The organism is Siphonobacter curvatus, assembly GCF_002943425.1.
GTDB lineage: Bacteria > Bacteroidota > Bacteroidia > Cytophagales > Spirosomataceae > Siphonobacter > Siphonobacter curvatus.
In genome coordinates, this window is sequence record NZ_PTRA01000001.1 from 1 (window position 1) to 57,671 (window position 57,671).

43 protein-coding genes (1 of these 43 running past the window's edge) are annotated in these 57,671 nt (G+C 48.9%); 18 read left to right on the forward strand and 25 right to left on the reverse strand.

Annotated elements, in window-relative coordinates:
• The first annotated feature begins 495 nt into the window (after positions 1–495).
• Together fusA and rpsJ are read left to right on the forward strand one after the other, a co-directional pair.
• Complete coding sequence (gene fusA, locus C5O19_RS00005; protein WP_104709369.1) at positions 496–2,589, forward strand: elongation factor G; 2,094 nt, start codon at positions 496–498, stop codon at positions 2,587–2,589.
• Positions 2,590–2,750: 161 nt separating this feature from the next.
• Positions 2,751–3,056, forward strand: a complete 306-nt coding sequence (rpsJ, locus tag C5O19_RS00010) for a 30S ribosomal protein S10 (protein ID WP_094811061.1) — start codon at positions 2,751–2,753, stop codon at positions 3,054–3,056.
• 49 nt (positions 3,057–3,105) lie between these two features.
• Here rpsJ and C5O19_RS00015 read toward each other — a convergent pair whose 3' ends face one another.
• Together C5O19_RS00015 and C5O19_RS00020 are read right to left on the reverse strand one after the other, a co-directional pair.
• Complete coding sequence (locus tag C5O19_RS00015) at positions 3,106–3,492, reverse strand: hypothetical protein (protein ID WP_133163278.1); 387 nt, start codon at positions 3,490–3,492, stop codon at positions 3,106–3,108.
• Positions 3,493–3,616: 124 nt separating this feature from the next.
• Complete coding sequence (locus C5O19_RS00020; RefSeq protein ID WP_207766374.1) at positions 3,617–4,888, reverse strand: Glu/Leu/Phe/Val family dehydrogenase; 1,272 nt, start codon at positions 4,886–4,888, stop codon at positions 3,617–3,619.
• A gap of 390 nt (positions 4,889–5,278) precedes the next feature.
• Here C5O19_RS00020 and C5O19_RS00025 point away from each other — a divergent pair, with 390 nt between their 5' ends.
• The 5 genes from C5O19_RS00025 (at position 5,279) to C5O19_RS00045 (ending at position 9,288) form a co-directional block, all read left to right on the forward strand.
• Positions 5,279–5,668, forward strand: coding sequence for a TraR/DksA family transcriptional regulator (locus tag C5O19_RS00025; protein WP_094811071.1), 390 nt, complete (start codon positions 5,279–5,281; stop codon positions 5,666–5,668).
• A 212-nt stretch (positions 5,669–5,880) separates the two neighbouring features.
• Positions 5,881–6,837, forward strand: a complete 957-nt coding sequence (locus tag C5O19_RS00030) for a hypothetical protein (protein ID WP_104709371.1) — start codon at positions 5,881–5,883, stop codon at positions 6,835–6,837.
• 102 nt (positions 6,838–6,939) lie between these two features.
• Positions 6,940–7,812 carry a helix-turn-helix domain-containing protein gene (locus C5O19_RS00035; RefSeq protein ID WP_104709372.1) on the forward strand — a complete coding sequence of 291 codons (873 nt, stop codon included), beginning with the start codon at positions 6,940–6,942 and terminating at the stop codon, positions 7,810–7,812.
• A gap of 138 nt (positions 7,813–7,950) precedes the next feature.
• Complete coding sequence (locus C5O19_RS00040; RefSeq protein ID WP_104709373.1) at positions 7,951–8,484, forward strand: YceI family protein; 534 nt, start codon at positions 7,951–7,953, stop codon at positions 8,482–8,484.
• 351 nt (positions 8,485–8,835) lie between these two features.
• Positions 8,836–9,288: a hypothetical protein gene (locus C5O19_RS00045; RefSeq protein WP_104709374.1), complete on the forward strand. Its 453-nt coding sequence runs from the start codon at positions 8,836–8,838 to the stop codon at positions 9,286–9,288.
• 75 nt (positions 9,289–9,363) lie between these two features.
• On the opposite strand, the gene C5O19_RS00050 is transcribed toward C5O19_RS00045, so the two are convergent.
• The 6 genes from C5O19_RS00050 to C5O19_RS00075 form a co-directional block, all read right to left on the reverse strand.
• Positions 9,364–10,263: a hypothetical protein gene (locus C5O19_RS00050; RefSeq protein WP_104709375.1), complete on the reverse strand. Its 900-nt coding sequence runs from the start codon at positions 10,261–10,263 to the stop codon at positions 9,364–9,366.
• A gap of 12 nt (positions 10,264–10,275) precedes the next feature.
• A complete protein-coding gene (locus tag C5O19_RS00055) occupies positions 10,276–11,304 on the reverse strand; it encodes a cytochrome-c peroxidase (RefSeq protein ID WP_104709376.1) in 1,029 nt (342 codons plus the stop codon).
• Positions 11,297–12,094, reverse strand: coding sequence for an MbnP family protein (locus tag C5O19_RS00060; protein ID WP_104709377.1), 798 nt, complete (start codon positions 12,092–12,094; stop codon positions 11,297–11,299). The genes C5O19_RS00055 and C5O19_RS00060 overlap by 8 nt, the downstream gene beginning before the upstream one ends.
• A gap of 21 nt (positions 12,095–12,115) precedes the next feature.
• Entirely contained in the window at positions 12,116–13,207 is a 1,092-nt protein-coding gene (locus C5O19_RS00065) for a cytochrome-c peroxidase (RefSeq protein ID WP_104709378.1), read from the reverse strand.
• Between the two features lie 85 nt (positions 13,208–13,292).
• The gene (locus C5O19_RS00070) at positions 13,293–13,694 is read right to left on the reverse strand and encodes a hypothetical protein (RefSeq protein WP_133163279.1); all 402 of its coding nucleotides are present in this window, start codon (positions 13,692–13,694) and stop codon (positions 13,293–13,295) included.
• A gap of 67 nt (positions 13,695–13,761) precedes the next feature.
• Positions 13,762–14,643 (reverse strand): alpha/beta fold hydrolase, encoded by an 882-nt coding sequence (locus tag C5O19_RS00075; RefSeq protein WP_165795896.1) that lies wholly within the window; start codon positions 14,641–14,643, stop codon positions 13,762–13,764.
• A gap of 87 nt (positions 14,644–14,730) precedes the next feature.
• On the opposite strand from C5O19_RS00075, the gene C5O19_RS00080 reads away from it, so the two are divergent.
• On the forward strand, positions 14,731–15,162 hold the full coding sequence (locus tag C5O19_RS00080) for a DUF2059 domain-containing protein (RefSeq protein WP_165795897.1): 432 nt from the start codon (positions 14,731–14,733) through the stop codon (positions 15,160–15,162).
• Positions 15,163–15,239: 77 nt separating this feature from the next.
• Here the strand turns inward: C5O19_RS00080 and C5O19_RS00085 are convergent, their stop codons facing one another.
• A complete protein-coding gene (locus C5O19_RS00085) occupies positions 15,240–16,652 on the reverse strand; it encodes an alpha-L-fucosidase (protein WP_104713741.1) in 1,413 nt (470 codons plus the stop codon).
• A gap of 89 nt (positions 16,653–16,741) precedes the next feature.
• Positions 16,742–17,971, reverse strand: a complete 1,230-nt coding sequence (locus C5O19_RS00090; protein WP_104709382.1) for an ROK family transcriptional regulator — start codon at positions 17,969–17,971, stop codon at positions 16,742–16,744.
• 343 nt (positions 17,972–18,314) lie between these two features.
• On the opposite strand from C5O19_RS00090, the gene C5O19_RS00095 reads away from it, so the two are divergent.
• A complete protein-coding gene (locus tag C5O19_RS00095; RefSeq protein WP_104709383.1) occupies positions 18,315–19,358 on the forward strand; it encodes a N(4)-(beta-N-acetylglucosaminyl)-L-asparaginase in 1,044 nt (347 codons plus the stop codon).
• A gap of 194 nt (positions 19,359–19,552) precedes the next feature.
• On the forward strand, positions 19,553–21,400 hold the full coding sequence (locus tag C5O19_RS00100) for a beta-N-acetylhexosaminidase (RefSeq protein ID WP_104709384.1): 1,848 nt from the start codon (positions 19,553–19,555) through the stop codon (positions 21,398–21,400).
• A 71-nt stretch (positions 21,401–21,471) separates the two neighbouring features.
• Here the strand turns inward: C5O19_RS00100 and C5O19_RS00105 are convergent, their stop codons facing one another.
• The 3 genes from C5O19_RS00105 to pnuC all read right to left on the reverse strand — a co-directional run bounded on the left by C5O19_RS00105 (position 21,472) and on the right by pnuC (position 24,717).
• Entirely contained in the window at positions 21,472–23,301 is a 1,830-nt protein-coding gene (locus C5O19_RS00105) for a glycosyltransferase family protein (RefSeq protein ID WP_104709385.1), read from the reverse strand.
• A 286-nt stretch (positions 23,302–23,587) separates the two neighbouring features.
• Positions 23,588–24,004: a Holliday junction resolvase RuvX gene (ruvX, locus tag C5O19_RS00110; protein ID WP_104709386.1), complete on the reverse strand. Its 417-nt coding sequence runs from the start codon at positions 24,002–24,004 to the stop codon at positions 23,588–23,590.
• A gap of 116 nt (positions 24,005–24,120) precedes the next feature.
• Positions 24,121–24,717: a nicotinamide riboside transporter PnuC gene (pnuC, locus tag C5O19_RS00115; protein WP_104709387.1), complete on the reverse strand. Its 597-nt coding sequence runs from the start codon at positions 24,715–24,717 to the stop codon at positions 24,121–24,123.
• A gap of 253 nt (positions 24,718–24,970) precedes the next feature.
• Here pnuC and mfd point away from each other — a divergent pair, with 253 nt between their 5' ends.
• On the forward strand, positions 24,971–28,375 hold the full coding sequence (gene mfd / locus C5O19_RS00120) for a transcription-repair coupling factor (RefSeq protein WP_104709388.1): 3,405 nt from the start codon (positions 24,971–24,973) through the stop codon (positions 28,373–28,375).
• A gap of 200 nt (positions 28,376–28,575) precedes the next feature.
• On the forward strand, positions 28,576–29,829 hold the full coding sequence (gene gldJ / locus C5O19_RS00125) for a gliding motility lipoprotein GldJ (RefSeq protein ID WP_104709389.1): 1,254 nt from the start codon (positions 28,576–28,578) through the stop codon (positions 29,827–29,829).
• A gap of 425 nt (positions 29,830–30,254) precedes the next feature.
• Here gldJ and rpsG read toward each other — a convergent pair whose 3' ends face one another.
• The 3 genes from rpsG to C5O19_RS00140 all read right to left on the reverse strand — a co-directional run bounded on the left by rpsG (position 30,255) and on the right by C5O19_RS00140 (position 33,497).
• Positions 30,255–30,722 (reverse strand): 30S ribosomal protein S7, encoded by a 468-nt coding sequence (gene rpsG, locus C5O19_RS00130; protein ID WP_104709390.1) that lies wholly within the window; start codon positions 30,720–30,722, stop codon positions 30,255–30,257.
• Between the two features lie 117 nt (positions 30,723–30,839).
• Entirely contained in the window at positions 30,840–31,253 is a 414-nt protein-coding gene (gene rpsL / locus C5O19_RS00135; RefSeq protein ID WP_094816445.1) for a 30S ribosomal protein S12, read from the reverse strand.
• 138 nt (positions 31,254–31,391) lie between these two features.
• Positions 31,392–33,497: an outer membrane protein assembly factor BamB family protein gene (locus C5O19_RS00140; RefSeq protein WP_104709391.1), complete on the reverse strand. Its 2,106-nt coding sequence runs from the start codon at positions 33,495–33,497 to the stop codon at positions 31,392–31,394.
• Positions 33,498–33,813: 316 nt separating this feature from the next.
• On the opposite strand from C5O19_RS00140, the gene C5O19_RS00145 reads away from it, so the two are divergent.
• Entirely contained in the window at positions 33,814–34,686 is an 873-nt protein-coding gene (locus tag C5O19_RS00145; RefSeq protein WP_104709392.1) for an aldose 1-epimerase family protein, read from the forward strand.
• A 45-nt stretch (positions 34,687–34,731) separates the two neighbouring features.
• Here the strand turns inward: C5O19_RS00145 and C5O19_RS00150 are convergent, their stop codons facing one another.
• The 4 genes from C5O19_RS00150 to C5O19_RS00165 form a co-directional block, all read right to left on the reverse strand.
• A complete protein-coding gene (locus C5O19_RS00150) occupies positions 34,732–35,790 on the reverse strand; it encodes a phytase (RefSeq protein WP_104709393.1) in 1,059 nt (352 codons plus the stop codon).
• A gap of 64 nt (positions 35,791–35,854) precedes the next feature.
• Positions 35,855–37,111, reverse strand: coding sequence for a right-handed parallel beta-helix repeat-containing protein (locus C5O19_RS00155; protein WP_104709394.1), 1,257 nt, complete (start codon positions 37,109–37,111; stop codon positions 35,855–35,857).
• Between the two features lie 38 nt (positions 37,112–37,149).
• On the reverse strand, positions 37,150–39,891 hold the full coding sequence (locus tag C5O19_RS00160) for a TonB-dependent receptor (protein ID WP_104713743.1): 2,742 nt from the start codon (positions 39,889–39,891) through the stop codon (positions 37,150–37,152).
• Positions 39,892–40,172: 281 nt separating this feature from the next.
• Positions 40,173–41,777, reverse strand: coding sequence for a tetratricopeptide repeat protein (locus C5O19_RS00165; protein ID WP_104709395.1), 1,605 nt, complete (start codon positions 41,775–41,777; stop codon positions 40,173–40,175).
• A gap of 254 nt (positions 41,778–42,031) precedes the next feature.
• Between C5O19_RS00165 and C5O19_RS00170 the strand changes: the two genes are divergently transcribed.
• Complete coding sequence (locus C5O19_RS00170) at positions 42,032–42,262, forward strand: hypothetical protein (protein WP_094816200.1); 231 nt, start codon at positions 42,032–42,034, stop codon at positions 42,260–42,262.
• Between the two features lie 168 nt (positions 42,263–42,430).
• Positions 42,431–42,958, forward strand: a complete 528-nt coding sequence (locus C5O19_RS00175; RefSeq protein WP_104709396.1) for a YfiT family bacillithiol transferase — start codon at positions 42,431–42,433, stop codon at positions 42,956–42,958.
• Positions 42,959–43,046: 88 nt separating this feature from the next.
• Here the strand turns inward: C5O19_RS00175 and C5O19_RS00180 are convergent, their stop codons facing one another.
• Both C5O19_RS00180 and uvrA read right to left on the reverse strand, forming a co-directional pair.
• The gene (locus C5O19_RS00180) at positions 43,047–43,460 is read right to left on the reverse strand and encodes a hypothetical protein (RefSeq protein WP_104709397.1); all 414 of its coding nucleotides are present in this window, start codon (positions 43,458–43,460) and stop codon (positions 43,047–43,049) included.
• A 128-nt stretch (positions 43,461–43,588) separates the two neighbouring features.
• Positions 43,589–46,438, reverse strand: a complete 2,850-nt coding sequence (uvrA, locus tag C5O19_RS00185; RefSeq protein ID WP_104709398.1) for an excinuclease ABC subunit UvrA — start codon at positions 46,436–46,438, stop codon at positions 43,589–43,591.
• Between the two features lie 205 nt (positions 46,439–46,643).
• On the opposite strand from uvrA, the gene C5O19_RS00190 reads away from it, so the two are divergent.
• Entirely contained in the window at positions 46,644–48,722 is a 2,079-nt protein-coding gene (locus C5O19_RS00190; RefSeq protein ID WP_104709399.1) for an alpha-L-fucosidase, read from the forward strand.
• 96 nt (positions 48,723–48,818) lie between these two features.
• A complete protein-coding gene (locus tag C5O19_RS00195; protein ID WP_102201354.1) occupies positions 48,819–50,234 on the forward strand; it encodes a glycoside hydrolase family 125 protein in 1,416 nt (471 codons plus the stop codon).
• A 193-nt stretch (positions 50,235–50,427) separates the two neighbouring features.
• Here the strand turns inward: C5O19_RS00195 and C5O19_RS00200 are convergent, their stop codons facing one another.
• Positions 50,428–51,036 (reverse strand): hypothetical protein, encoded by a 609-nt coding sequence (locus C5O19_RS00200; protein WP_094816215.1) that lies wholly within the window; start codon positions 51,034–51,036, stop codon positions 50,428–50,430.
• Between the two features lie 181 nt (positions 51,037–51,217).
• On the opposite strand from C5O19_RS00200, the gene C5O19_RS00205 reads away from it, so the two are divergent.
• A complete protein-coding gene (locus C5O19_RS00205) occupies positions 51,218–54,817 on the forward strand; it encodes a DUF4450 domain-containing protein (protein WP_165795898.1) in 3,600 nt (1,199 codons plus the stop codon).
• Between the two features lie 59 nt (positions 54,818–54,876).
• Here C5O19_RS00205 and C5O19_RS00210 read toward each other — a convergent pair whose 3' ends face one another.
• Positions 54,877–55,596 (reverse strand): phytanoyl-CoA dioxygenase family protein, encoded by a 720-nt coding sequence (locus tag C5O19_RS00210; protein ID WP_104709401.1) that lies wholly within the window; start codon positions 55,594–55,596, stop codon positions 54,877–54,879.
• A gap of 4 nt (positions 55,597–55,600) precedes the next feature.
• Positions 55,601–57,671, reverse strand: partial view of a glycoside hydrolase family 3 N-terminal domain-containing protein gene (locus tag C5O19_RS00215; protein ID WP_165795899.1) — the 3' portion only. The gene runs 824 nt beyond the window's last position; only the last 2,071 of its 2,895 coding nucleotides appear in the window; its start codon lies off the right edge, out of view; it ends in the stop codon at positions 55,601–55,603.

A 57,671-nucleotide genomic window follows, 5' to 3' on the forward strand; every position in this document is an offset into this window, starting at 1 on the left:
GCGGGTGTTTTCGGTTTTGAGGTCATTGACCTGGGCTTGCAAGGCGGATGCTTTTTTCTTGCTTACGCAGGACTGACTCACAACGGCCACCGACAGGGCCATCATTACCCATACTTTTCTCATAACGGCGATAAGTTTAGCGAGTTAATTAATTTCCCATTCAAAAGACTCGCAAAAAAGATAAAAAAAAGTCAAGCGTCAAAACGCTTTCCGAATTCACCAGAAAATGAACATTATTTTTGCGGAATACGTTAAAATCCTAACGTACCATATCCCCGAAAAGCTCACTTTTTCTATCCTTTCTTGCGTAAAGAAACTATGCCCGAGGAGTTAACTTCCATTCAGCCAAAAAATTACCTTGGATTATCGCTGGTTTTTTTCTAGGAAATAGACTATTTTTGCACCCCGATTGCCGGACTGTAAAATTCCCATTTCGATTGGAAGTCCTGGCAAGCAAGGGACCGGTACGGAAACAAACACAATCAAAAACCAATAATGGCAAGAGATTTAAAATTCACTCGAAACATTGGTATTGCCGCCCACATTGACGCAGGGAAAACGACTACTACGGAGCGTATTCTTTACTATGCGGGTGTTAGCCACAAGATCGGTGAAGTACACGATGGTGCTGCTACCATGGACTGGATGGAGCAGGAGCAAGAGCGTGGAATTACGATTACTTCTGCTGCTACAACAGTAAACTGGAAGTATCGTGATCACTCTTATCACATCAACATCATTGATACTCCGGGTCACGTTGACTTTACGGTAGAAGTAAACCGTTCTTTACGCGTACTCGACGGCTTAGTGTTCCTGTTTAGCTCAGTAGATGGCGTTGAGCCTCAGTCTGAGACGAACTGGCGTTTGGCTGATAACTACAAAGTTCCCCGGATCGGTTTCGTTAACAAAATGGACCGTTCAGGTGCTGACTTCCTGAATGTAGTAAAGCAAGTAAAAGAAATGCTGGGTAGCAATGCAGTACCCCTGCAATTGCCGATCGGTGCTGAAGATAACTTCCGTGGTGTTGTTGACTTAGTAAACTTCCGTGGTCTGATCTGGAACGAGGCTGACAAAGGTATGACCTTTGAAGTAGTCCCCATTCCGGAAGACATGCTGGAAGAAGCTACGGAATACCGCGAAAAATTACTCGAAGCGGTAGCTGATTACGATGAGACCCTGATGGAAAAATACTTCGAAGATCCTGAGTCGATCTCTGAAGATGAAATCCTGAATGCACTTCGTCGGGCTACGATTGAAATGAAAATCGTACCGATGTTGTGCGGTTCTTCTTTCAAAAACAAAGGGGTACAAACGATGCTTGACTACGTGATGGCTCTGATGCCTTCGCCGCTGGACAAAGAAGCTATCGTAGGTACGAACCCTAACACGGATGCAGAAGTAGTTCGTCATCCAACGGAAGCCGATCCATTCGCGGGTCTGGCCTTCAAAATTGCTACCGATCCCTACGTAGGTCGTCTGTGCTTTGTACGGGCGTACTCAGGGGTACTGGAAGCCGGTTCTTACGTTTTGAATACCCGTTCAGGTAACAAAGAGCGTATCTCCCGTATCTTCCAGATGCACGCAAACAAGCAGAACTCTATCGACCGCTTAGCGGCTGGTGACATCGGAGCTGTGGTTGGTTTCAAAGACATCAAAACGGGTGATACCCTGTCGGATGAGAAGAACCCAATCGTTCTGGAGTCTATGGATTTCCCAGATCCCGTTATCGGTTACGCAATCGAGCCGAAGAAATCAGCTGATCAGGATAACTTCTCGAAAGCGATTACGAAGCTGATCGAAGAAGATCCGACGTTGAAAGTTGAAACCAACGAAGAAACGGGTCAAACGATTATGCGTGGTATGGGTGAGCTTCACTTGGAAATCATCATCGACCGGATGCGTCGTGAGTTCAAGGTTGAAGTAAACCAAGGTGCTCCGCAGGTTGCTTACAAAGAAGCCCTGACGAAGAATGCCGAACACCGTGAAGTTTACAAGAAACAAACGGGTGGTCGCGGTAAATTTGCCGATATCGTATTCGAAATCGGACCCCGCGAAGATGGTAAAGCTGGTCTGGAATTCGTGAACGAAATCGTAGGGGGTACGATCCCTCGCGAATTTATTCCTGCAATCCAGAAAGGTTTCGACGAGGCTATGAAAAATGGGCCTCTCGCCGGATACCAGATGGATTCCATGAAGGTTCGTTTATTCCACGGTTCTTTCCACGATGTCGATTCAGATTCACTGTCCTTCGAAATGGCTGCCCGTCTGGGTTACAAAGAAGCCGCTCGTATGGCTGGTGCGAAACTGATGGAACCTATCATGGCCGTTGAAGTACTGACGCCGGATGAATACACAGGACCGATCACGGGTGACTTGAACCGTCGTCGTGGTATCATGAAAGGTATGGATACCCGTAACGGTGCTCAGGTAATCAAGGCTGATGTACCTCTGTCAGAACTGTTCGGTTACGTAACGGATCTGCGTACGATGTCTTCAGGTCGTGCTACGGCTAACTTGACCTTCTCTCACTACGAGTTTGTTCCGCAGAACATTGCTGAAGACGTAGTGAAGAAAGCCAAAGGCGTATAATTTCTGGTTGATAGTTATTAGTTGATGGTTGTTGACGCATGTAATCATACCATCAACTAATAACCAACCACTACATAAAGACTTCCCTGCCGGAGTAAATGGTTCTTTCGGTGATGGGTATGCGGAAACGCATTTTTTTAACGAACCAGTTATTAACTCTGATGAGCCAAAAAATTCGCATTAAGCTCAAGTCATTTGACCACAACCTGGTGGACAAATCGGCTGAACGCATCGTGAAAGCCGTAAAGGCTACGGGTGCTGTGGTAAGTGGTCCTATCCCCTTGCCAACTGACAAGCAAATCTATACCGTACTGCGTTCACCGCACGTAAACAAAAAAGCTCGGGAGCAATTCCAGCTTTGCACCTACAAACGTTTGGTTGACATTTACTCAACGTCAGCTAAAACGGTAGACGCTCTGATGAAGTTAGAACTTCCCTCAGGTGTTGACGTGGAAATCAAAGTTTAAGTAGCTTTAGGTATTAAAAAAGCCCGTTTTCGGAAGGAAACGGGCTTTTTTAATAGTCGGAATTCCGTATTTTCAAAATGGCTACAAGAACATATGCTACAAATGCAAAATTGAATACGTAAAAATTCCAAGAGAGGTATTGGATACGAGGAACTAGCAGAACGGTGTACAGCAAAGGCAAAGCCAGTAGAACCACTGCTCGTCCCACATACGACGATTGAAAGGAGCCCTTCAAAATCAAAACTCGAATCGTCCAGAGCAATAGCCAGCCTAACAGGTCATGCCAGCCAACTTCCTGCATGGGAATAAATTGCAATAAAACCAGCACCACACCTACGTCTATTAGTACTACAGGAAATACAAAGAGGCAAACGTTACCTTTAAATGCCGGTACAACGACCAGAAAGGTGAGTAAAACCAAAAGTGCTCGCATCATGATTCGCAGAAGTTTGTAAAACAAAACTGCTTCAATCCGTCAAGGCATCCTTTTACATTTGTTAAAAAGCGAAAAGCCTCGTCAGGGTAACTGACGAGGCTTTTTGAAAAGAAGAAATTGCTACTTAATAGCCACCCCGGAACTTATACGTATCCGCAACCTTTTTCATGGCAACCATGTAGGCGGCAATCCGCATGGGGACTTTGTATTCCTGAGAAGTATTATACACCCGATCAAAAGCATCTTTCATAATCCGGTCCGAACGACGATTGATCCGGTCGAGCGTCCATTTATAGCCGATTCGATTCTGTACCCACTCGAAGTAAGATACCGTAACGCCACCGGCATTCGCCAGAATATCCGGTACGACCAGAATGCCTTTTTCGTTAATGATTTCGTCGGCACTAGCAGAAGTAGGACCGTTAGCCCCTTCTACAATCAATTTGGCCTGAATACCGCCGGCGTTATCATCCGTAATGACGTCTTCCTTCGCCGCGGGTACGAGTAAATCTACCGACAGGGTTAAGAGCTCTTCATTCGTAATTTTCGTCGCTTCCGAAAAGCCTTCGAGCAAACCTTTGTGTTGATCGCGGTACTGCATGGCTTTCAGAATGTCGATACCGTTTTCGTTATAATAAGCTCCAGTTACGTCACTGATACCGAGTACTTTTACGCCACGTTCCTGCAACAAAGCTGCCGCATGGGAACCTACGTTACCGAATCCCTGAACGGCGGCCGTAGCCCGGTACGGATTGATGCGTAGTTTTTCCATGGCGGAAATGGAGGCCGTCATTACCCCCCGACCCGTAGCTTCTTTCCGGCCCAATGAACCACCCAGTACGAGGGGTTTGCCCGTTACGACTGCATTGACCGTCATGCCGTACGATTTGGAGTATTCGTCCATCAACCAAGCCATTTCGCGTTCGCTTGTACCCATATCCGGAGCTGGAATATCCCGATCCGGACCAAAGACATCAAGCATTGCACCAGTATACGCCCGCATCAATCGCTCGATTTCGCCGGTGGACATTTCGCGGGGATTACAACGAATCCCGCCTTTTGCTCCACCATAGGGTATATCAACAACGGCACACTTCCAGGTCATCCAGGCCGCGAGTGCTTTTACTTCGTCCATGTTCACATCGGGATCGAAGCGAATACCGCCTTTCGAAGGGCCAAGAATCGTGGAGTGTACGACGCGAATTCCTTCAAAAACTTTGACGGAGCCATCGTCCATGGTTACGGGCAAACCCACCACCACTTGTTTACGGGGTACCATCAGAATATCATACATCTCCGGAGAGATGTTCAATAATTTAAAAGCTTCATTGAAGCGTTGCTTCATGGATTCCAGCGGACTTTCGTGTTGCAAGGGTGCTGGCTCTATATACGTCATGGCTTGTTCTTATTTTAGTAATAAATTGGATTAAAATAATAAATATTTTGATCCGCCGCAAACTTAACAGGATTCTTTTAAGAAAAACAAACGTACTCGAATTAGCGGTTCCTGAACTCTCAATCAGAATTTATATATTTAAAGGGATTACGGAATTGTCGTTTGAAAAACGAAAAAAACACCAAAGAAAGAATGCTTTTCCACGGTAAAGGAGTAGAATAATTTTTTTGATTGTTTGGGCGTTTCCGTAAAAAAGTTACTTTTGTTCCTTTTTTTTAGAATATATTTTTGTCACTGTCCCCCAGGGTAAGGGCTTGCTGATCACTGCCCCCGTAGAAACTATTTGGTATCGATATTCGTTTATATTTCTAACAAACCCCGTGCAATATGATGTCCCCAGTAGAAGAAAAAACCCGCTATTCGGAAGAAGAGTTAAAGGAATTCGAAGAGTTGATTCAAAAGAAATTAGGTGACACCCGAACGGAGCTTAACTACATTCGGGAGGCCCTGAGCAAGCGGAATGATCCCGGTACGGACACCACTTCGGGTAATACCAAATTGCTGGAAGACGGAGCAGATACCAGTGAACGCGAAAACCTGAGTCAATTAGCCGCTCGTTTGCAGAAGTACGCGACCCAGTTGGAAAATGCATTGATTCGTATTAAAAATGGTACGTACGGCGTTTGCGTGGATACGGGGAAACTGATTCCAAAAGAGCGACTCCGGGTAGTTCCGCACACGCAGCAAACGATTGAAGCAAAACTACGGAAACAAAGCTAGCCGTACCTTTACTCTATTACAGCCGCTTTCCTTTTCCTCCTATTTATACCCTTGTATCACAAAGGCCAGCCTGCTCTGGCCTTTTTTTATGGCCTCTTAATCCTATAAAGTCGCTTTTTTAGTGAGTACTCCGTCGGGAATACCGGGCAAGTGTACGGAATCGATAAGTTCAGCGTTGTAGGGACAGGCCTTTCATTATTTTATCCTTTTTCATGCGAATTCTTTTTACGGTCGGTATGTTTTTGTGGGCTTCATTTTCCTACGCCCAGCTTTCCTTAACCCCCAGCCGGATTTTTGCTTCCGGGATTAACGTTCGGGCTGAAGTGACGCCGGCGGCCTCGATCAATGATACCGCTCGTTTGGGCTATTCCCGGTTTAACGTGCAGGGAATTATTCCCATTCGCGGTGGAGCAGGGGTGAAGTTTCATAATTTCAACCTGCGTAAAATCGACGTTGAAATCAACCAGATGTTTCTGGCCATCAACGCGGGGTATCGAATGCCTAATTTCTCCTTTGATAAAAATGATCAGGGTATCTATACGGTTTCAGCAGCCATTACGGGTATCCACGCCAGCTTACGGGATAAAATTTGGGTATACGCGGTGGGTTTAGGCGTGAGTGAAACCGAAGATTTATTCAGCTTTAGTAAGGCCCGTCCGTATGGCGTAGGCGGAGCCGTGCGAGTACGCATTGCGGGTCTGCGTACGCAGTGGTTTTACGGGGGGGCGGTCGTTTTTGAACCGGGGCGTATTACGCCCATCCCCATCGGTGGTATCAACGCCCGAATTGCAAAAAATACCCGCCTGACGCTCATTTTACCTTTACAGGCTTCCATTGCTCAGAAGGTTTCCAAACAGACTTGGCTCGAAGCCGGAATCGCTGCCGGTGGTTTTAATGCGGGTTATCTTACGCCTAACCTCAATCCCAACGCCATTCGACTGGCGTATCGGCAGGGGAAAGCAAGCTTCACGGTGAACTATAGCCCGATCAAGCCCGTGCAGCTTTCGTTTGAGGCCGGTATGACGGGCCTTCGGACCCTGAAAACCATGCGGGCTGGAGATGTACTGGAGAAATTTACGATCAACAGTAGCCCCTTTATGGCCGTATCCTGTTATTTCAATTTATCGAAATCCGTGCTTGACTCCCGGGGCTTCGGCTCAATTCTCTAAGGAAACCAATTCGAGAAACGAAAGAAAGCGTTCATTTTAAGCGTATACCATTGAGTTTATAAAAACTTCCTTCAATATTCGTTTCCTCAACGCTTGGTTTGCATGGAAACGCTTCACCTTCATACAGCAGATACGACTCCTTTTGAAATTCACCCCATGTCATGGGTGGATGAACAACGCCATGAGCATACCCTGACCCCGCATCGCCACGATTACTACGTAATTATTGGTGTAACCAGTGGCCGGGGTAATCACAACGTTGATTTTCAACACTATGACGTACAGCCGGGTAGCTGGTGGTTTCTTTCGCCAGGGCAGGTACATCACATGCAAATGGATGGGCCGCACGAAGGTTGGGTACTGAGTTTTGAGCCGGATTTTTTCTGTATATCTGAAGCCAATCGGGAGCTGCTTATTAATACGGGATTGTTTCAAAACGTACTCGATTTCAAGCCCTATTTCATTCCGCCCGAGCAACTGGATTTACTGGAACCCTACCTGCAAACGCTCCAGGGTGAATACCAGCAAAAGCGTGCGTTACGGGAGGACATGATTCGGGCCTGGCTACAACTATTTCTGATTCAGGCTTCACGCACTTTCGCTGACCAACTGGTAACGGTGTCTGAAACGTCAAAATCCGTGTGTATCGCCCGTCAGTTTCAAGATCTGGTGGATCGGGATTTTACGCGGAAAACCCGCGTATCTGAGTACGCTGACCAGCTCAATATTACACCCAGCCATTTGAATGATACGGTGAAAAAGGTAACCGGACAGCCTGCCTCTGAGCACATCAAGCAGCGGGTGGTACTGGAAGCCAAACGCCGGGCTTTTTACGGAACTACGTCCGCTAAAGAAATTGCCTACGAGCTGGGTTTTGAAGATGAAGCTCACTTTTCGAAGTACTTCAAAGCCAATACGGGTCAAACGTTTACCGATTATCGCAAAGCCATCCGTCATAAATACGTCGAAAAATAGTCGTACGTATGCTAAGACAAAGCACTGTACTTGTGGACTTTTGGAAAGATCAGTAATTCTGACAAGATATTCCGCGATTTTGACAAGTGTAAATTATATGTATATACATACATTTGTATCAACAAAAACAACAAAGACATGGCAACTCCAGCAAAATGGGTAATTGACCCTACTCACTCGGAAGTACAGTTCAAAGTAAAGCACTTAGTAATCACGACCGTAACGGGTCAGTTCGGCCAGTTCAGTGGTGAAGCTACGGCCAGCGACGATTTTTCAGACGCTCAAGTACATTTCGAAGCTGAAATTAATTCTATTTCTACCAATAACGAAGCTCGTGACGGTCACCTGAAAAGTGAAGATTTCTTTGCTGCCGAGCAACATCCCAAACTGAGCTTCGTCTCTACGGGTATCACTAAGAAAGGCGACGAAGAATTTGTATTGCAGGGCGATATGACCATTCGTGGCGTAACCAAACCCGTATCATTCGACGTAGAATACGGTGGAACGGTAGTAGATCCGTACGGACAAACGAAAGCTGGTTTTGAAGTGAAAGGTAAAATCAACCGGAAAGATTATGGTCTGACCTGGAGTGCAGTAACTGAAGCCGGTGGAGCCGTAGTAAGTGACGAAGTACGTTTAATTGCAAACGTTCAGTTCGTAAAACAAGCCTAAGTAAGTATTCGATTTCTTCCCATTTGCAGTATATAAATTTAGCCGGGTCGTTTCTTTTCAAGGAATAGCCCGGCTTTTATGCATTACAAAAAATAGAATAATCCAAAGCTAAAGTTAGGTAGGAGGGGTTGACAGCCTTTCAGTGTTGGATAGGTTTGAAGTTTGATGAGTTTAAAGTAAAAAGGGCTTGATCGCCTTGTGTACTTGTTTTAACTTCAAAGCTCATACCTGGTTAAACGTTAAACCTCTCTAAACTTCAAACCTGAACCGCTATTAGACATAGTCATACCCTTAGCCTAGTGGCCCGAGTTTTTTATTTTAAATCCTCAATCAACCTAGCATTCAAGTATTATGAGTAGTTCACGTAAAGAAGCCATACACGCGGCTATGATGGCCGTTACTCAGGAAACCCTTAATGATCTCATCAACCAGATGGAAACGATTCGTTCCAGCGTAATTGAGGATCAGGAAGAAGCACAGAGCGAATCCTACGAATCCAATAACGAAATGCTGATGAATGATCGTCGCGATCTGGAAGGCCGGGCGGAGGTAATTCGTCGCGACCTGACTACCTTGGATCAAATGGGTACGGAAATGCAGCACGATGCCGTACAGGTGGGCTCCGTAGTATTAACCGATCAGCGTAACTTTTATGTAAGCATCAGCCGAAACTGTGAAGTCGATGGGGTGGAATACATCGGTATTTCTACTTCAGCACCGATCTATACGGTACTGGAAGGAAAGAAAGCCGGCGATCGCTTCGAATTTGCTGATCAACATTATACAATCTCAGAAGTATTTTAAGTCGTAGAGTGTTCCGTCTGAGAAAATGAACCCTGAGCAAAGAAATTCTTCGCTCAGGGTTCACTCTTTAATAGGCTACAGCAGCACCGTAACATGCAGTTGTAGCCGCTGTTTCGCCCGACTATCTCCCCCGGAAAGCTCTTGAGCCAGCGGTGGCTGAATATTGGCACCCGCGACGAAGCGACCGAAATAAGCTTCCACACCTGCCGTAGCAAGCGTTGCGTAGCCGCCCGTCTGGGAGTTACGCACGCCGTCTTTCAGATCGCGACTGGAATACTCAGCCGTAATGCCTGCATTGGGCATCAGTGTCAGTTTCTTTCCGGCACTGGTTACGTAAAAGACCGACGTTGAGCCACTGAGCCGATTTCCAAAGCGATAGTGCTGAGCGTTGGTCGTCGTCATCCGGTAACTAACGTCCGAGTTCCAGCCCCAGGAACGGTACCGAAGGGTGTAAATCGCATTCAGCAGGAAATCCGTACTGCCCGTTCCGAGTTGAAAATTAGCATTGGCTCCCAGCGATCCATCGTTTACGAAATTCGAGCGACCCGTGGCCAGCTTCACGCCACCCCCCAGGAGCAGCGTATGATTCACGGCCCGGTCCGTCGTATCCATGTTCGTATTGAAAACGTTGTAATTGGCCAGTACCGTAATATCACCCAGTCCATTCAGCCGTGAAGAAGTCGCAGCGTCGGACTGGTAATTGAAGTTGTACGGTACAAAGGCCAGCATCTGAATTCGCTGGGTCGGATAAAAACGTCCCCAAAGCTCCGTCGTTTGAAAGGTTTCTTTGGTACGCAGGAGTTGGGAATTCAGGTGCGAGTCGTAGGTACGGTACCGATACCGAACTCCCACAAAATTGCGGTACGACTGCGGCATGATGCCGTAATAGGCATTGCCTACGCCACAGCCGCAGATATCGCAGGCCCACGCGGGTAGCGACAGGCTCCAAAATAGAAGCAGTACGATTTTTTTCATGAAAAAGACGGGTCAGGGAACCGCCAGTTGCTTGTTCGTAAGAAATTCTTCGTCGGTCAGTGTTTTCAGGAAGGCAATGATTTGCTGCCGTTCCTGCTGCGTGAGAGCGATTCCTCGTTGGCCGTTACTAGCTTTCAGAATCGGGTCTAGGTTGGGCGTATCGTGTACGTTTTCGGCGTAATGATCCAGTACCGCTTCTAAGGTATAGAACCGACCATCGTGCATGTACGGGCCCGTAACTGCTACATTCCGTAAGCTGGGTACGCGGAAGGTATAGCGATCTTTCTCCTGATTCGTGATCCGAAACCGACCTTCATCGGCATCGCTAGTGAGAAAAAGTCCGTTGTTGCGATAGCTGCGATCCGTAAACAGTTCGCCCGCGTGGCAGGAGGAGCATTTCTGCTGAAAAAGGTGCAGACCAGCCTGCTCGTCGTTCGTCAGCGTAACGCCTTCCTTACGTACAAAATGATCGTAACGGGAGTTCGCGGAAACCAGTGTCAGCATAAACTGAGACAGTGATTGCAGAAACCGGGCCGTTGTAATTTCTTCCGTACCAAAAGCCTTTTTGAAGAGCAATGGATACTTTTTGGTAGCCCGCAGTTTATCAATCACATTCGTCATAGTTTCACCCATTTCTACCTCACTGATGATTGGAGCAATCGGTACCAGATCCAGATCCGGTACACCACCATCCCAGAAAAACTCTGATTCCCAAGCCAAATTTTGCAAGGGTAGGGAATTACGGGTTCCTTTCAGGTTGTGGATACCGTGGCTGACGTCGTGCCCGTGGTGCGTAAATCCGTACGGCTGCGAATGACACTCGGCACAGGAAATGGTATTGTCCTTCGAAAGCAAGGTTTCATTGAAGAGAGCTTTCCCCAGTTCCACGCCCGAAGTCGTCAGTGGATTCCGTTCGAACGCATACAATGGCTTCGGGAAGTTGGCGGGTACGGTAAATGAGACTTCCGGCCCGGTCCGTTCGGGCGACGAACAGGACCAGACCAGCAGTACTATCCACACACCGGCCCAGAGCCTAGTCATTGTGAATGTGGTCAACCGTAAACATATTCACGTAGTTGTTGGCCAGCGGAGCCGCTACGGAAGGATCATGTACCGATTTGGTTTCCTGAAGTTTCAGGGCCGTCGTACTGTTGAAGAACTTATGAAGATTGACTACAAAATGAATCGTCGGGCTGATGGATTTACGTACGGTGGCCGTTCCGTTCAGGGGCAAGGTTACGGTACGGATGTTATTGGGGGCTTGATTCGTATAGCCACCATATCCGCCTACGTGGTACTGAAAGGGTCGTAACCCCGCTCCATTGGCCGGCACGACTGGGGAAGTTCCTTCAAATTTGAAGAAGATATAGCCGGAATTCCATCCCCACCACATATTGTCCTCCCCGTACGCATAAGTATCCAGTACTCCCGTCCGTCCAGCAATGGGCGAGGCACTCTTCAGGCTATCGACACCTACCATAAAGCTTACCTCGCTGTAATCACCTTCTGGAACGTTTTTCAGTTTAGGCTCCCAGGTCTCCGAATCGGCCTGGCGAATGAGGAAGTACTGATCCGGAAATTTTATGACGGTACCGTCCGTTTTTTTCAGCGAGACATTGCTGATGAAGTAATTCAGTGTGGTGACTGAAAACTCCTCGCCGAAGTCATTTTTGTACGGCGTAGTGCCCAGTACCAGCTTTTGAGCACCCACTCGGTTATCAAACTCAAGTGTTAGGCTAGGACCATCCGGTTCGGGTTCCTCGTTTTTACAGGCCGTGAAAACGGTGGTACAAAAAGCGAATAGAAGAAGGAATAAGGGATTGATTTTCATTGAAAAAGTATCTTGATTTGCCTACCGGACGGGGAATCCCGCGGGTTCGGCAAAGCGTTGGTCTTTTAAAAATTCAGTATCCGTCAGCGTATTCAGAAAAGCGATAATCTTCCGTTTTTCGTCGGCGGTCATGGGTATGCCTAAGCGTCCGTTTTGCTTCAGCAGCGGATCGAGGTTGGGCGTATCCTGTACGCCTGAGGCGTAATGATCGAGCATTTCCTGCAACTTAGTAAAGCGGCCGTCGTGCGTATAGGGCAGACTTTCGGCAATATTCCGCAGACTGGGAACCTTAAACGTAAAGCGGTCCGATTCCTGTTTGGTTACCGTATAGCGACCTTCGTCGACCACTACTTGTAAGGTAGGTTTCCCATTGACGTATACCACTTTAGTACGCTCAAACTTCGGCAAGCCGTTATTGCGGAAGCTACCGTCCGTGAATAACTCTCCGGCGTGACAGCTTTTACAGCCTTTCGATTCGAAGAGTTTCATTCCTTCCAGCTCATCCGCCGATAGGGTTTCGCCTTCCTTACGGACGTATTTGTCGTACCGTGAATTGGCTGAAACCAGCGTCAGCATAAACTGGGTGAGGGCATGAAGCGTCCGGTCTGCCGTAATATCTTCCGTACCGTACGCGGCTTTGAACAGGGGCGGGTAGCCCTTCGTCCGCTGGAGTTTCTTTACTACGTTTTCCATCGTATCATCCATCTCGTCGGGATGAGTGATTGGTACAATGGCTTGTAGATCAAGGTTTTCTACGGCACCGTCCCACATGTAATGTTTTTGCCAGGCCAGATTCTGAAGGGCCAGCGAGTTGCGAAGGCCCGTCCGATTCTCAATACCGTGACTTAAATCGTGCATGTGGTGGGTAAAGGCGTAGTATTGACGGTGGCATTCACCGCAGGCAATGGTACTATCCCGCGAGAGTATGCCATCGTAAAATAATTGTTTACCCAGGGCAAAACCCGCTTCGGTCACCGGCTTTTGGGCGACGGGGTAATCGGGTTGTGGAAAGTTCTTAGGTATACTGAACAAGGGCACGGGTGCCGAGGGAGCGGGGTCCTTCGAGCACGCCAGACTGATCAGAAAAATCAGGAATGGGTATACTTTTCTCATAAGCAAAGCCTTGCCGGCGGCACACAGCCGTACAATTCATTTATACGTCGAGAAAGGTGTAAAAGTGTCTGTTAGTACCTAAAAACTAGGAAAAGATCACCTGGGGCGGGCGAAAACAGTCACTTAAGGAGTCATGCACATAGACTGGAGCCAGGAAAGGCGTGGGCTCCAGCTCACGTTCGGCCCATGAAGAAAGGACAAACGTAAAGGTCGTCAGCAGATGTTCATGCGGCAGTTCCAGCAGCTGCGTTACCAGACGCTGGCTGGCTTCGCGTTCATCGTGTTCCTGAGCGGCTTTGAGTTTTTTTGCCAGGTAACATTTTCCGTCGCAGTGTAACTCGGGACGCAATCGATTTTCGCAAAGGTACTGAGCAATGTAATCGTGCCGAAGCTCGAAGTCAACCAGAATGACCGGGACTACGAGCGTGCGTAACATCAGAAGCGATGTCAGCACATACACGCCGAAAGTCCGCAGAGTTGCATTCATGGGTGCAAAGCTAAAGCTGGAAAGGAAATCACGGACCATTTATTTCACAAAAATCCGAGGAGAACAATTAGTCCAGTTGCGAGGAAGTCAAAACATGCTGTTTGGGAAGCTTACGTAATTCCTGGATCATGAGCGGTTTGATGATGGGACGGGCCGTCCACATGATACCATGTCGCTGACGGGCAAGGTAAATAACATCAACGCTTGGAGCATTCACGAGTTGTTTCGCCGCCCAAAGTGGATTGACTGGATACAGTAATCGATCTTCCAGACCATGCACCATCGTCACGGGCATGTGAATGTTTTTCCAGAGCGGTACCATCGCGACCAGGTGCGGGTAGTGATTCTGTTTTTCATCGTCGGCCACGTGTATAAAACCCGGAATCCAGGCGGAAAATATCGGTACGAGTTTTGAAATGGGGTAGATTTTCTCGGCTCCGGGTTTGTAAGAGCCGCACACGAGGAGCAGTCGGTCAAAGGCATCTGGATTGTCCATCGCCAGTCGGGAAGCTACCGTAGCTCCGTAGGAAGTGCCGAAAAGTAGGGTTGGGCGATGATCTTGCGTTTGCCAAAGCATTTTTGTTAATACTTCCGATTGCCGGGAAATAAACTTTTCTCCCCAACCGTAATCCGACTCGCCGTAACCCGGTCGGTCGGGAGCAATAAGCTGAGCCTGTTTTTGTAAATCCGGATCGTTCAGGTAAAAGCGTAAACCTTCCAGTGAACTCGGCGATCCGTGCAGCAGTACCATTTTTCTAGGCAGTGTATCGGAACCAATTTTTAGGTATCGAATGGTACGACCTAGTGTATCGTAATAAACAATTTTAACCGGAATGCCTTTGTCAATCAGATCTTTCCGGATTTCTCGTCGGGAATACCGCCGGTGCTCGAAACAGGAAGTACAAACGAAAGTCAGAAGAATAAGAATAAAAAACAGCCTGGGTTTCATACAATGTGTCATGACTTATAAACGAAAATGGGGTTACGCAGAATTCCGGATAGAAAGCTTAATTTCCCGGAAAATCGAAGCAGTCCCATGAAATACCTTTTACCCTGTTGTTTTTTACTGCTCCCGTTGGGAGTCCTGGCCCAAAATCCCGTCCCTGAGAAAGAGCGTTTAATTCGTAAACTCATGCAGGTAAGCAAAGTTTTTGAATTGGCCCGCTATACAATGGATGCGACCATCGAAGGGCAACGTAAGGTGGCTAATCCGAATTTACCCGAGGGTTTTTGGGAGGAATTCAAAAAGGAAATTACCGATGAGAAGCTATACGAATTGTACGTTCCCATTTTCTCTAAACACTATACGGAAGAAGATCTGAAAGGATTGATCACCTTCTATGAAACGCCTCTCGGACAAAAAATGGTACAAAACCAGCCGCTGGTTATGCAGGAAGCGTCCCAGGCAGGAGAACAATTAGGGGCCGAAATCGCTATGAAAGTGTATGCAAAATTGAAGAAAGAATAATAAAAGCCGGTACAAAAAAAGGTGATACGCTTTGTGTATCACCTTTTTTTGTGGGTACTAATGGGATTTGATATCCCTTATTTTTTTGCTAGCTTAAAGACGTATACGGGTGAATCGCCCGCCTGCTTGCGGAGACTTTCCGACAGTTTTACAACTTTATCCTGAGCTTTGATCGAGCCTTTGGTACCGAGTAACTGAATGCTTTGCGACTTTTCCAGAATTGGAATTTCCAGCGAAGCGGGTAACGTTTCACCTTCCGCTGCCCGGTACAGAGCGTAGAGCGTATTTCCTTTCTTCGTATACGCCCATTTGCCGGACTGGTACGGAGCTACCGCAGTGGTCTCATAAATCGCTTCACCATTTAGGTTCATCCACTTACCAATGTCAGCCAGTCGCTGGTAAGCTTCTTCGTGCCATTCGCCGTCAGGACCGGGAGCCACGTTCAGCAGTAGGTTACCGCCTTTCGACACGATGTCCGCCAGCATATGAATCAGCTTCCGTGTGGATTTGAAGTTTTCCTTGGGAATGTAGCTCCAGGAATCACCCATGGTCATGCAGCTTTCCCAGGGGAAGGGAAGGGCTTCGCTGGGTACTGACTGCTCGGGCGTAACGTAGTTTTCGTACTCGCCCGCCACCGTACGATCTACGACGAGCAGACCGGGCTGATGCTCGCGAGCCATTTTGGCAATCTTCGGCATATCAATGTCCTGATCGAAAGGAATCGCTTTCTGCCAGCTCACCGTTGAGTCGATGGTACTGAACGGACGAACCCAACCGCCATCGAGCCAGAGGATATCCATTTTACCGTAATCCGTCATCAGTTCCTGAATTTGGTTGTAGGTAAACTGCTTGAACTGATTCCACTTCTCGGGATACTTGCTGGGAACATAGCTCGAATTCCGGTCTTTAGGAGGGAAGTACGACCACCAATAGCTATCGGTGTGCCAGTCGGGCTTCGAGAAATACGCCCCAACCATGAATCCCTGATCCCGAAACGACTTGAATACTTCCTTGGCTACGTTGGCCTTCGGATTGGTTTTAAAAGGCGTATTTGTGATTTTGTAATCCGTTTGCTTCGTATCAAACATGCAGAAACCGTCATGGTGCTTGGTCGTAAATACCACGTACTTCATCCCTGCTTCTTTGGCCGCTTTCGCCCAGCGGTCGGGGTTGAATTTGACGGGATTGAACGTTTGGGGAATTTTTTCGTAGGCTTGTTTATAATCGTACCAGTTCGCCGCGTAAGGGCCTTTCCGCTCACACCAGCCTTCGTCCTCGGGGCATAAGGACCAGGATTCTACGATGCCCCACTGGCTGTAGGTTCCCCAGTGCATCAGCAAGCCAAACTTAATGCCCTGCCACTGATCCAGTTTTGCTTTAACCGCCGGATCTTTGGGCGTTACGTACCCTACGTGGTGTTGTTCAGAATGTTGCTGAGCCCGAACGAAAAGACTCGTCAAAACGAGAAGACTAATAAAAAATGATTTCATAATAGGAGAAAGAAAGAAACGAAAAACCGTGCCCAGCGAACTGATCCGGTACGCGGATTTGGTGGCAGGGCACGGTTCAAAAAAGAATTCTAAACGGTAGCAAAGAGCTGGTCCATCACGTAAATGTGAATGCCGACCCATTTTGCCCGCTCACCCAATTGCGAGATTTCAATGCTGAGTTCGTTCCGGAAGTCACTCAAACAGTATTTGTTGATGGCTTGCCCAATGGGGTTGGTAATAAAGGCGTCGGCCTTCACAACGATTCCATCCACAATTACAATTTCCGGATTGAATAGGTGTACCGCCATCGAAAGCCCTTTACCCAATTCCGTACCTACGTCAAAAAGAATATCGATGGCGAAAGCGTCGCCTTCTAAAGCGGCTTCGATTACTTTTTCAATGTCGATTTCTTCAATGCGATCGAGGTAGGCCGATAATTTCGAAGCACGGCCTTCTTTCAATCCCCGCTGTACGCGGCGACCCAGCGAACGAGCCGAGGTGATCGTATCGAGGCAGCCTACTTTGCCGCAGTGGCATAATTCGCCGTCGGGGTCGATCTGAATGTGACCCAGCTCCCCGGCAAAACCGGCGGCTCCCTGAAAGATTTCGCCGTTCAGGATAATTCCTAGACCGACGCCCCAGTCAATATTAATGGCCAGTACATGCTTTTTGCCACGAGCCAGCCCGAACCGATGCTCACCGAGTACCGTGGCTTTGGTATCGTTGATGACGTATACTGGCAATCCAAATTGCTCAGAAATGAGGGTACTGAGTGATTTATCTTCCTGATTAATTCGCCGATAGGTCATGTTCGTACCGTTCTGGTAATGAATCAGACCCGGCATGGAAATTCCAATTGCCACCAGATCAGCGGTTTGCATCCCTGATTCATGGAGCACTTCCTGCGTAACCGTCAGTAGTGCTTTCGTAAACTCCGCACTATCTTCAAGCCCTAGCAGAACATCCCGGCGGAAAATCACTTCCCGTTGCATGTTCATGATCAGTACCTTGGTGTCATGCGTACTAATATCAAGAGCGAGGATGTATTTATCCTGCGGATTCAAGCCAAATAAAACTGGACGGCGTCCATGATTACCAACCGCTGTGCCAAAAGTGGTCACCCATTTTTCTTCGACTAGCTCTTCAACAATATTGGTGATCGACGGAACACTACTATGTAAATTCTTCGCCAGTTGAGCGAGTGTACCCACTTCGGCCTGATATAATTCAGCCAGAACGCCCCTGCGGGAGACGCTCTTCTTATAATCAACAACACTTTTTTTAGGTACTATTTCTTCGTCGGCTGGAGCTGGATGCATTATCAAAAAGGTTAGGAGACGGGTGTACGAATCAAATTATTTGGTCGAAAGGTATTATATCGATAGATGATTGTACTTTTGAAATTTTATTGTAAATAAACAGCTGTTTTTTAAAAATATTAAAAAATTATTTAAAAATCTAGTCTGTTTTATAAAGAAGGTACGCCAGGATTTGGCATCTTCACCGTTAAATTCAATGATTTTGTTGAAAATAGGAAAATTTCCTACCAGGAACTGTACCTGTTTCAAAAATAAGGAACATCGCTCAGAATGTATTGCTGATCTGGTAATGCATTGATAGCGAGAGTAATACATTTTTATCCATTGATCACACACTTCACTTATGACAACGCGTAGATCTTTCCTTCGCTGGTCCACACTGGCAGTAACCTTCGCTCCAGTACGTTCGCTGGTAGCTAGTCCGCAGGCTACGGCTGCTAAGCCGCTAGTGGTTTCCACCTGGGATAGTGGCCTGGCTGTAAATGCGGTTGCCTGGAACGTACTCAAACCCGGTGGATACGCTTTGGATGCCGTGGAGGAAGCCGCTAAATCCATTGAAAAAGAAATTAGCTGCTGCGTAGGTTTGGGTGGATATCCCGACCGCGAAGGCCACGTATCACTGGATGCGTGTATCATGAATGAAAAATATGATTGTGGCTCGGTAGCGGGGCTTGAACGTATTTTGCACCCGATTTCCGTAGCTCGTAAAATCATGGAAACTACGCCGCACGTCATGCTGGTAGGCGAGGGAGCCCAGCAGTTCGCCGTGGCGAATGGCTTTAAACTGGAGTCTGCCGAGCTTTCCGCTGACGCCGCCAAAGCGTACAAGGAGTGGCTGAAAAAATCCGAGTACAAACCCCTGATGAACATTGAACAGCAGCAGGGTAAAACGCCTAAACGAGCGGCGGGCGGACCCTTTGCTCCCAATCAGTTTGAGGACGGTTCCTTCAACCACGATACCATGGGTACGATTGCTCTGGATGGCAAAGGCCGATTGGCCGGAGCTTGTACCACCAGCGGTATGGCTTTCAAAATGCGGGGCCGTATTGGCGACTCTCCTTTAATCGGCTCTGGTTTATATGTAGACGGCGAAATTGGAGCAGCCACCTCATCGGGCCAAGGAGAAGAAGTGATTCGTTTGGGCGGAACACACCTCGTCGTTGAATTTATGCGAAATGGAGCTACGCCGATGGAAGCCTGCAAAAAAGCCGTGGAGCGGCTGGTGAAAATCAATCCTAAAAAAGCGAAAGAATTTCAGGTAGGTTTTATTGCCATCAACCTAAAGGGCGAAGTGGGGGCTTATTCCGTCAACAAAGGCTTTAGCTACTCCGTTACCCAGGGCGACGACGGTGGTAAAGTCTTCATGGCCGAGAGTTACTACAAATAAAATTGATCCAAAATTGTGCATTCGTTTGCAGACCTCTGTGCACACGTTTGTTCATCCCCGGTACAGCAGATGCACCATACTTGCGAAAGCAAAGGCTCGTATCTTGCCGTACTCCGAAGCAAGTTGCTCGCTTCGTATTATTCCGTTTACTCCAAAAGTGAAGCGTAACTGCTCATTTTTGAAACCTATTGTACATGAAACGTTTCGTACTTTCTGCTTTTCTGGCGGCGGCTAGCGTAGCCACTTTCGGGCAGTCACTCATCCCTCAGCCCGTATCCCTGCAACAGGGTTCCGGAGCCTTCCGTTTTAACGCCCAGACCCAATTGGTAGCCTCTACGCCCGAAGCGAAGCGACTGGCGACTTTACTCAACCAGTACCTGAAGAAACAGGCGGGCTATGAATTGAAAATGGTCGCTAAAGCTCCCGCTTCTAATTTTGTTGCTTTTAACGAAAAAACGGGTTTACCCGCTGAAGGCTACGAGCTAAAGGCCACCGCTCAAAGTATTCAAATTGCGGGTAAAGACGCGGGCTTGTTTTACGGCTTACAGTCGTTACTCCAATTATTCCCGGAAGGGAAATCGGAAATTGCTGCCGTTACCATCGAAGACCATCCGCGGTTTGGCTATCGGGGCTTGATGTTGGATGTAGGTCGGCATTACATGCCCGTATCATTCATCAAACAAATGATTGACGAAATGGCCCGGCTGAAATTCAACCGTTTCCATTGGCATTTAACCGAAGATCAGGGCTGGCGGCTAGAGATTAAAAAGTACCCTAAACTAACGCAGGTAGGGGCTTTTCGTGATGAAACGCTGATCGGAGGATACGGCGATCGGATGCCACAACAGTTCGATGGCATCAAGTACGGCGGTTTTTACACCCAGGACGAAGCCCGTGACATCGTCAAATACGCGGCTGACCGGCATATTGTCGTTATTCCCGAGATTGAATTACCAGGACATTCCACGGCAGCCTTAGCGGCATACCCAGAGTTGGGTTGCACGCCGGGACCCTTTAAAGTACAAACCACCTGGGGTGTACACAAAGACGTATTCTGTCCGAAAGAAGAAACGTTTACGTTCCTGGAAAATGTACTGACGGAGGTAATGGCCATTTTCCCCTCGCCGTACATCCACATTGGTGGCGATGAGTGCCCGAAAGATCGCTGGAAGGAATCGGAATTTTGCCAGAATTTGATCAAGAAAGAAAACCTGAAAGACGAGCACGGCCTGCAAAGCTATTTCATTCGACGGATCGAAAAATTCCTGAATTCAAAAGGCCGTAACATCATTGGCTGGGACGAAATTCTGGAAGGTGGTCTGGCTCCCAACGCTACCGTAATGAGCTGGCGTGGTGAACAGGGGGGAATTGCGGCGGCGAAGGAAAATCACGATGTCATCATGACGCCCAATAGTCACCTGTACATTGACCACTACCAGGGAAAAGACCGCAAACAGGAGCCGCTGGCCATTGGCGGATTCCTGACGCTGGAGAAAGTTTATTCCTACGATCCAACGCCGAAAGAGCTGACGGCCGAACAGCAAAAGCACATCAAAGGGGTGCAGGCCAACTTGTGGACGGAGTATATTCCGACCCCGGCCAAAGCTTCGTTCATGTTGTTTCCCCGGGCGTTGGCTTTGGCGGAAGTAGCCTGGTCGCCGGTGAACCGGAAAGAATATACCGAGTTTTCGGAAAAACGGGTACCCGATTATTTACGGAATATGGAAAAGCGTAACTGGGTCTACCGCGTACCTACCGCCATTGGTATGCCCGCCGAAGATACGTTACGGGGGAATCAGTTCACGATTCATCTGAAATCGCCCGTTGAAGGAGCCAAAATTTATTACAGCATCGATGGATACGCTCCCAATGAAACGACGCATTTATATGCCAAACCCATTGCATTGACCATTCCCGAAAACCGTCGTGTCGATCTAAAAACTATCGTGATCACACCCGAAGGATTACGGAGTGTGGTGGCTACGACTACGCTGGTAAATGGTACGCCGATGCCCGATAAACAGCCCAAAAAGAAGAATTAATCGAATTATAGGAATATAAAAAAGCCCGTCGTAGCAAGTGGTACGACGGGCTTTTTATAGGGATAATGAGCTTAACTGTATTTACGACGCTTGAGGGCCAAATCGTGGGCCGTATCGTAATAGCTACGGAGGTTTTTCCAATCAAACACCTCAGAAATGCTTTCAGTACGGTTCCGTTGCATGATCCGATCCCGGCGGGAAGCTCGTACGAATTTAAACAGCAATTCCGAAAGCGTCTCGGCAGCCTGGTGAAAATCCTGTTCGCTGCGATTCAATACATAAACCCCCCAGTTTTCCGGATCGGCCATGATCTGGTTCATGTAATCACCGAAACCCGAAAGGTCACTCGTCACAGTCGGTACGCCTCGAACGACGCATTCCAGTGGCGTATAGCCCCAGGGCTCGTAGTAACTTGGGAAAATACCTAAGTGACAACCCCGTACGAAATGACTGTAATCCATCCCGAACAACGGGTTCGTTGACGCGATGAAATCGGGGTGATACACAATCTTTACGCGGTCTGTTTCATGGTTCTGCATGTTGGACTTCCGCAGAAAGTCCACGATAGCATCTTCCTGCTTGAGGTAGTGCGTAACCGTTTTAGGTAGCTGATGCGTCTTCCAGGATTGAATGGTACGGCGAAGGCGAAGCTGCCAGTATTCATCCACGAACTGGTTGAGATCCGGCATCTTCAGATCGTTGCTCGTGGCCGAAGCCATGAACAGTTGTTCACCAATTTGTCGTTCAATCGCTTCGCAGGTTTGCCGGATTTCGGCCATTACCGCTCGCGTTTGCAACACATCCGCATCCATCGAATACACTGGGTTTTTGGTAACGATAAACATCACCACCGTCATATCCGAGTTGCTGGCCTGTAACTTGGCATTGAGTCGATTCAAAGCTTCCAGCGTCAGGTCATACCCTTTGTTAGAGTACTCAAAACGTCCCGACGTAAAGAAGTAGAGGGTACGGTCCAGATCAAAGGAATAGTTCTGGAAGAAGTGACCCATCACAAACTGGTGAATCTTCTGCTTGTACTGAACGTGCAGGTTCTGAAATTCGTGCGTAGCTGTGAAACGGGTAACGTTAAGCCCATTGGGTAGCGTCAAATCACACTTACGACCGAGTAGGAACTCACATTCCCGAGCCGTTACGTCCGAAACGGTCGTCATTACGTGGCAATTCTGAGCGGCCAGGTATTCAATCGTTGCCTGGGTTTCAATGCCAAAGTGCTTTGCCTGTTCGAGCCAATTAAACGAGGGTAAATTGTCGTAAAAGTTAGGCACATTGGGGGCCATATACCGACCCAGCATGGTAGCGTGAGTGGTAAAAACGGTTGCCAGTTTGGGAGCCTCCTGAGCCAGATCGGGCAGGGCCGTAGCGGCCATCCATTCGTGAAAATGAGCCGTAATGTCGTAACGCCCGCTGTGATCTTTTGACAATTCATTCAGGAAAACCCGAACACATTCACCAAAAGCCACTACCTGATTGACCAGCTCTTCCGCATTGAGCGTAGAAAGCTGGTGATGGTTCCAGAGGTCGTACTTCAGTTGGTCAAGCCGATCGTACAGGCTATGAAAGTTAAAGAGCACGATGCGGGGCTTGCCCGTCACCAGCCAATATCCATACTGGACATCGAAGCCCATTTCCCGCATTTTCCGTACGGTTTTTCCGAGAATCGAATCATCCAGATCGGCAATCGGTTCAAACTCAGCCAAGGCTTTGTCTGGGAAGTAAGGCCCAAGCAAAAAGTAATCGTCGCCCCATTTCTCGACCATTGCCGGAACTTTGGAGCGGATTACCGTGTAAATACCCCCTACCTGATTGCATACTTCCCAGGCAATTTCAATCAGGAGTCGAGGCCGTATTTTGGGCTTAATGGGTTCTACTTCGAAAGCCATAGCCAAGCATAAATGTAAATGTTGTGAATGTAAACCGCTTCTTTCCTAAACCTTCTTGAACTGTCAAATATAGAATGGTATTTTTCAAGGGAATTATTCGTCTAAAATAATTCTAAAGTTTTATGCCAAGCTTAGTCAATATTTCTACAATTGACTGGCTTTTCCACTACTTTCACTTACCCTACAGGAGTTTTGTTAGCGAATTTTAATGTGTAGTGAAAAGAAAACCTGTTTCGACCTTAGAATGTTATAGACGCGTAAAGCTGGCGGCCTTTCGTATCCTGATTTATATTCGGCGAGTTTCTAAAAACGATTGTAATATAATCGTTGCCGATACCCGATCTACAACGCCCTTATCGCGACGATCTTTCTTGGTGGTACCCATCGAAATCAACGCCTGCAATGCCATGACCGAAGTGAATCGTTCATCGTGTTCGTGCACGGGTATGTCCGGAAAACTTTTCCGTAACAGGCGAATAAACCCCCGTACATGAGATGTATTGGACGTATCCGTGCCGTCGAGATTCGTGGGCATACCTACCACGAAGGCTTCTACGCTTTCTCGCTGGCAGTACGCTTTCAAAAAGTTCATCACGTCTTTCGAATGAACCGTTTCCAGGGCCGTTGCAATGAGTTGCAACGGATCCGTAACCGCGAGTCCTACGCGTTTGGTACCGTAATCTATAGCAAGAATTCGTGCCAATGGTTTAAATAATTAGAAGATTAATTTTCCAGATGTAAAGTCAGTAGGAAGAAGTAAATGAATGCTCCGCCCGGAAGCCATTCACCGTTAGGAACTTAACCGGGTACAAGTTTAAATTAAGTCAGTGAAACGGGAGATAAATCTTTTTTCCAATCCCGGTAACCCATGACGCAAAGTATTAGATAAACCCCATAGAGAAAGGCCGTCCAATACAAATTTTTATAAACGTATATGCCGACGTAAATCAGGTCGACAAAAAGCCAGAGGTACCAGTTTTCAATAAACTTGCGGCCAAGCATCCACTGGGCGATGAGACTTACGGTGGTCGTAAACGAATCGAGTAGGGGCAGGCTGGCATCCGTCAGGCGGCTGAGTACCCAATTGAGCAGAGCCGTTCCACCGAGTGTCAGGGCCAGTAACCACCCGATAAAGTGCCGGGGAAGTTTTCGGACGTGAAGCTGGGTATGTCCGACCCCACCATAGAGCCATTGGTACAGACCATAGATGCTTAACAGAGCAAAGACAATTTGTAATCCCATGTCTCCGTAGAGGCGGGCTTCCCAGAAAATGACGGTGTACAACCCTACACTGATCAGGCCCCAGAAGAAACCCCAAACGTTTTGTCGCGTATTGAGCCAGACGCAGATGATACCCGTACTAACGCCGCTTAACTCGAGCCAGTTGCTTTGGAGATAGCTCAGAAATCCGTTCATTTAGAGTAGTTAAATTGATAAAATACTGAACTTTGCCCCGGTTCTGGTCGTTTTTATAAAGCCCCTCGTCGGTACCGATACATTCGGCATACGGCGGGGATTACTGCGTTCGGTGCAATCGGACAACGCGGCTCAATTCTTGGTTTCCCTGGTACGGAATTAGCTATGATTCTTACGCGGAGCCCTTTGATTTTTACGAACAAATTTCATCGAAAAGCGAATAGCCCAGAGCGAAAGCTACAAAATAAACCCTATGCTGATTAAAGATTTGTTGACGTTGTATCGGAATGACGCTTTCATCCGGCTCATGGGCGAACGACTTCAGAGTAAACAACCCGACGATTACCACTTACAGATCAAAGGAATAACCGGTAGCTTGGATGCCGTACTAGTAGCGGCTCACTATCAAAATCATCCGGCGGCTTCGCTGGTGGTCTTGTCCGATAAAGAAGAAGCGGCTTACTTCTACAATGACCTGCAAAATCTACTGGGCGAAGATCACGTGTTGCTCTTTCCCATGTCGTACAAAAAGCCGTATGAGTATGAGGAGATCGATAACGCCAACGTACTGATGCGGTCGGAAGTACTGAACCGAATCAATGACAAGAGTAACAAAACGCTCATCGTTACCTATCCCGAAGCCCTGAGCGAGAAAGTAATCAATCGCCGCTCGCTGGTGAAGAATACCTTTACCATTTCGGTGGGAGAAAAACTGGATACGGAATTCCTGACCGAATTTCTGCTGAGTCAGGATTTTGAAGGCACCGATTTTGTGTACGAAGCCGGGCAGTTTGCCGTTCGCGGTGGGATTATCGACGTATACAGTTATGCCAATGAATTTCCGTACCGGATCGACCTCTTTGGTGATGAAGTGGAATCCATCCGTACTTTCGATCCAGATACGCAGTTGTCCAAGGAATCCGTTTCCCGGATTAATATTATCCCGGATGTACAGACAAAACTGATTCAGGAAAGCCGGGATTCGTTCCTAAGTTTCTTTCCGGAAACGACTCGCATTTGGTTCAAAGACGTAGAATTGACGTTGGAACTAATCGGTATCTGTTTTGAAAACGTCGAGAAGAGTTTTCAGGCGATTCTGGAACGCAGCGGTGGTATCAAGGTCATCCACGAACCCTCGCAGCTGTTTGAGACCCGGCGGGGTTTCCTGAATCAAATCAAGGAATTTCCAAGTGTTGAATTTGGGAAGCGATTTTACTTCAAACCCGCTGACGGGAGTACGCTTCCGGCCAGTGAACTTCGGATCAATTACGCTTCGAAACCCCAACCTAGTTTCAACAAAGATTTCAACCGACTCATCGAAACCCTGCACGAACAGCAGTACCGAGGCTATACCAATGTGGTGGTTTCTGAAACGCAGAAGCAACTGGAGCGATTGTCTTCAATTGTGGGTGAAGCCAATGATAGCGTCCGTTTCCAGGGCGTAAACGTATCCTTGCGGGAAGGTTTTATTGATGATACGCTAAAAATCGCCTGTTTTACCGATCACCAGATTTTCGATCGGTTTTATCGGTACCGAATCAAGGATAAATACAGCAAGTCCAAAGCTCTCACCTTACGGGAACTCAAAACACTGGCTCCCGGTGACTACGTAACGCATATTGACCACGGCATTGGCCGCTTCGCCGGATTGGTAAAGATTGACATAGGCGATCACCAACAGGAGGGCATCCGGCTGGTTTTCCGCGATAACGATACCGTGGTGGTCAACGTACAGAGCTTGCACAAAATCGCCAAGTACACGGGGAAAGAAGGTACGCAACCTTCGTTGAGCAAGCTGGGTTCGCCGGAGTGGGAGAACAAAAAGGCCAAAGTCAGACGGCAGGTGAAAGACATTGCCGCCGAGTTGATTGAGCTGTATGCCAAACGCCGACTGGCTCCCGGGTACCCCTATTCCCGCGATACGTTTTTACAGGTAGAACTGGAATCGTCCTTCCTCTACGAAGATACGCCCGATCAGGCTAAGGCTACGTCGGCGGTGAAAGAGGATATGGAAAAACCCCACCCGATGGACCGTCTGGTGTGTGGGGATGTAGGTTTTGGAAAGACGGAAGTGGCCATGCGCGCCGCCTTTAAAGCCGCTTCGGATAACAAACAGGTGGCCGTACTGGTGCCTACAACGGTACTGGCTATGCAACATTACCGCACTTTCCGGGATCGCTTCGAACGTTTTCCAGTAAAAGTGGAATACATCAACCGATTCAAAACGACGCAGCAGATCAAGGAAACGCTCAAACGCGTGGAGTCGGGGGAAACGAGTATTCTGATTGGTACGCACCGGATTGTGGGAAAAGACGTCAAATTCAAGGATTTGGGCTTGTTGATTGTGGATGAGGAGCAGAAATTTGGCGTCAAAGTGAAGGATCGACTCAAAGAATTTAAGCTTAACGTCGATGTGCTCACGCTAACGGCCACGCCTATTCCCCGTACCCTGCATTTTTCACTGATGGGAGCCCGTGATTTATCGGTCATTGCTACGCCGCCGCCGAACCGCCAGCCGGTTACGACGGAGTTGATGGTATTCGACGAACTTAAAATCCGGGATGCGGTGATGCGGGAAATGAAGCGGGGTGGACAGGTCTTCTTCGTTCACAACCGCATTGGCGATCTGGAGTCGCTGGGAAATATGATTCTCAAGCTCGTGCCCGACGCAAAAATTGGTATCGCTCACGGGCAGATGGACGGGGACCGGTTGGAGAAAGTCATGATGAAATTCATTGAAGGCGAATACGACGTTCTGATTTCAACGAACATCATTGAAGCAGGTTTGGATATTCCGAATGCCAATACCATCCTGATTAATCAGGCTCAGTTGTTCGGTTTGAGCGATTTGCACCAGATGCGGGGTCGTGTCGGCCGTTCCAATAAAAAGGCGTATTGTTACCTGCTTACTCCTGCCTTGTCACTACTGAGTACGGATTCCCGAAAGCGGTTACAGGCCCTGGAAGAATTCACCGAATTGGGAGACGGATTCAAGGTTGCCATGCGGGATTTGGACATTCGCGGAGCAGGAAATTTGCTGGGAGCTGAACAAAGTGGCTTCATTAACGATTTAGGCTTTGAGACGTATCATAAGATCCTTGACGAAACCGTCCGGGAGCTGAAAGAAACGCAGTTTAAAGACCTGTTTGCTGATGAATTGGCCCGAGCCGCGAACAATTTGCGGGTAGAGTGCCAGATTGAAACGGATTTACCCGTCCTGATTCCCGAGAATTACGTATCTAATATCTCGGAACGACTCAGTTTATACAACCGCCTCGACCACATGAAAAATGAGGCAGAATTGCAGGCTTTTCTTTCGGAAGTGAGCGATCGATTTGGTCCAGCCCCCGAAGAAGTACGCGATTTGGTTGATCTGGTACGGGTTCGTTGGAAAGCGGAACAAATTGGTTTTGAAAAATTAACGCTCAAACAAAATACATTGAAAGGAACATTCGTTTCTGGTGAGAATGAGGCGTATTTCCAGTCCGAGCGTTTTGGTAAAGTTCTTGATTTTGTGAAAGCTAACCCACGCAAAGTGGTGCTGAAGGATGTCAAAGGCAAACTTCAGCTACTGGCTGAAAACTTACGTCAGGTTACGGAGTTAGATCAATTACTGGGCCAAATGGTAAATTCGGGCGAGAAAGTTTCAGTAGCGTAATGAATGAGATTGATCTAGTAATGCGTATTTTAAGGAGAAAGGCTTTAGGAATGAACGAACGGTTATCAAGTAATTCCCGCTAATCTTCTATTTTTGTGAGATACTGAATGAGCTTTCAAGGCGTTGTTTTCGGAAATGAAAAAACAACGCCTTGAAATACTAAACACGTAAAAAGCGATATTCCAAACCATATACCTGCAATGATGAGAATTGCGTCCGTTTACTTGTTAGGGGCCTTAGTGTTACTAACAACAGCCTGTAAGAAGAATAAGAGACCCGATAGTGGTCACATTGGGAAAAATAGTACGGCCACAGGCATTGCTTACAACGCAAAAGAAGGATTCTCGACGCCTAAAAGCTTTAAAGGTCAGCCTACCGGACCTAACCTGGTATATATCGAAGGCGGTCGCTTTGTGATGGGTTCGCTGGAAGAAGATGTGGCAGGGGTACACGATAACGTAGAACGTACGGTAACGGTACAGTCATTCTTTATGGATGAAACCGAAATTGCCAACGTTCACTACTTGGAATACCTTTACGCAGTTCAGAAAGATTCTTCGCAGGAGTTTTACGAATCGGCTTTGCCTGATACCACGGTTTGGGCCGGTGAAATGGCATTCAACGATACCTACGTAGATCAATATCTGCGGTACCCCGGTTTTCGGATGTACCCAGTGGTAGGGGTTTCCTGGGTACAGGCTCAGGATTACTCAGCTTGGCGTACGGGAGCCGTTAATAACGATCTAGCTCGTAAAGCAACCAGCGGTGGTAAAAAAGGCGGACGTAAGAAAAAAGGTGAAGAGGCGGCAACGGATGCTACGGCAGAAGCGGCTTCCAAACAATACTCAGGTGGTCGTGCAGCTATCGAAACGGGTTATGTGTTACCCAACTATCGTCTGCCAACGGAGGCTGAATGGGAATACGCCGCTAAAGCTTTGATCGGAACGCAGTATCTGGACGAAAACCAATCAAATCAGCGGATTTACCCCTGGGATGGTTCTTCGATGCGGAAAAGCTCAGGCAAGAAGAAAGGAACGATGCTAGCAAACTACAAACGCGGTCGCGGGGATTATGCTGGTATTGCGGGTAAAACCAATGACGGTGCTATCATTACGGATGAAGTATACTCCTATCCTCCGAACGACTTTGGTCTGTACAACATGGCGGGCAACGTCAACGAATGGGTATGGGATGTGTACCGTCCAACCACGTTCCAGACGTTTAATGACCTGAACCCTGTTCGTCGCGATGGCTATCTGGATGACGAAAAGAACTACGGTAAAAAAGATAACAACTCGCTGCTCGATAACCGTACGCGGGTGTACAAAGGAGGCTCTTGGGCGGACATCGCTTACTGGCTAGCTCCGGGTACCCGTCGCTACATGGATCAGGATTCGGCTACGGCTACCATTGGTTTCCGTTGCTCAATGATCGCTTCGGGTCGCAAACGATAATAAGTTTAATTTCCAGTTTAGTTGAAAAGAAGCTGCCCGCCTGGGTGGCTTTTTTTTTGTGGAGTTTGGGGAAGGGAGTTTGAAAAATGTTTAAGGTTTGAATTGGGTTGAGGTTTAAAGGGGGATAGCGTATGGATCGGTTGGTGTAAGCGTCGGATAGATTTAACGTTTGATGGGTGTGTTCGCCGCAATCTTCCTAGGGTTGTACCCGGGGCTATTCAAAGTGAACTCCTTCGGAGTTACATACTGCGTTAAGAAGCTATAGATAGCTAGGCCTTCAATAGACCTTTAGCCTCTAATTAAACCTCTAAGTCCACGAAAGACTCCTCCAACTTTACACCTTAAACTCACTCCAACCTTTTGAAACCAAAAAGAGCCGCAAACCGGAGTTTGCAGCTCTTTTCTGGAAATATATTTCCTCCGTACTAAACGCGGAAGTGAGAGAAAGCCTTGTTGGCTTCTGCCATCCGGTGCGTATCGTCTTTCTTCTTCACCGCGGCACCTTCGCCTTTGGAAGCAGCAACGATTTCGCCAGCCAGACGTTCTACCATGGTCTTTTCGTTACGGCCACGAGCGTATTTAATCAGCCATTTCATGCCTACAGACTGTTTACGATCGGGACGAACTTCAGTAGGAACCTGGAAGGTAGCACCACCCACGCGGCGGCTTTTCACTTCTACCGTAGGCATTACGTTGTTCAACGCTTTTTTGAAAATCTCCAGACCGTTTTCTTTCGTGCGGTTCTCGACTAATTCTAGAGCACCGTAGAAAATTGAATACGCGGTAGATTTCTTGCCCTCGTACATGAGGTTGTTAACAAATTTCGTTACGAGCGTCTCCTTGAATTTAGGATCCGGTAATACGTAGCGTTTTTTTGGTTTTGCCTTACGCATGACTAAGTTACGTTTGAATGGTGGTGAGAACGCGTCGCTTCTGCCCGTAACAGTGGCTTACTGCATTCTCGATGAATTTAAGCACTCAGCCGTTTCGACTGAATGATGCGAAGAAAATTACTTCTTCTTACCTTTTGCGGGAGCGGCAGCTGCTTGTCCGGGTTTCGGGCGTTTCGCACCGTATTTCGAACGAGCTTGCATACGACCTTTAACACCAGCCGTATCCAATGCACCACGGATGATGTGGTAACGTACCCCTGGAAGGTCTTTCACCCGGCCACCACGGATCAGTACGATCGAGTGTTCCTGAAGGTTGTGTCCTTCACCTGGGATGTAGGCATTCACCTCTTTACCATGTGACAAACGTACACGAGCTACTTTACGAAGAGCAGAGTTAGGCTTCTTCGGCGTCGTGGTGTACACCCGCGTACACACACCGCGTTTTTGAGGGCAAGCGTCCAAAGCAGGAGACTTTGATTTCCAAGTCACTCGCTCACGACCCTTACGTACTAATTGTGAAATAGTAGGCATGATATAAAAAATAAAAAATGGTTCGTCTTGAAAAACGGACTGCAAAAGTAGCCACTTTTCAGAACAAAGACAAACCAAAACAAGATTTTTTAGTTCCAATCAGGCATAAAGTAACCAGAGTACCAAGCGATTACCCCATCAAGGTAGGGCAAAAGCCAGATAGCTATCGCCAGGTTTAGTACCCACTTTATTGCCGCCTGCCGCAATGACTACGTACTGTTTGCCATTGACCTGATAGACGCAGGGCGTCGCATAACCGGCAGCGGGAAGGGAGGTTTCCCACAGCAGTCGGCCTGTCTTCTTGTCGAAGGCCCGGAATTTCTCGTCTTTCGTAGCCGCAATGAAGAGTACGCCACCCGCCGTAACCGCAGGCCCGCCGTAGTTTTCCGTTCCCGTAGCGGGTATACCCTTCGCTTTTAAAGCCGCGTATTCACCCAGCGGTACTTTCCAGGCAATCTTTCCCGTATTGAGGTCAATGGCGTTTAGGGTGCCCCAGGGTGGTTTGATACCCGGATACCCATCTTTCGTAATGAAGCGACTGTAACCCGTCATCAGATAAGGTGGGGTTAAAGCCAAGGTTTTTGCTTCGACTTCTTTTTTCTCGGACCTTTTTTTCAGGAGGAAAGCGACTAATTCGTTTCGATTGCTTTCGGAAAGATGATTAAACGAAGGCATACCGCCCCGTCCCGTTTTTAGTAGAGTGGCCAGATCGCTGGGTTTGTACTTCGCTTCGACCTGATCAATCGCCGGAATCGAGCCATTGCCTTTGCGGTCCAGCCCGTGGCAGTTGGCACAATTGCTGGCGTAGAGTTGTTGCCCGGCATTGCCCGTAGGTTTATTTTCCACCATGGTGACCGTCCAGGGCATTTCATTGGCATTCACGTAGAGATACTGACTTTCCGGATCGAAAGCCGCCCCACCCCATTCACCACCGCCATCGAAGCCGGGGAACAAGATTCCTCCCTGCCGACTCGGCGGCTCCCACATCGTATTCGCTCCGTTTTTCAGCGTACGAAAGCGTTGTAGAATTTCCGTATGGTGTTCGTTCGAAAGATCGATGATGTCTTTTTCGTGAAATGCCTGTCGCATGAAGGGTTCGGGCCAACTGGGCATGGGTTGCGTAGGCCAGGTCTGTTCACCCGCCAGTTCGGAGGTCATCGGTACCGACTTTTCCGGAATGGGGTATATAGGTTTTCCCGTAGCCCGATCCAGCACAAATACAAACCCGTGCTTGGTAATCTGAGCCACGGCTTCCACGAGCTTCCCGTCTTTCTGAAAGGTTACTAGATTTGGATTGGCCGGTAAGTCCCGGTCCCAGAGGTCATGGTGTACCGTTTGGTAATGCCAGATGCGTTTACCCGTTGCGGCATCCAGAGCAATGATGCAGTTAGCAAAGAGGTTTTTGCCTTTCCGGTAGCCGCCGTAAAAATCATACGTAGCCGAGCCGGTAGGGACGTAAACGATGCCCCGCTTTTCGTCCAGACTCATGCCCGCCCAGTTATTAACGCCACCGATGAAGGGAAGCGTTCGTTTGTCCTGCCAGGTATCGTAACCGAATTCACCGGCTTTAGGGATGGTATGGAAAATCCAGCGACGCTTGCCTGTACGCACATCATAAGCCCGTATGTGACCAGGAGCCGCGTCCAGTCCTTCCGACAGTCGCATCCCCATAATGATCACATCCTTATAAATAATGCCGGGTGTATTGGAAACAATGAAGAAGGATTTCTGATCGTAGTCCAGATCTTCCTGTAAATCGATCTTGCCCTGCGAGCCAAAGCTTTCCACGGGTTTTCCAGTACGGGCATCCAGACAAAACAGATTCGGTCCGGCAGAAACAAAAATGCGTTGGTCCTCATCCTCTTTCCAATACGTAACGCCCCGGTTAGTTCCTGCCCAGGCGTTTTCTCCTTTCCAGTACTCCGAAAGATCCGTTCGCCAACGTTCCTTACCCGTCGCCCCTTCCACCGCTACGACATTGATATTCGCCGTAGTAAAGTAAAGCGTACCGTTGATGGCAATGGGCTGGCACTGCATCTGTCCGGGCTGACCTGTATGATACTCCCAGGCTAATTGAAGCTTGGAAACGTTTTCAGGGGTAATCTGGGTGAGGGACGAATACCGGGAAGCGTCAGCATGACCGCCGTAGGTATTCCATTCCGAATAATCCGTACCAGGTTCCGTATGGTTAAAAAAAGGAATAGCCAGGCCGAGCAAGAGCAACCAGCGGGGAAAGCGAGTCATACGCGTGTAGAGGCAGTGGTTATTTATTAGGTAGTTTCGAAGATACGCGTATTTTGAAAAATAGTTTGATGGTTTAAAATTTGAGAGCCTATAGGAAAAAACGAGGGTGTATAGATGCGTTCACCCATAATCTGGTAAAAAGCAAGTGGGGGCAGTGCAAACGCTCGTCCAGGCCATTCCCTCGCAAGCCTAAGCGGTTTCATTCCCTTACAAAGACTACCATTCCCCGAATAAAAAGCCATTACCTCTTGTGGAAAGGATTTTTGCCTGTAAACTTCGGAAGTTTAACGCGACTACGGATCTAAACATAAAATCGATGACTTTTTTCCTGGAAAATGAATCAGTGAAAGTATCCGTTCGGCAGAAAGGGGCCGAGCTGGTAAGTATATACAATAAGTCTACGCATCTGGAATATCTATGGAGCGGCGATCCGGCCTACTGGGCCAAGCACTCACCCATCCTGTTCCCGATTGTAGGAGCGTTGAAAGACAATCAGTATCTCTATGACGGAAAGTCGTATACGCTGAGTCGGCACGGATTTGCCCGGGACATGGATTTTGAACTGGAAGTAGAAAGCGAACATTCGCTGACTTTTCTGCTGAAAAGCAACGCTGATACGCAGGCCGTTTACCCCTTTGAGTTTCGTTTACGAATCAAGTATACGTTGCTGGAGAATGAACTCAGTGTACAGTATCAGGTGAGTAATCACGACTCAAAAGAAATGCTGTTCTCGGTAGGGGGACACCCGGCTTTTCGCGTACCGCTCACGCCCGAAACACAGTATACCGACTATTATCTGGAATTCAACGAAACGGAAGATTTCAACCGCTGGCCGCTCGCTGAGGGTGGACTGATTGACCGGGAACCTACGCCAGTAGCCGAGAACACCAATCGGATTGCCTTATCGCACGAACTGTTTGCTCAGGATGCTTTGGTTTTCAAACATCTGAAATCGACGTCGGTAATCTTGAAGTCCGATCATACGCCGTATCAGTTGTCGTTTGATTTTGGCGAGTTCCCGTACCTGGGTATCTGGGCGGCTCCGCAGGCTCCCTTTGTCTGTATCGAACCCTGGTGCGGTATTGCCGACAGCGTCGATCACGATCAGCAACTGGCCACGAAGGAAGGGATTAACCGACTGGCGGCCGGGGAAGAATGTAAACGAACCTGGAGTGTAACCGTTTCCTAACGCATAAACCAAAAGATGCCGACCCTGAGGTCGGCATCTTTTGGTTTACGGACGAAGCTTCAACTCTGGTCCCGCGATGTCCTCCCAGCGGTAGAGGTGGAACGTTCGATCTGTACTCATGACCACGAACAGACCGTGTTTGAAATCCTGATTTAAAGGAACGGAAACCGTTTCCGAACCATCACTTTCCATCGCCCGCACGTCAACGGTTTTCAGGAGTTTGTGCTCAAAAGGGCGTTCCGGCGTTCCTTCCCGGCTGAAAATCTGAAAACGGTTGGCTCCCTGATCGGACACGAGAATGTAGCCCGTACTGTCCGTTAACTCGTAAATCGAAATACCTTCGTGATCCTGTTTGAAGTTCTCGGTGGCGAACAAGGCTAGTTCTTCGTTCCCTTTTTCCGGATCGGCGTAGTACTGGCGAACGCCCTTGCCTTCGTCGGAATAGTACACGTAACCCAGCTTATCGTCCACGGCGATGGATTCAATTTCCTTCAGTCCACTGTACGTTCCGAATTTCCGGACCAGGGTGGCTTTGATGTGCCCCGTTCCGTCGTCGTCGAGGCGATACTGCCAGAGGTAACCGCCCGTCGTCGGACCCGTTTTTCGGCCCACAATGGCGTAGATCACCCCCTGCTTGTTTTTGTACATCGAAATACCCATCAAATCGCGGTAGTCGGGTTGCGTTTCGCCTTCAAAAACGGGAATGCCGCCGTTATCTAAGGGCTTCATTTCCGGTAAAGAAAAAATCCGCAGCTTGTGCGTCATGCGTTCGGTGGTGACGGCAATATCCGTAGCCTTTCCGTTCAGCATCAATCCATACTCAATGTCAACATTATTGGGGCGTTGCAGACCGCTGATTTTCTGCTGAATTTTCCCCTGAAGATTGAACACGTACAGACCGCCATCGGCGTCTTTGTCTGTACCAATGATCAGACTTTTCGCCGGGTCCTGCGGGTTGATCCATACCGCCGGATCATCGGAATCGTGGGCTACTTTTTCCGTTACGTACAAGGGCTTAACCGCTTGACGGGAAGTTTTGGGCCGCTGACAGCTCGCCAGCAAGGCCAGACTCATTACTAGTAGACTACTCGTTTTCAAAAGCATACGCGATGAATGGATACAAAAAGTCCCCAGAAAAGACGAGGCTAACCTGGGGACTGGTAAAAACTTACTTCGTACCGAAGGCTCCGATGTAGGAAGCTGGTTCGGGGGAAGTATAGGTAACGCCGTTGACGCTTAGACCGCTTTTGTACAAACGGGTAAAGTCAGTTTTGCCTTTGCCCAGGGCCGGAGAGCCCGCTTGCAGGTGGAAATCCCAGGAGGTACTGTAGGTAGCATTCAGGCTAGCCGTGGAGAGCGGATAGTTCACCAGCTTCGGATCGTTGTCCCCCGCTTTCGTACCCAAAATGTCGTTCGTACCTTTTACGATTTCCGTCGAAGGCTGGAATTGATCGACACCTGTTTGCGTGTAGCCGTAGTAGTAATTGTTGGCAATCACCGAACGCGTATCTTCTGGAGCCCCCTTATCGCGTTTAATGCCGAAACGGTCGTTTACAAGCAGGGTATTGTACACGTCCGCCCGAACCGTTTTTTCCAGCCAGATCGAACCGCCTTTAATCGTGGGTCGTCTCCAGCCCGCGTTCACGATGGTGTTGTTGTAGGCGATTACGTATGCTTGCGGTGTTTTATCGCCCCCGTTGGAAAGTTTCAGGGCATTGGTATTGGGACTGTAAATCAGGTTAAACGCGATTTCTGCCTGTACGCCCGATTTGATGTTGATGGCTTCGCCGCCGGAAACGCCCGTCGTGTGGAAAGTATTATTGGTGATGAGTACTTTACCACCTTCCAAGTAAAAGCCGTCTTCGTTGAAGTTACGAATAATGCTGTTCGTGACGACCACTTTAGAAGCCGTATTCGATGTGTACAGGACGGGGACGTGTTCGCCCGCTGCCGCTTTGTACAACTGAGCTTTCACCGAAGGTGACTCTTCGGTAGTCACGGCTCCACCGTATTCCAGAATCGTATTTTTCAGCACCAGTTCCGTACTCGCAGGACCGGCGATGAGTCCACCCCAGAGGTTACCGAATAGATTGGCGGAGGTTTTCCAAGCATCGGGTACGGTGAATTTTACTGGGTTTTCGGCGGTACCTAAGCTGTATAGATTACCCCGAATGAGGATCTCGGGTTTCACGATGGAATCGCTCATCAAAACGGTAACGCCTTCTTCAATCGTCAGGGATTTACCTTCGGGAACTTGCAGGTGACCCGTCACTTTGTAGGTATTCCCTTTTTTCCAGATTCCCTCTACGTTACCCGTTACACTGGTTTCAGTAGGAGCGGGCGTTACCTGCGTGTCTTCTGAATTTTTACTACAACTGGTTAACAGAGCCATGGCGAGGCCAGCGGCCATACACAGTTTGTTCATGATGGTTTTGATTTATAAGATTTTCGAAAGACTAAATGCTAGAGTTTGAAGCGTAATCCGAGTAAATAGCTGCGTTGGTAGTAGTCCCGCCGGATGAGGGTTTTACCCGCTTCGGTTTGATGCGGCAGGCCCTGATTGACCGCTTCGGCGTTTTTGATGTACACTTCCAGCGGCGTGTTGAGCAGGTTATTGGCCTTGGCGAACAGGACCAGTTTCGATCCGATGGCTTTTTCGAGCGAAGCATCCATTTGTAGAAAGCCCTTTTGCCAGAGATCATTATCCAGAAATTGCGAAACGGTATTGATTCGCTCCCCGGTGTAGCTTCCCGCCAGCTGAGCATCCCAGCCGCGATTTTTGTACAGGACGGTCAGGTTAGCAATGTGTGCCGACTGGCCGTAGAGCGGACGCGTCTGATTGACGTACCGAGGTTCTAAATCACCGTTTTCATTGCGAATACGCATGAATTTGGCTGAGGTAATCCGGGAAAGCGTATAGGTATAGTTCGCCTTAATACCAAACTGGCGGAAATACCGGATGTAATCGAGTTCAAGCCCGGTATTATGAGCATTGCCAAAGTTACCCGGCGTATAAATGATCGACTGGCCACGAACCGGATCCCGTTGAAGGGTGTATTCAATGGGGTTTTGGATGTACTTGTAAAACAGGCCTACCATGAACTGATCCGTTGCATTCGGGAAATGCTCGTACCGCACGTCGATGTTGTCGGCAATGGCCCGTTTCAAATCCGGATTTCCACGTTCCTGATATTCTTCCAGAACCACGTTATAGGGAACAATTTCGAAATAGCCCGGACGATTGAGGGAGCGGAAGTATGAAGCCCGCCAGTTCGTTTGTGCGTTCGACTTATACTTCACATGCAGACTGGGAAGTACGTCCGTGTACACCTGATTTTCCGTCGGACGATCTTCGCCGATCTGGTTTTTCAGCTCGTAGCCCTGATTGGTATGTTCCACCCGTACTCCGCCCAGAATTTCCCAGTTCAGGGGTGTTACTTTAGCCTGTACATAACCGGAAGAGGTATTTTCGGAAGCATCATACGTCAGGGCACTGCCTACGGAACCGCGGGGGTTCTGAATGGTCCAGCTGATTTGGTCGTAAGATGTGAAATCTTCTCCGTACACGCCCCGCAAGTTGCTGGGACGAAGCTGGTAGTTGTTGTAAAAATTACTACGGTCTTTCCTGCGGTATAAACCGCCCGCTTTCCACTCGACGGGCGTATTTCCGAAACGGGAGCGATACGTAAGATTAAGATATCCTGCCAGATCCGTATCCGAGTTATGTTCCCAGCGGCGGTAGGCATCCTGCACGGTCGTGCGTCTTTCCGTAAAATTTTTCCGTTCACCCAGTAAAGGAATCTGGGTTTGATCAGGCTGTTGATTTTGGGCAGTGGAATATACCGCGGACCAGTCGATGTCGAATGAGTCACCCAACGGATGTTTTCCCTGTAGGGTATTCGTGAAAATCTGTTGACGCGTAACCCGGCTTCGGGTCGAATAGCCAAGCGTCGCATTACCCGCTTCCGGATCGTAACCGCCAATGGTGAGTTGCGTGGATTTTACGTCCCGAATCTGACTGTTGGTTAAATGAATCAGGGCCGTATAAAGCGAAACCTTATTCTGATCATTCAGACGATAGTCTACCTTGGTATGCAAACCGTACCGCTGCTGTTGTTCGGAATACTGCCGTTCGTTCAACTTGGTGAGCGTCACGCCGCGTTGCGTATCCACCGTTTCGGAATCAAAGAACAAACTGTTACTACCCCGGTACGTATTCTGATAACTTCCGGCGATGATGATACCCAGCTTTTGATTCAGAAACCGATCACCCCAGGAGAACCCGCCGAGCAAGTTCGGCGGCGGTGACTGCTTGGTATACGTCGAGGTCACTTTTGAAAAGTCTGCGGCAGTAGCGTTGTACGGATTGCCTTTTAGCTCATAAGGCGATTTCAGCTTCACCGATTTCCAGTCGTAGCTCAGGAAAGGTCGATCCATGAATAACTCGCTGTAACCCGTCGAAACATTGGCCGTCAGCACCCGCTGACTGGGAGCATCTTTCATGACCAGATTCACGGCCCCGCCGATGGCATCGCCTTCTATACTCGGCGTGAGTGCTTTGTAGACTTCCAGACGGTCGAGTAGATCCGAAGGAAAAAGATCCAGGGGTACGTAACGGTAGCGGTTATCCGGACTCGGAATTTTCACGCCATTCACCAGCGTATAGTTATACCGCTTGTCCATGCCCCGAACGATGGCGTATTGCCCGTCGCCATTGCTGTTCCGCTCCACCGATACGCCCGAAACCCGCTGGATGACGTTCGCAACGGTGAGATCGGGGGAGAGTTGAATAGCTCGCCCGGAGACGATATTCATCACCTGATCCGCGGAACGTTCGAGATGACGGGCTGTTTGATCGCTCGCTCCTTCGCGTCCCGTTCGAACGATTACTTCCTGTAAATTCTGTTTTTCCGAAGGCGTTAAAATGACATCAAGAGTGAGCGTTTCGTTTTCGGAAATGCGGATTTCTTTGGTAATGGTTTGGTAGGTGATAAAACTGATGGTGAGCTGATACGTTCCGGATGGAATGTTTTTAAGCGTATAACTTCCATCCAGGCCCGATACGTTATGAAAAGAAGTATTTCCTAAGCGAACAACGGCTCCGGTTACGGGTTCGCCGGAAGCTAGTTCCGTGACTTTCCCCCGAATCGTTCCTGCCCAGGAAGAAAACGAACAAAGCGTAATAAAAAGTAGAAAACGATACATCTGTCCCATCGAATGCCTGCTGAATAACGAAGCGAAAGCCAACCGGAGAATACGAAGCCTGAGAGACCCGGTTTTCGGTTGGCGATACGAAGGTGGACGATGAAAAATCCATAGTCAAGCGATGGAGCAAGGGCTGAAGTCAAGGCAGAATATCAGGCCGTTAGCACAAAAGCAACAGTGTTAACAAAGTGAGCATAATACTTTGAAATTCAATGATTTAATGCGTTACAAAACCGCCATTAAGTTTCCGTTATGCCAATGTTACCAAACTGTTAAGCGGCTTAAAGAGCCTGTACGAAGGCCGTCAGGCTCTCGCCCGCCTCCAGATTGAGTTTTTTGCGTAACCGGTACCGCGTCACCCGTAAGCTATCCTGAGAAATGCCCAGTAAGGTTGAAATATCGGCGGAGGTCAGGTTCATTTTTAACAAAGCAATCAATCGCAGATCCGAGGTCGATAATTGATCTGAATGGGTTCTTAATTTTTCAAAAAAGGAGTGATGAACCTGTTCAAACGTACTGCTAAATTCCAGCCAGTATTGATCGTGGCTAAAACTGTCGTTGATCTGTTGAACAATTTTCTTGATTTGCTTCTTATGGTCCCGTTTGTCGTCTTTAATTAATTTTTCAAGACTGGTTTTTAGTTGTTCTAAGGATTCATTTTTCTGAATAAGGTGTAAAATATGGGTAGATAATTCTTTCGAACGCGTCGCTAATTCATGCTTTAATTGTTCTTCTTCCAGTTGCTTATTGCGTAGTTCCGAAAGCATGAGTTCATGCCGAGTTTCGTACACCAGTTGATTCTGCCGGCTCAGAGTTTGTTCGTTACGTACCTTTAGCTTCTGCCGATTGTAAGCGAGTGTGACGATGCCCACTAGCAGGAGTGATACCAGTACAGCCGCTGCCGTTACGAGCTGGTTGAATTGCCGTTCGTCGGTAAGTTTCTCAATCTCTCGGTTTTTCTTTTCCGTGTCAAAAAGGGCCTGCGTCAGTACCAATTGCTGGCTGCTTTCCTGGGAATAAATCTCCGCTTCAAACGCCCGGCTCAGAGCAACGTAGTGGTAGGCACTGTCATGCTGCCCCATCAGTTGATAGGCCTTGCCGATGTCGTTGCTGGTGCCACTGAGAAAATGCTGTTCGTGGGTTTTCAGAGCCAGCTCATAGGCCTGCTGACTGTAGGCAAGGCTTGCTTTCGGGTGACCCGTTTTGCGTAGTATATCACCCAGATTGTTGAGAATTTCAATGCGAAGCAGCGAATCTTTCGTTTGCAGATTAACCTTTAGGGCTCGCTGGAAGTATACCTGAGCCGAATCGTACCGGGCCAGATCTTCGAAAATGCTACCCATGTTTTCGTAGATTTTCGCCGTTCCCTCCTGATTGTTGGCGGCTACGTACTGGTGTAAGGCTTTTCGCTGAAAATAAAAGGCACTGTCGTAGCGTTGCCGTTTTTCGTACAGATGACCAATGTTGCCGTAAGTCTGAGCTATCCCCGAAGTATGCGAGGCCTTTCGGAATAGGACCAGAGCCTGTTCGTATTCCTGCCGGGCCTGATTGGGCTGCTTGCTGTAATAGTACAACTCGCCCAAGGCGTTGTGCGTTTCTGCCAGTAGGGTTTGCTCCCCGAGTTGTTCAAATTTCTTAGCCGCTTCCGAGTAATATTCCAGGGCCTGTGGATACTGTCCGGCGTGGAAAAACAGACGACCGAGCATCTGCAAAGCCTTAGCCGCAACCAGGGGCTGATTGGTTTCGAGGGCCAGGGCGTATTGTTGTTTGGTACGGTAAACCAGCGAAGCGGAATCACTGGCTGGAGGCGGAAGGCTCTGGCCCGTATAAGGAAGGAAAGTCCAGAGAATCAGTAGTAGGCAGGCTCGAAATACAGTCAGAATCATCAGATTTCAGCTCGTTTGAACCTGGAAGTTAGGGCTTTTTCAAACGCTGATCGCATTATGAAATTGTTAACAACCTAGTAGCAGGTAAATCGGGAAGCTGGTAATGAAAAGAGAGCAACTCAGGATTTTTGAATAAATAATAAAGAATTTGTCTATTTAATTTGTTTTATACTGGAATATTGCTCACTTTTGGTTCAGGATTTGAATAAAAAAACAAAACATCTGGTTCCGCCTTTATCCAAACACGAACGCGTATGCAAAAGATTTTGGTTCGTACCAAGGAAGATTACCTCCGCCACATCTTAGCGACCAGTCTTCAGCACGAGGAAGAAAGCCCAGGGTGTTCGGTTCCGGAATGGCTACCCATTCCCAAGCCGGAACATTACCCTTGCATCGCCATTACGTCTGATCCGGTACGGGAGGGTACAGCTCTGTTTTTTGAAGTAGAGCTGATTTATTTTACGGATTTTTTACATCAAAACTGATGGATGAACAATTACCTGAGTGTTTCTCGTTGGAATGCCATGGAAACGAAACGTACTGATTCGCCCCAGAAGCATCGGTACGTTTTACTTTTTTACACCCAGAAGTAGGAAGAATGACCTGGAAGCCCGTAGGTTTACCCCTGAAACCTAGTAATCCATCTGACTTCCATGGACGAATTACGTTATCCCATCGGCCTTTTTACCTATGAAGGCCCCTACACGCCCGAACAGCGTACGCAACTGATCAACAATCTGGCTCTGATTCCGGGTCAATATCAACAAGCCGTCGAAGGATTAACCGAAGATTTGCTGGAAATACCTTACCGTGAAGGGGGATGGACTATCCGGCAGGTCGTGCATCACGTAGCCGATAGTCACATGAACGGGTATATCCGTACCAAACTCGCCCTGACGGAAGCCAATCCGACGATCAAACCTTACGAAGAAGCCCGCTGGGCGGAGCTAGGCGATACCTTCCATACGCCCATTCAGGAATCGCTGAATTTACTGCAGCATTTACACGTTCGCTGGGCCAATGTCTTCCGGTCCATGCAGGAGGCCGATTACCAGAAAACCTTTTTTCATCCGGGTTCGCAACAATCCGTGACGCTAGACCATCAGTTAGGCAATTACGACTGGCATAGTCGGCATCACTTAGCTCATATTATGAGTCTGCGGGAGCGGATGGGTTGGTAGATGTGAAACCTTTAGACTTATGCGTAAATCCGGTTGTAAATAATTAATGTGTGACTCGCATGGAAAAGAATGAAAAGCAGGGTGCCAATCATAAAAATCCATCGCTTGAAAGGTAGTTTGAAATAAAACCGATTCCTGTCAACCAGAGTAAGGGGGTGTAAGCAGGAGCTAAAAATCCGAGACGGCTATTACTCCATGCACTGTCCGGAAAGTAGATTAAAGCAAGCCAGGAAAGAAAATAAAGCAATGTTCCTGTAAGGTATAAGATACCGCCTCTTTTCTGCTGCGTCGATTTGATCGATAAAGGCATCAGAGCAGTTAATAGAAAAATCAGGGTACGAAACGTATTTTCTCCAAGAGTAATGAACCACGGTATATTCTGTCCAAATACTTCTGGTTTGAATGGTGAAGGAAGCTGATCAGTCAACGCTAGATTCCACGCCAGTAAGGGCAAAATCAACAAAAAGCAATTGAGGAAGTAGATTTTAATACCCTTGTTCATGGGCCAGAAGTAAGAATAAATCTGGTAAAGACGTCATAACTATTACGTTAAAAGCCAACTTACGTATACATCCTGTAAAAGAAAAGGCTCTTCTACTAGAAGAGCCTTTTCTTTTACAGGATTAAGTATTAAGCCAACTCCATCTTCAAAAACTTCGCTGTGTGGCTGCCTTTTACTTGGGCAACCACTTCGGGCGTACCTTCGGCGATGATCTTTCCGCCACCGTTACCGCCTTCGGGACCCAGGTCAATCACCCAGTCGGAAACTTTAATCACGTCGAGGTTATGCTCGATGATGAGTACCGTATTGCCCTTATCCACGAGCTTTTGCAGAACGTTCAACAGGTGCTCAATATCCTGGAAGTGCAAACCCGTGGTTGGTTCGTCGAGGATGTATAGCGTCTTGCCCGTATCTTTTTTCGACAGTTCTTCGGCGAGTTTTACCCGCTGGGCTTCGCCACCCGACAGTGTCGTGGCCTGTTGGCCGAGCGTCAGGTAACCCAGGCCTACTTCTTTCAGCGTTTGTACTTTGCGTAGAATTTTGGGCTGATTTTCGAAAAATTCAACGGCCTGCTCGACGGTCATGTCCAGCACGTCCGAAATAGATTTCCCTTTAAAACGTACCTCCAGCGTTTCGCGGTTGAAGCGTTTGCCCTTGCACACTTCGCAGGGGACGTACACATCCGGCAAAAACTCCATTTCAATTTTCTTCATCCCGGCTCCTTCGCAACCTTCGCAGCGACCGCCTTTGACGTTGAAGCTAAAGCGACCCGCCTTGTACCCGCGAATTTTGGCTTCTGGTAATTCTGAAAACAAGGTACGGATGTCGCTGAACATGCCCGTATAGGTTGCCGGGTTCGAACGCGGCGTCCGACCAATCGGCGACTGATCCACTTCAATCACTTTATCCAGATGCTCCAGGCCTTCGACGGCCTTGTAAGGCATCGGCTCGCGTTTGGAGCGATAAAAGTGGTGATTCAGAATCGGGAATAAGGTCTCGTGAATGAGCGTACTCTTGCCCGAACCCGATACGCCCGTGATCGAAACCATCGTACCAAGCGGCAGCTTCAGCGTTACATTTCTCAGATTATTGCCATTAGCTCCAGCAATTTTCAATGTCTTGCCGTTGCCTTTGCGACGTTCGGCGGGAATCTGAATGTTGCGACGACCGCTGAGGTAATCCGAAGTAGTCGAACGGTTTTCGAGGAATTGCTGGGGTGTCCCGTGACCCACGACAGAACCGCCGTGACGACCCGCTCCCGGACCGATGTCCACAAGGAAATCCGATTCGAGCATCATGTCCTTATCGTGTTCAACGACCAGAACGGTATTACCCAAATCCCGCAAATCCTTGAGCGACTGAATCAATTTGACGTTGTCGCGTTGGTGCAGACCAATACTCGGTTCGTCCATGATATACAGAACGCCAACCAACTGCGTACCAATCTGAGTGGCCAGACGAATCCGCTGGGCTTCACCACCCGACAAACTTCGCAGGGGCCGATTGAGCGTCAGATAATCCAGACCAATGTTGAGCAGGAAGCCAATCCGCTTGCGGATTTCTTTCAGTACTTCTTTCCCAATCACCTGCTGACGGTCGCTCAGGCGGTCTTCCAGACCCATCGTCCAAGAAGCCAGCTCCGAAATCTGCATGTTTGCCAGCTCGGCAATATTCTTATCGTCAATCTTGAACCAAAGGGCTTCTTTTTTCAGACGGGCTCCCTGACATTCCGGACAGGCTTTGATGACCATGAAATCCTTCAGCCAGTCCTGAATCTTATCCGATCCGCTTTCCTGTTGACGTTTAAGGAAGTTGATGATGCCTTCGTACTTGGTATTCCACTCCGTACCCTCGTACTTTTTCGAAGGTACCGGAACGGGTTCGTCCGAGCCGTACATCATCATTTCCATCGCTTCGGGCGGAAACTTTTCAATCGGCGTCGTCAGACTCACCTTAAAGGGTTTGAGCAGAACTTCCAGTTGCTTAAAAATCCAGAGTTCGCGGTACTCACCAATGGGGGCAATAGCCCCCCGGCTGATACTCAGTTTCTTATCCGGGATAATGGAATCAATCGTAATCTCTTCGATCACGCCCAAACCCTGACAGGTCGGGCACCAGCCGTAGGGCGAGTTAAACGAAAACGCATTAGGGGCGGGTTCGTCGTAACTAATTCCCGAAACGGGATCCATCAGGTTTTTGGAAAACCAGCGGGTCTGGTCCTGATCGTCCTGCAACAACATCAGGCCTTTGCCCATTTGCAGGGCTTTTCCGACGGACTGACTCAGGCGAAAACGATCGTCGGTTTTAGGAATGAGCCGATCGATTACTACTTCAATGTCGTGAATTTTGAAGCGGTCGAGCTGCATCTTCGGAACAATATCCTGAATTTCACCGTCGACCCGCACTTTCGTATACCCCTGTTTGGCAATCTGTACGAAGAGTTCGCGGTAATGTCCTTTCCGACCTCGTACAATTGGAGCGAGTAAAATTGTTTTCCGGTTGTCGTAATCCTTCAAAATCTGATCAATGACCTGATCCTGCGAAAACTGAACCATTTTATCACCCGTTACGTAGCTGTAGGCCTCACTCGCCCGGGCGTAGAGCAAACGCAAAAAGTCATAGATTTCGGTGGTGGTTCCTACCGTAGAACGGGGGTTCTTGGACGTCGTTTTCTGCTCAATGGAAATGACGGGCGAAAGACCTTCAATTTTATCGACATCCGGCCGTTCCATTGAACCAATGAAGCCCCGGGCGTAGGCCGAAAAGCTTTCCATGTAGCGTCGCTGCCCTTCGGCATAAATGGTATCAAACGCCAGCGACGATTTTCCCGAACCGCTGATGCCGGTAATGACGACCAGCTTGTTCCGGGGAATGGTTAAATCAACGTTTTTGAGATTGTGCTCACGGGCACCTAAAATTTCAATGAGTTCCTGACCGGCGGGCTCGGTGGATATGGTGGGAAGCTTAGTTTCTGCCATGAGTTTGTAACAACGTAAAAACAAGTAAAGTTACCGCTTTTGACTTTTTTTTCAGTGGATAAAAAGAAACCGATGCCATGAAACGAATACCTTCGTGGATTCTTAAAATTTTTTATTATCTAAACGAGTCTAAGACGCTGTTTTTTCGCTTAGCTACGTAAGGATAAGCCGTTAACGAACAGAACCGCTGCATCTATAGACTACTATGAAACACTTCTTTATACCGATTTTAGGCTGTTTTTTAAGCCTGTCTACGCTTGCTCAGCAAGCTCCCAAGCCCTACGGAGCCTTACCTTCCGCTCGCCAGTTGAAGTGGCACGATACGGAAATGTACTGCATTGTTCACTTTACGCCTACGACCTTTGAAGACAAAGAGTGGGGTTACGGTGATGCGGATCCGAAGACGTTTAATCCCTCGAATTTTAGTGCTGAACAAATCGTAAAATCAGCCAAAGCGGGCGGATTTCGGGGTATTGTATTCGTCGCCAAGCACCACGACGGCTTCTGCCTTTGGCCAACTAAAACCACCGACTATAACATCAGTAAAAGTCCCTTCCGCAACGGAAAGGGCGATATGGTGAAGGAAATGGTGGAAGCTTGCCGGAAAAACGGCATGAAAATTGGCCTGTACTGCTCACCTTGGGACCGTAACAGTGCAGCATACGGGACCGACCAATACCTGCCCATTTACCAGGCCCAGCTTAAGGAATTGTACACACAATACGGTGAGTTGTTTATGTCCTGGCACGATGGTGCCAACGGCGGCGATGGGTACTACGGCGGGGCCCGCGAATCTCGGAAAATCAATAACCTGACGTATTACGATTGGGACAACACCTGGCAAATTACCCGGAAACTACAACCCAATGCCAACATTTTCAGTGATATAGGCTGGGACGTTCGCTGGGTAGGCAATGAAAAGGGTTTTGCTAACGAAACTTCCTGGGCAACTTTTACGCCTACGGCGGCGGATGGGAAAAGCAAAGGCGTACCCGGCAACGCCAATGACTACGACGCTCCGACAGGTACACGAAACGGAGAGAAATGGATTCCGGCGGAGTGTGACGTACCCCTGCGACCAGGCTGGTTTTATCACGCCAGCCAGGATGGGAAGTCCAAATCCCCACAGCAGTTGCTGGAACTGTACTATAAAAGTGTGGGTCGCGGAGCCGCGTTTGATCTGGGTCTCTCGCCTGATAAACGCGGTCAGTTACACGAAGACGACGTGGCCATTCTGAAAAGTTTCGGTGAAATTTTGAAGAAGACCTTCAGCAAAAACTGGGCAAATACGGCTCAGGTAACGGCTACGGGTGGCCGGGGCTTTGCGGTAAAAACCATGCTCGACAATAATCGCCAAACCTATTGGGCCAGCAAAGACAACGTAACGACGCCGGAACTGGTCCTGAGCTGGTCGAAACCCGTTTCGTTCAATGTACTGAGTATTCGGGAGGCTATCGCTTTAGGCCAGCGAATCGAGGAGTTTGCTCTGGACATCTGGGAAAACGGGGATTGGAAAGAAATCCACCGGGGCACCAGCGTAGGAGCCTTGCGGCTGGTACGCTTGCCGAAGTATCATACCACGGAAAAAATCCGCGTTCGGATTACGAAATCGCCCGTAGCAGTAACCATCAGCGAGTTGGGTGTCTATACGGAACCCGAGCAATTACTCGCTCCGACGGTTCGTCGGGATCAGAAAGGAACCGTTACGATCAGTTCGCCCGTATCCGTTCGGGAAATTCGGTACACGCTGGATGGATCGGAGCCGAAAGCGACTTCGCCGCTATACAGTGAATCGTTTGCCTTGCCGCAGGCGGCTACGGTGAAAGCTCGGGCCTTCGGCGAGGCCCAGAGCGGTCCGGTAACGACGGTAGATTTTGATATGCCTTCTACCAAATGGAAAATTGATCAGAAAGCGGATAAGGCTATCGATGGGGATCCAACGACCGTATGGACTTCGGCCAAAGACGCTTCCTATCCGCATACGCTCACGCTTGATTTAGGCGAAACACTCGGGCTGAAAGGCTTTACGTACACTCCCGACGCTTCGGATCACCGCAGTGGTACGGTTTACAAATACCGAGTGTACGTATCGACCGATGGTGAAAACTGGGGACAGCCCGTTGCGGAGGGTCAATTCGATAACATTCAGAATAACCCGCTCGAACAACGCGTACGTTTTAAACAAACAATGCCGGGACAATTCCTGCGGTTTGTAGCGGTAGAGTCTACGAACGGAAAGGAAACCTGGGCTCGCGTGGCCGAGCTGGGTGTGATTACCAAATAAGTCATCCGGACAAATCCGTTGCGGCTTCGAGTTAAAATCGAAGTTTCTGCACTATATCAACTGAAAACGCTACACTGAAAAATAGTCAAGAAACACATGAATCGTAGAGATTTTATTCAACAGTCGGCCCTGGCGGGTGCGGGAATGATGCTTCCGTTTACGGGTAAGGCGGCGGCGGCTTTCCCGGAAGTACGAATTGCGGCCAACAAACGCAATTTTACCAGCAAAGCCGTAGAAGCCACCATCCAGCGAGTACAGAAAATGATTGGGGATGAGGAGCTGGCCTGGCTGTTTGGCAATTGCTTCCCCAATACCCTCGATACCACGGTTCATTACAGTGAAAAAGGCGGCAAACCCGATACCTTCGTCATTACGGGCGACATCGATGCGATGTGGCTTCGCGACAGTACGGCTCAGGTATGGCCTTATCTCTCGCTGGTAAAAGACGATGAGCCGCTGCGGAAACTGATCGAAGGAGTAGTCCGTCGCCAGACCAAATGTATCCTGATTGATCCGTATGCGAATGCCTTCTACAACGGCCCTGGCCACAGCGAGTGGTATTCGGATAACACGAAGATGAAGCCCGAACTGCACGAACGGAAGTGGGAAATCGATTCCCTGTGCTATCCGGTTCGGCTGGCGTATGGGTACTGGAAAACGACGGGCGATACGAGTCCGTTTGATGCGGATTGGAAACAGTCCATCCGGATGATTATCCAGACGTTCCGTGAACAGCAGCGGAAAGAAAATCGCGGTCCGTATACCTTCACCCGTAAAACGGCCTGGGCTACGGATACCGTTCCCGGCAATGGCTACGGCAACCCGACCAAACCCGTAGGGTTGATCACGAGTATCTTCCGTCCTTCGGATGATGCCACGATTTATCCGTTCCTGGTACCATCGAATTTCTTTGCCGTAGCGATTTTGAAACAAGCAGCGGAAATCAGTCAGAAAATTGGTGACTCGGCTCTAGCAACGGAGTGTAAAACGCTGGCGACGGAAGTGGAGCAGGCGTTGAAGAAATACGCCATTGTAGAGCACCCGAAGTTCGGTAAAGTATTTCCGTTTGAAGTAGACGGCTTTGGCAATGCTCTGTTTATGGACGATGCCAACGTACCGAGTCTGCTGGCTCTGCCGTACCTGGATTCTGTATCGGTGAAAGACCCGATTTATCAGAATACACGAAAACTGATTTTGAGCGATTCTAACCCGTATTTCTCGAAAGGAAAAGCGGGCGAGGGAATCGGTAGTCCACACACGCTGGTGGACAGCATCTGGCCGATTGCGGTTACGATGCGGGCGTTGACTTCCCAAAGCGACGCGGAAATCCGGGCTCAGCTGAAACAACAAAAAATGACGCACGCGGGTACGGGCTTCATGCACGAATCGTTCAACAAAGACGACGCGAACAACTTCACCCGCAAATGGTTTGCCTGGTCAAATACGCTCTTCGGTGAGCTAGTACTGAAGGTGGCCAATGAGCGTCCCGCGATTTTAAAGGGAGCTTTGTAGCCTTTCATGGGTCGGGTCGGGCCATGGGTTGCACCCATGGTTAATCACGTTAAAGCCCTTCGGGGTTGGGATTTCCCAACCCCGAAGGGCTTTAATACGAATAGCCCCGCTTGAAATGCGGGGAGACGAATGCGTTTGTGACAACCATTAGTGCCCGGGTACAACCCGGGGTATCAACGGTTGGCAGTAACCTTTAATACTTAATCCGCACCCGAATGGTATGGGGAGCGGGCTGATTCCCACCAAAGTACAATCCCGTTTTATAAGCAAATTTCTTGTTGTGATTGAATCGTACGGGCTCACCGTCCATGACCCGATATTCCTTTCGACCGTAATCAATTTTAATACTCAGGCGAGTGGGTTGATTAATGGAGGTTTCGCCGACTTTGAAGGCCGTGCGTTGGCCGTCCACGTATGCATAACAACCCAGATCAATTTTCTGCGTTTCCGGATTCCACCGCCAGGCTACCCGAGCCCCGTCTACCTGATGCGGTGCTGAACCTAAATCCTGATTTTTGGATCCGACAAAGCCCAGCCCAATCACCTTATTCCAGTCATGCTGATCGACACTCTGTAAATCATAAATACAGGTACTGTCGAAAGTAACGGTGGCTGCCACTTCCCGAGGGCTGATCAAAATGCCCGTTTTGCGTTTAAAAATCGGTTCATGACTAAACGCTTCAATCACCACCCACTCCGGATCAGAAAACAGAAAGTCGGGGACACAACCCTGAAAAAACAGTCCTACCCATAACAGGCTCACGTAACAGAAAAAACGACTGGCGTACGAACGAAGAAGCATACGGGATAATTTGTAAAAGCTTAACGGTATGGGGTTACAAAGTTGGTATACAGTACAGGCAATAATTCGAAGGAAAGCGATCATTCGAAACGAAAACGTACGTAGAATGACTCAGCAAAGTAAGTCAATCCCCCATAGACTTTTGATAGGGGGATTTTTTTTCTTAACCCATTTTGTTTTCGTGTATGAGCTTCAGGCTCAAGAATTGTATCCCGTTGCCCTGCCCGATCGTTCCTGGCACGGCGAGCAACGGGCCTTACGGTACCGACCCGAGGGTAAAGATTTCGTCATTGTCAATGGCAAGCGAAGGTTTACCCGAGCCCTATACGGAACCAACACGGCTTTTCGGGCCGAAGCGGGCGATCTGCCCGAGTTTGCTCTCTATATGCCGGGAATGGGCGGTAACCTGAAATTTGGCCTGATGAAAGGCTCGGTCAGTAAATGGCTGAATGACGCAGACACCATCACGGCCCGGTACCGACCCGGCTCGATGTTGTACGAAATCAAGGATAAGCTTTTAGGAAGGGGAACGCTCGAACTAATCATTCTACCCTTGGCCGACGCGGAAGGAATCATCGTTAAAGCTCAATTCAAAAACGTATCGAATGATCTGGAGCTATGCTGGACTTTCGGCGGAGCCAGCGGAAAAAAGTTCAATCGAAATGGCGACATGGGGCCCGATCCGGAATCAAGCTTTTACCTGAAGCCTGAATACTGTACCGATAATCGTTTCAACATTCAGAAAAATACCTTCACTCTCCGGTACGGTTCCGGACTGCCCGTACAATCTACTTCTACTGAAACAGCCAAACTTAAAAAAGAACAGATTCTACTCGGCTTCGTGCCGGCGGCTTCTACGGTTCAACTATCCGATGCTACGCAACAAGAGTCTCCGTTGCAACTGGCTCAATCCCGGGCGGCGGCTTCGCCCGTACTGACGGGTTGGGTAAAAGGAAATGAGCCGCTGTACTTTGCTTTGCAGAATCCGGAAAGTAAAGCAGAACTGGTGTATGCAAATGCCGCGACTCTTTTTGCCGAAGCCGAAATCGCCCGAAAAAAAATAGCGGATCGCATTCAGGTCAAAACGCCTGATCCTTACCTCAATACCGTTGGCGGTGCCCTCAGTATCGCTTCAGATGCCATCTGGGAAACGCCTTCGTATTTGCACGGAGCCATCGGCTGGCGAATTCGCCTGAATGGCTGGCGGGGAGCGTATACGGCCGATCCGCTGGGCTGGCACGACCGGGCACGAACGCATTTTCGTGCTTACGCTCAGTCGCAGGTGACCGCACCCGCTTCCGGACCGAGCGTACCGGATACGGCCAATCATCTGGCTCGCCAGCAGGAAAAATTGGGGAATGCGGTATTTACGAGTGGCTATATCAGCCGTGATCCGGAAGGGAAATCCATTCGTCCGCACCATTACGACATGAATCTAGTGTATATCGACGCCCTGCTCTGGCACCTGAACTGGACGGGCGATCTGACCCTAGCCCGCGAGCTATGGCCAGTTATCCAGCGACATCTGGCCTGGGAAAAACGCAACTTCGATCCCGATGGTGACGGCCTCTACGATGCCTACGCGGCCATTTGGGCCAGTGACGCCCTGCAATACAGCGGCGGAGCCGTTACCCATACCTCGGCGTACAACTACCGGGCCAATCGGATGGCGGCCACGCTGGCGAAACTACTGGGCGAAGATGCGAAACCCTACGAACGGGAAGCTGAAACCATTCATCGGGCGATCAACCGCGTTCTGTGGATTCCCGAAAAAGGGGTTTATGCCGAATTTCAGGATGCCATGGGGCTGAAAAAACGCCACGACGTACCGGCCCTCTGGACGATCTACCACGCCATCGATTCCGACGTGCCCGATGCTTTTCAGGCCTACCAGAACTTACGCTACGTAGATACCCAGATTCCGCACATTCCAGTACGGGCCAACGGGCTGAAAGACCAAGGCTTTTATACGATTTCAACCAGCAACTGGATGCCGTATGAGTGGTCCATTAATAACGTAGCCCTGGCCGAATCGGCTCATACGGCTCTGGCAAACTGGGAGGCGGGGCGTACGGAAGAAGCCTTCAAACTCTGGAAAAGCGAATTGCTGGCATCGATGTATCTGGGGGGAAGTCCCGGAAACTTTGTTCAGATTTCCCATTACGATGCTAACCGCGGGGAAGCCTACCGGGATTTTGGTGACCCGGTCGGTATCAATTCCCGAACGCTCGTGGAAGGGTTATTCGGTATCGTACCGGATGCGTTGAACAACCGGCTCCTGATTCGTCCGGGCTTACCCAAAGCCTGGACGTACGCATCCCTGGAAATTCCGGATTTGTTGTACGACTTCAAGCGAAACGGCCTGACGGAAGTATACACCCTGAAACCCCGGTTTCCGAAGAAACTGGATTTGTGCCTACGGGTAAACGCCTTACGGGATGGGATCAAGCAAATCACCATCAACGGAAAGAAAGTAGCCTGGAAAACGGTACCCGACGCCATTGGCCAGCCCGTGATCGAACTCAACAGTCCCGCCCAGGATTCGTATGAAATACGAGTAGAGTGGACGGGAAATGATTTCAAGTCCATTCCATTACGCGATACCTACGCTCAGGGTACCACACAGACTTTTCAATTTCCCGGAACTCTCATTCAGAAGATTTTTGACCCGCAGGGAGTCTGGCAGAATGTACAAACGAAGGGACATACCCTGCGTGCAACGATTACTTCCAAACCCGGTTCGCGAACGGCCTTTGTCCAGCTAAAACAGGGACAGCTGACCTGGTGGCATCCCGTTTGTTTTAAAGTACAGGAACGGTTATCAATCGTGACTCAGTCGCAACAGACAGTCTTTCAGCTAAAAAATCACACGGATCAAACCATGGAGCTGCAGTACACCGTTCAAGGGGTCTCCGCGGAAGTAAAACTGCAACCCAGAGGGTTGTCTAAACCAATCCAGATTTCGATGGCTCAGCTTCATCCCGGTACCAATCCGATAACGATTCAAACCAATTCAGGCGAGCATTTCTCCCTGACGCTGACTAACTGGGAGGCTGCCTTGCCGGAATCTTCTCAGGAGCCAGTATCGCTGACGCCGTACTTCAACGACCGGGTAACACAGATTTTCAAGAATCAATACCTGTCGCCCCGACCGCAAACGCCTACGCTGCAACTACCTACGCAAGGTATTGGCGAATGGACGCACCCGCTATTGATGGCAGAGATCGACGACGCGGGTTTACGTAAGCACCTCGCTCAGCACCACCACACGCTTACCTTGCCGCAAGGGATTCGGTTTCAGTCACCAGCGGAGGGGAAGAACATCCTTTTCGTTTCCCGCTGGGACAATTACCCAACGGAGGCTCGACTGCCTGTAACCGGCCGGGCTTCGCACGCGTACCTGCTCCTGGCGGGTTCGACCAATCCCATGCAGAGCCGGATCGAAAATGGGATGCTGGAAATCAGTTATACGGACGGCACTGCGGAGCGATTAGTACTACGCAATCCCGAAAACTGGTGGCCCATCGAAAAAGACTATCTGGACGATGGCTTTGCCTTCTCAACCGGAGCCGTACATCCACCCCGCGTACACCTGAAAACGGGCGAAGTCGTCTATGGGGAAAAAGGCAGCCAGTACAACGGCAAGGAAATCGAAGGCGGAGCTGCTACGGTACTGGACTTGCCGCTAAATCCTGCAAAAACATTGAAAGAATTCAAGCTTACGGCCTTAGCTAATGATGTGGTAATCGGCCTGATGAGTGTGACTTTGGTACGGCTCTGATAGGTACAGATTACGATTTGTTTCCCAAAGGGTTATAAAGTTTTGGGAACGTAGATGAATCAGAAAGGAAAACACTGTTCTGACCATTGCAGAGGTTTGGGTAGAGCCTCGTTACTGAATTCCAGATGAATCACCCGGCGTCGCTGCTGATTGGTAGTACGATTGGACGCGTGTAGTAAGAGCGGCTTCATAAGCATTACGGCCCCCGATTCTACCGGACAGATTTCTTCCGTTTCCTGCTGCCAATCGATGGCTTCGGGTCGGTACACCCCTTTGCAATGCGATCCCGGAATCACTTTTAAGGCTCCATTCGATTCAGTCGTATCGTCCAGGTGAATACGAATCGTTAGGTTATTTTCCAGGATTGTCAGCGGAGGCTGTACGGCAAACTGATTTTGCTTCACCGTCCAGGGACCGAAGCCTTCCCAATCTATTTTCTGATCCACAGAAATGGTTAAGTCCTGGTGATAGGCAACAAACCAGTTCGACTGTTCGGGTTTATCAAAATAGATGGACTTAACGAGGAAAGCATTTTTGCCCAATAGTTCCTCTACTAAAGCATTGAAAGCGGGCTTGAACAACAGAGGCTGTACGGCAGGCACTTCCTTTAGAAACTGCCGGATGGCAAACAGATCAGTCGTCTTGCGGAAGGTTGGTTTCGCCGGATCTACTTCCGCTACGTGCCGCAGAATCGCATCGATTTCCACGGCATTGAAAAGAGGCTTGGTAATGGCGTATCCTTTATCTGCCAGTTGCTGTTTCAGCGAAGTATATTCCATCGGTTTACTTCTGCGAAATAATAGACGTTTCAATCGCCTCATACGCCGCATCCATCACTCGACGCCGGATTCGCAGGCTGGTAATCAGATTATTGTTGGCGTTCGGATGGACGCGATTGGAAAGAAAAATCAGCACCAGATCGGTCGCCGGATCAGCCCAGACTAGCGTTCCCGTGAAACCCGAATGGCCAAAAGCCCGGGGTGAAGCAAAAGAAGAGATGTACGCATTGCCATTGGCGTCGGGTTGCCGATCCCAACCCAGTCCCCGATGGCTACGAAGCGTATAGTTATGCGAAAACATGGGCACTGTGGAGGGCAAAAAGTACCGTCGCCCACCGTAATACCCGTTCTGTAAATTCATCTGCATTAGAATCGCCAGATCGTTGGCCGTACTGAACAAACCCGCGTGACCCGATACACCGCCCTGAATAGCCGCATTCTGGTCGTGAACGGTGCCGCGAAGCAGGACTTCTCGAAAGACCCGGTCGTCTTCCGTTGGAGCAATTTTCCAGTCGCTTACCCCATTCCAGAGCGGACTGAAAAGGGTATTGTACATGCCCAGTGGTTCGTAAAAGGCATCCTGTACCAACTCTTCCAGCGGCTGATTGGAAACCTGCTCGACGAGGCGACGCAACATAATCAGGCCCAGATCGGAATAGATAAACTTGTACTGACCCCGACGATCACGTTGCCCGGTCATCGGGCTATTTACTACCCATTTCCAAACGGAATCAATGGTAGCAGGTTTGGTCCACAGGTCGCGGGCCACCAGCAACGTATAGTTCAGGGTATCTACCCGTACATCGAAATCGGGACTGAAAATGCCTTGGGGTTTGGTACGTTCCCAGAAGGGCTGATACGCCAGCAGACCCGACTGGTGCATCAATACGTCGCGAATGACCAGGTGTTCTTTCGACGTTCCTATCAGTTCAGGCAGGTAATACGATACTTGCTGATTGAGATCCAGAAGCCCGTTTTCGTTGAGTAACATTACGGCCTGTAGCGTAGCGGCTACTTTCGTTACCGAGGCTAGGTCGTACAGAGTGGTATCCCGAACGGGCTCGAACGGAGTGAGGTTGTAGGTAAGTTTTCCGTAGTTTTTCTGCCAGACTACGCGGCCTTTGTGAGCGACGAGTACCTGTCCACCGGGGAAAGCTCCCTTCCGGATCGACTCATCCATAATGGCATCAATGCGTTGCAGTTTGCCTGAATTCATTCCCACTGTTTCGGGCTGACCGTAACTCAGTCGGCCAATGGCCTGGGTAGGCAAGCCGTGTCCTACTGGAAACAAACCTTCAACCGATACCGGCAATTTACCCAGAGCCGGAATGGCTCCGAAGAGTACCTCCGCTACTGCCATTTGAGCGTAGGGATCGCCTTCGTAACCGCATACCAGCGTCGGTACCGTCGGGAAATATTTCAGGCTATAGGGGTTGCCAAAGGCACAAACGACTACGCGGTTACCCCGCTTCACCAGTTGCTTGATAAATTCTACCGACGCCCAGGAAACCCCGTAGTTCTGAGCCACCTTCTGCCGCATTTCGTGCAGACTGACAATGACCACCTGACTGGAATCGACTTTGGCCAGCATTTCCGCAAAAAAACGCTCGTCGGTTTTGGTACCGTTGGCGTAACACGTTACGTTGGCGTATTTGCGTAAGGTGTTCTGGAAAACGTTACCATCGCTTTCGCCAATGGCAATGGCACTCAGTTTCAGGGTATCTAGTTGGACGAATGGAATTAGTGACTGGTCATTCTTGACGACCGTTACCGCATTTTCGTACAGTTGCTGCCGCAAGGCTTCCGACTGCGGCGTTTTCAATTCTTTAACCAGCGTCTTACTCACCGGAACCGCCTGATACGGCACCAGTCCGACCCGATGTTTCGCATACAGAATTTTCTGGACGCGGCGGTTAATTTCCTCTTCGCTAATCTGGCCGCTTTCGATGGCCTGCTTGATTTTTTGTACGGAAGCTCCCACGCTTTCGGGTTGCAGTAATAGATCATTACCCGCCAGTAAGGCCTGTAAGTTGGCTTCCGGAGCGAGTTTTCCCTTCGTCACGCCCCGCATATTC

Coding starts and splice junctions, on each gene's coding strand:
- fusA (WP_104709369.1), top strand. CDS start 496: ATGGCAAGAGATTTAAAATTCACTCGAAACATTGGTATTGCCGCCCAC.
- rpsJ (WP_094811061.1), top strand. CDS start 2,751: ATGAGCCAAAAAATTCGCATTAAGCTCAAGTCATTTGACCACAACCTG.
- C5O19_RS00015 (WP_133163278.1), bottom strand. CDS start 3,492: ATGATGCGAGCACTTTTGGTTTTACTCACCTTTCTGGTCGTTGTACCG.
- C5O19_RS00020 (WP_207766374.1), bottom strand. CDS start 4,888: ATGACGTATATAGAGCCAGCACCCTTGCAACACGAAAGTCCGCTGGAA.
- C5O19_RS00025 (WP_094811071.1), top strand. CDS start 5,279: ATGTCCCCAGTAGAAGAAAAAACCCGCTATTCGGAAGAAGAGTTAAAG.
- C5O19_RS00030 (WP_104709371.1), top strand. CDS start 5,881: ATGCGAATTCTTTTTACGGTCGGTATGTTTTTGTGGGCTTCATTTTCC.
- C5O19_RS00035 (WP_104709372.1), top strand. CDS start 6,940: ATGGAAACGCTTCACCTTCATACAGCAGATACGACTCCTTTTGAAATT.
- C5O19_RS00040 (WP_104709373.1), top strand. CDS start 7,951: ATGGCAACTCCAGCAAAATGGGTAATTGACCCTACTCACTCGGAAGTA.
- C5O19_RS00045 (WP_104709374.1), top strand. CDS start 8,836: ATGAGTAGTTCACGTAAAGAAGCCATACACGCGGCTATGATGGCCGTT.
- C5O19_RS00050 (WP_104709375.1), bottom strand. CDS start 10,263: ATGAAAAAAATCGTACTGCTTCTATTTTGGAGCCTGTCGCTACCCGCG.
- C5O19_RS00055 (WP_104709376.1), bottom strand. CDS start 11,304: ATGACTAGGCTCTGGGCCGGTGTGTGGATAGTACTGCTGGTCTGGTCC.
- C5O19_RS00060 (WP_104709377.1), bottom strand. CDS start 12,094: ATGAAAATCAATCCCTTATTCCTTCTTCTATTCGCTTTTTGTACCACC.
- C5O19_RS00065 (WP_104709378.1), bottom strand. CDS start 13,207: ATGAGAAAAGTATACCCATTCCTGATTTTTCTGATCAGTCTGGCGTGC.
- C5O19_RS00070 (WP_133163279.1), bottom strand. CDS start 13,694: ATGAATGCAACTCTGCGGACTTTCGGCGTGTATGTGCTGACATCGCTT.
- C5O19_RS00075 (WP_165795896.1), bottom strand. CDS start 14,643: ATGAAACCCAGGCTGTTTTTTATTCTTATTCTTCTGACTTTCGTTTGT.
- C5O19_RS00080 (WP_165795897.1), top strand. CDS start 14,731: ATGAAATACCTTTTACCCTGTTGTTTTTTACTGCTCCCGTTGGGAGTC.
- C5O19_RS00085 (WP_104713741.1), bottom strand. CDS start 16,652: ATGAAATCATTTTTTATTAGTCTTCTCGTTTTGACGAGTCTTTTCGTT.
- C5O19_RS00090 (WP_104709382.1), bottom strand. CDS start 17,971: ATGCATCCAGCTCCAGCCGACGAAGAAATAGTACCTAAAAAAAGTGTT.
- C5O19_RS00095 (WP_104709383.1), top strand. CDS start 18,315: ATGACAACGCGTAGATCTTTCCTTCGCTGGTCCACACTGGCAGTAACC.
- C5O19_RS00100 (WP_104709384.1), top strand. CDS start 19,553: ATGAAACGTTTCGTACTTTCTGCTTTTCTGGCGGCGGCTAGCGTAGCC.
- C5O19_RS00105 (WP_104709385.1), bottom strand. CDS start 23,301: ATGGCTTTCGAAGTAGAACCCATTAAGCCCAAAATACGGCCTCGACTC.
- pnuC (WP_104709387.1), bottom strand. CDS start 24,717: ATGAACGGATTTCTGAGCTATCTCCAAAGCAACTGGCTCGAGTTAAGC.
- mfd (WP_104709388.1), top strand. CDS start 24,971: ATGCTGATTAAAGATTTGTTGACGTTGTATCGGAATGACGCTTTCATC.
- gldJ (WP_104709389.1), top strand. CDS start 28,576: ATGATGAGAATTGCGTCCGTTTACTTGTTAGGGGCCTTAGTGTTACTA.
- rpsG (WP_104709390.1), bottom strand. CDS start 30,722: ATGCGTAAGGCAAAACCAAAAAAACGCTACGTATTACCGGATCCTAAA.
- rpsL (WP_094816445.1), bottom strand. CDS start 31,253: ATGCCTACTATTTCACAATTAGTACGTAAGGGTCGTGAGCGAGTGACT.
- C5O19_RS00140 (WP_104709391.1), bottom strand. CDS start 33,497: ATGACTCGCTTTCCCCGCTGGTTGCTCTTGCTCGGCCTGGCTATTCCT.
- C5O19_RS00145 (WP_104709392.1), top strand. CDS start 33,814: ATGACTTTTTTCCTGGAAAATGAATCAGTGAAAGTATCCGTTCGGCAG.
- C5O19_RS00150 (WP_104709393.1), bottom strand. CDS start 35,790: ATGCTTTTGAAAACGAGTAGTCTACTAGTAATGAGTCTGGCCTTGCTG.
- C5O19_RS00155 (WP_104709394.1), bottom strand. CDS start 37,111: ATGAACAAACTGTGTATGGCCGCTGGCCTCGCCATGGCTCTGTTAACC.
- C5O19_RS00160 (WP_104713743.1), bottom strand. CDS start 39,891: ATGTATCGTTTTCTACTTTTTATTACGCTTTGTTCGTTTTCTTCCTGG.
- C5O19_RS00165 (WP_104709395.1), bottom strand. CDS start 41,777: ATGATTCTGACTGTATTTCGAGCCTGCCTACTACTGATTCTCTGGACT.
- C5O19_RS00170 (WP_094816200.1), top strand. CDS start 42,032: ATGCAAAAGATTTTGGTTCGTACCAAGGAAGATTACCTCCGCCACATC.
- C5O19_RS00175 (WP_104709396.1), top strand. CDS start 42,431: ATGGACGAATTACGTTATCCCATCGGCCTTTTTACCTATGAAGGCCCC.
- C5O19_RS00180 (WP_104709397.1), bottom strand. CDS start 43,460: ATGAACAAGGGTATTAAAATCTACTTCCTCAATTGCTTTTTGTTGATT.
- uvrA (WP_104709398.1), bottom strand. CDS start 46,438: ATGGCAGAAACTAAGCTTCCCACCATATCCACCGAGCCCGCCGGTCAG.
- C5O19_RS00190 (WP_104709399.1), top strand. CDS start 46,644: ATGAAACACTTCTTTATACCGATTTTAGGCTGTTTTTTAAGCCTGTCT.
- C5O19_RS00195 (WP_102201354.1), top strand. CDS start 48,819: ATGAATCGTAGAGATTTTATTCAACAGTCGGCCCTGGCGGGTGCGGGA.
- C5O19_RS00200 (WP_094816215.1), bottom strand. CDS start 51,036: ATGCTTCTTCGTTCGTACGCCAGTCGTTTTTTCTGTTACGTGAGCCTG.
- C5O19_RS00210 (WP_104709401.1), bottom strand. CDS start 55,596: ATGGAATATACTTCGCTGAAACAGCAACTGGCAGATAAAGGATACGCC.